Below are 48,329 nucleotides of genomic sequence, written 5' to 3'. Positions count from 1 at the left end.
ATCCAAACACGCTAAATAAGACCTCACCACCAAACCCGCAACCAAAACCAAAAAACTCAATCAAGCCAATACCGCAATTGAACGGCTAATGGTTCAGCAGGTTCTTGAGGTATTCGCCGTAGTCGTTTTTGCCGAATCTTTGGGCGCGGGCTTCGAGGTCCTGGTCGCTGATCCAGCCCAGCGTATGGGCGATTTCGTCAGGTGATCCGGTTTGCAGGCCTTGCCTGTCCTGAAGCGTACGCACAAAGTTTCCGGCGTCCAGCAGGCTTGCATGGGTTCCGGTATCCAGCCAGGCATAACCGCGCCCCATGCGGTTGACGCTGAGCAACCCGGCCTCAAGGTACATTTCAAGCAAGGTGACAATCTCAAGCTCGCCGCGTGCAGACGGTTTTACGGCGCGGGCCCGTTCAGGGGCAGAGCCGTCCAGAAAATACAGCCCGGTGACGGCGTAGTTCGATGGCGGCACTTGGGGTTTCTCGACAATCTGGGTGACGGCGCCAGCCTCGTCATAGGCCACGACCCCGTAGCGTTCGGGATCAGCGACCCGATAGCCGAAGACAGTGCCTCCGGTCTCTTTGGCGTCTGCCGATTGCAGGATCTCGGGCAGGCCGTGCCCAAAGAAGATGTTGTCGCCCAGCACCATGGCCGAGGGGGCACCATCCAGAAAATCTTCCGCCAGAATATAGGCTTGCGCCAACCCGTCAGGAGAAGGTTGAACAATCCAGGTCAGGGACAGGCCCCATTGGCCTCCATCACCCAACAGGCGCTGAAACTGCTCCTGATCCTGCGGCGTCGTGATCATCGCGATGTCGCGGATCCCGGCCAGCATCAGCACCGAAAGGGGGTAATAGATCATCGGCTTGTCATAGATGGGCAAAAGCTGTTTCGAGACGCCCATCGTGATCGGATAAAGACGGGTGCCTGACCCGCCTGCCAGAATGATACCTTTGCGTTTCTTGCCGTTCCGGGTCGTCATGTGCCGAGCTCTCCAAGGTCTTCAAGTATGCTATGCAGGCCCGCCTTCCAATCCGGACGGGGCACGCCCAGTTCCGTTGTCAGTGTCGTGCAGTCCAGGCGGCTGTTCAGGGGGCGTTTCGCGGGGGTCGGGTATGCGCTGGACGGGATGTCTTCGACATTGCAGTCAATACCGGCCTGATCGAAGATCTCGCGCGCAAAATCGGCCCAGCTGACATCAGGGCCACCGCTGCAATGGTAAATTCCGGTCTTTTCATCCGGGTTTGTCAAAAGGGCACGGGCCGCGCCGATACAGGCCCCGGCCAGTGCCGATGCCGGGGTTGGACCGCCAATCTGGTCTGCGACGATCGTCAGGTGGTCACGCTCTTTGCCGAGGCGCAGCATGGTTTTGACGAAGTTATGTCCATGTGACGACACCACCCAAGAGGTTCGTATGATGGCATGGGGTCCGCCCGCCGCAATCACACCGGCCTCACCCGCCAGCTTGGTGCGCCCATAGGCGCCCAGCGGGCCGGTCGCGTGGTTGGGTAAGAACGGGGCCGTGCCCGCCCCGTCAAACACATAATCTGTCGAGACCTGAACAAACGGCAATCCGCGCCCGGCCGCAGCTTTGGCCAGCGCCGTGGGCGTGGTTCCGTTGATCAGCAGGGCAAGGTCTTCCTCCGCTTCGGCCTTGTCGACGGCGGTATATGCGGCGGCGTTGATCACCGCATCCGCGTCGGTGTTGCGAACCAGGGCCGCGCACCCTTCAGGATCGGCAAAATCCGCCTTGTCGCGCCCAAGCGCTTCAACCGAGATATCCCCGCCACACCGGGTCAGTTCCCGGCCCAGCTGACCGGTCGCCCCGAAGACCAGAAGTTTCACGCGCTGACCCCCAGCCGTTCGCCAACACCGGACCGGTTCTGTAAAGACCGCCACCAGTCTTCATTGTTCAGGTACCATTCAACCGTTCTGCGCAGACCTTCCTCTACCGTCACGGACGGGCGCCAGTTCATTTCGCTGCGCATCCGCGAGGGATCGATGGCGTAACGCGCATCATGCCCGGGGCGGTCTGTGACAAAGGTGATCTGGTCCGCATAGACCCCCTGCGGTTTCGGGCGCAGGTCGTCCAGGATCGCGCACAGCGTCTGCACCAGTTCCAGGTTGCTGCGCTCGTTCTCGCCACCGATGTTATAGGACCGGCCGACAGTCCCCTTTTGCACCACCAGCAAAAGTGCGTCGGCGTGATCCTCGACATACAGCCAGTCGCGGACATTCGAGCCGTCGCCATAGATCGGCAGCGCCTTGCCCGCGATTGCGTTCAGGATCACAACAGGGATCAGCTTTTCAGGGAAATGATAGGGCCCGTAATTGTTCGAACAGTTGGTCAGCACCACCGGCAGGCCATAGGTCTCGTGCCAGGCCCGGACCAGATGATCGCTGGAGGCTTTCGACGCGGAATAGGGTGACCGCGGATCATAGGGGGTATCCTCGGTGAACTGGCCGGTGGGGCCCAGGCTGCCAAAGACTTCATCGGTCGAGATATGGTGGAACCTGAAAGTGTCCGGTTTTCCTTGTCCGGCCCAATAGCTGCGCGCCGCCTCCAGCATGTTGTATGTGCCCAGGACATTGGTTTCGATGAAAGCCCCCGGCCCGTCGATGGACCGGTCAACATGGGATTCCGCCGCCAGGTGCATCACCGCATCAGGCGCATGCTCGGCAAACACCGCCTTCAGGGCCGCAGGGTCGCGGATATCTGCGTGAACAAAGGCATAGTTCGGGTTCTCTGCAACCTCGGCAACATTGTCGAGGCAGGCCGCATAGGTCAGCGCATCAAGGTTCACGACCTGATGTCCGTCCGCAATGGCACGCCGCACGACCGCGGACCCGATGAAACCCGCACCACCTGTCACCAACAGTTTCATATTCTATCCTTCGTAAACAAACGGGCTGTCAAAATCGGCCAGCGCAGGCGCAATCCTGTCCTTGTCGCTCAGCACTGGGTTCCCCTGCAAGGGCCAATCAATACCACAGCTGTCCCAGCGCACACCCCCATCGGCATCCGCATTGTAAGAGCTGGTGCATTTGTAGCAGATTTCGGTGTCGGGCTCTAACGTCACAAAACCATGGGCAAATCCCGCCGGCACCCAAAGCTGCCGCCCGTTCTCAAAGCTGAGCTCGATGCCGAAAGATTGCCCATAAGTTGGCGATCCCTTGCGGATATCGACGGCGACATCATAAAGCGCGCCCCGGCCCGCGCGCACCAATTTGCCCTGCGCATGCGGAGGCGCCTGAAAATGCAGGCCGCGCAATGTCCCCACCGCGGACGACAGCGAATGGTTGTCCTGCACAAATTCCGGCAACACAACCCCAGCCTCCTCCAGCCGCGCCTTGTTCCAGCTTTCGGAAAAAAACCCGCGCAAATCCCCATGCCGCTGCGGGCGAATAACCAACACACCCGACAACCCCGTCTGCTCAATCTCCATAACACCTAACCTCAACAACCTGTTGCCTGTGTTGGGCGAGTATTGTCAGGCTGGGTTTCAATGCAAGGGTGTTGCGCAATTTGCTGCTTAGATGACCGCAGCCGGAGATGGCGGCTCGCTGCCTTCCTGCTCCCTCACCCCACTACGTCACCTGCTGGTCCAGCATCTCAAGCACGGCGTCGCGTTCCGACAGAACCAGCAGCAGTGCTAGATCGCCCGGTTCCACCTGTTTCAGGATCATCGCGGCAGCCTCGGACGGGGATGCGGCCCTTTGGATCTGGGTCTTGTCATACCCTTGTTCCAGAGCCGACTTTTCAATCAGGTCCGGTATCTCTCCCAAAGCGCGGCCCCGTAGATACCCTTCCAGTTCAGCAGCAACGACCACGTCGGGTTGGAAATTCAAGGCGGTTGCGGTGACGTCGCGAATGTCCTGGTCCGAGCGGTCTCCCGCATGGCTGAGCATGATGAACCGCCGTTTTGCCGGCAGGGCCGACAACGCATCGCACACGGCAGAAATCGAATGCGGATTATGCGCGAAATCCACGAAAACCTGAGCGCCGTTGTGCTGAAATTCGTTGCAGCGACCCGGATTGTCCTTGGCATCCGGTTTGAATCCGGCCAACCCATGCCGCACCGCTTCAAGCGGCAGTTTCAAAGCCAGCGCAAGGCACATAGCCGCCAGAGCGTTCAGGATGTTGTATTTCGCGACCCCGCCCATGGTCAGGGGCACGTCGGACACGGCAATTACCGCCTGCTCGGACCGGCCGTCGAAAAAGACGATATTGCCCTGCGAGACATAAGCGCAGCATGTTCCCGCGTCCCGCGCCCGACGGATCAGATCATTCCCGGCATCCAGCGAAAACCACCAGATATTTGCCGCCGTGTTTTCGGCCTCGGCACGGACAAAAGGATCATCGGCATTCAGGGCCAGAACGCCGCCCTTGGTCAGTGTCCGGTGCACGGCGAATTTCGCCTGAGCCAGCTCGGGCACCGTGTTGACGCCGTATTGCCCCAGATGATCGTTCGCCACGTTGGTGACAGTGGCGGCCATGGCCGCACGCGTCGGCAGGCCGCGACGCAGGATACCCCCACGGGCCACTTCAAGGCAGCCGATTTCAAGCCGCTTGTCGCGCAGCAACATCCGCCCTCCGCCGGGGCCGGAATAGTCGCCGCGATCCAGAATATCATCACCCACGCGCACAAACTCGGTCGAGGTCAGCCCCGCGACCTTGCCCGATGCGCGGGCGATGGCCTCCAGCAACCGGGTCGTGGTGGTCTTGCCATTGGTTCCGGTGATGAAGGCGACGGGGATGTTGTGAAGGGAGGGCCAGTCAACGTTATCCGGGGCGGGCAGTGCGTTGACAGGCCAGACTTGACTGCCGGTGCCATGCCCGATGGAAATCTCGTCATCGTCGCACAGGATATCCAAACCATGCGCCTCGGCGGCCGCGATCAGGGCGATCAGCGCAGGATTGGCCTCCTTCGCCATGACGCCTTTGACGTCCCGGATCATCTGATCAAAATCGCCCGGCGTGGCCTCCAGCAACTCTGCCGCACAGAAATGCCAGGCGGTCTGCGCCGCAAAGATCGCGGAATAAAGCTGATCCATCGGTGCCGAGATTGCCAGATTGACACCGCCGGTAAAGGTACGGTGGGTCAGCGCCTGATCCTGCCAGCCAAGCGCATCCAGAACGCACCGGGCATGTTTTTCCCACACTGCAATGACCTGCGCGGGGTCGATAACAGTGAAAAACACATCCATCACCGCGCCGGGGTGATCCCATAACAGGCCGGGGCCGGTCAGTCGCCGCGCGTCATCCACCTGAATATGATCAGCGGTCGCGCTTTCGATGGTCAGCGCGGTTTCAAGCTCTTCGATCCGGTCCATTCCGGTACCTCCGCTCAATCCGCGTCTTCGCTGATTTCACGCGCCAGTCTTACGCCGCGTTCGTCCCGGATCAGGTTCTGATCGCTGTCGAACATGTCCTCGAACGTGGTGTCGGCGGGGCTGGTTTTGGGTGTCGCCTCGGTTTCAGAGGTTTCGCCATCGGAATTGAAGTAGATGATCTGTTTCCAGCAGCGTGTGGTGTCATCTCCGAAGATCACCAGCAGATCGCCCGGTGCCGCCATCTCCAGCGCTGTGGTCACGGCCTCAACCTCATCCGGGATGATCGAGATTGCCTCATCCGGCGTCCCGCAATCGATCAGGGCCTGCCGCATCATTTGCGGCACTTCGTCATGCCCGCGACCCCGGCGGCGGTCATCGGCCTTGCAGATGAAGTGGTCAAAATGCCCGGCCAGCGCTGCGGCCCCATCAACAATGTCTTCATCGCGCCGGTCGCCGGGCATCGCAACAACGCACAGCCTGCGGCCCTTGACCTCCAACTGATCGGCCAAAGCGGCCATCGCCTTCAGCGCGGCCGGGTTGTGGCCGTAATCAAGGATCACCTTGAAGGGATGTTCATCATAGACATTCATCCGCCCCGGCGCCTGGAAATAACTGGTGTCAAAAGTGCGCAGACCATGCCGGATATTGTCCAGATCGACCCCAAAGCTATAGGCCATTGCCGCCGCGACCATGGCGTTTTGCACGTTGAAGATCGCCTTGCCCTCAAGCGTGGCAGGGATCAGATGCGACCACAGAACGGGGATGTGAAGCCCTTTGTCATAGATGGTCAGCATGTCGCCATTCATGCCTTTTTCCAGCACGATGGCCTTGCCCCCAGTCTTGATATGTTCCTTGACCAGACTGTGGCCGGGGTTGGTCGTGACATAGAAGATCTGATCCGCCCCGGCGTAATCGGCCATCTTCAGACAATTAATGTCGTCTGCGTTCAGCACGGCCGTATCGGTCGCGCTTTCCACCACCACCCGTTTGACGACGGCCAGCTCCTCGACCGTGTTGATCCCGCCCAGACCCAGATGATCTGCCGAGACGTTCAGACAGGCCGCCACGTTCGAGCGTTGATAGCCCAGACCCGAGCGCACCAGCCCGCCCCGCGCGGTTTCCATCACCGCAAAATCGACCATCGGATCACGCAGGACGATCTGCGCCGATTTCGGGCCGGTCATATCCCCCTTGACGCTCAGCTTGCCATCCACATAGACGCCGTCAGTCGAGGTCATGCCAACGATCTTGCCGCTGGTTTTCATGATATGACCCAGCATCCGCGACGTGGTCGTCTTGCCGTTGGTGCCGGTGATGGCCGCAATCGGGATGCGGGTCTGTTCATTGGCGGGGAACAGCATATCGATGACCTTGCCCGCCACATCGCGCGGCTGACCTTCGGACGGGGCCACATGCATCCGGAAACCGGGGGCGGCGTTTACTTCGACAATCGCGCCACCGATATCCTTGTAGGACTTGGTGATATCGTCGATCAGGAAATCGACACCGCCCACATCCAGCCCGACGGCCATGATGGCGCGTTCGGCCATGTCGCGGTTGTCAGGATGCACCACGTCGGTCAGGTCGATGGCGGTGCCACCGGTTGACAGGTTCGCGGTCGAGCGCAGATAGAAAACCTCACCCTCGGGCAGGACAGTGTCTTCCGTCACGCCCGCATTCTCCATCAGGCGGTTAGCCTGATTGTCCAACTCGAGCCTGGTCAGCACTTTTTCGTGCCCGATGCCCCGGCGTGGGTCCTGGTTCACGATGTCGACCAGTTCGGCAATCGTATGGGTTCCGTCGCCTATTACATGGCCGGGGACGCGTTTGGCCACCGCAACCAGCTTGTCGTTCACGACCAGCATCCGGTGATCAAAGCCGGTGATGAAGCTCTCCACCAGAATGGCGCGGCTGCGCGAATGCTCCTTGGCCTCGGCAAAACCCGCCTCGACCTCGGCATCGGAATTCAGATTGATCGAAACGCCGCGCCCATGGTTGGCGTCCAACGGTTTGACCACCACGGGAAATCCGATCCGGGCTGCCGCGCGTACGGCCTCGCGGGCCGAATAGACCATGCGCTGCTGCGGAACCGGCAGGCCAAGATCGTTCAGCAGATTATGGGTGTCTTCCTTGTCACAGGATATCTCGACCGAGATATGCTTGGTCTCGGACGTAATTGTCGCCTGAATGCGTTTCTGAAACTTGCCGTGTCCAAATTGCACAAGCGAGCCGGAATTCAGCCTGATCCACGGAATGTCGCGTTCCTGCGCCGCCTTGACCAGCGATCCGGTCGATGGGCCAAATTCCTTGCGTTGCGCCCGCAGCACAAAGCTGCGCAGTTCTTCATCCCAGTTGAAGTCCGGGTCGAATTCGTAATCCACCTGATCTTTCAGGGATTGCGGCAGCAGGTGCATCAGTAACCGCATCGCCAGATTGCCCGCATCCAGACCGACGTCGCGCTGGCGGTATTCATAGACCATATTGTACTGGCCCGGCTCACCCGTGCCGCGCGTACGTCCAAAGGTCACGTCGGACCCGGCCACGTTCTGAACTTCGATGGCGCAATGTTCCAGCACATGTCCCAGCCAGGTGCCTTCATCCTCGCGCAGGCGGCGGATGAAGCCGCCGGGTTCGCGATAGGAACAGCCGTGTTCCGCCAGACCGGGAAGCGCCTTGATCAAGGCGTCAATAAACTCGGAACCAATTTTTGCCGAGGGCCACTCTTCCAGAACACCCAGATCGATGACGTGGCGAATGACCGGAAAACTTGCCCAGACATTCGGGCCGACAAAGACATTGGTCGAGATTATTTTCATGAGGCTCCCCGTTGGTTAGCTTTTTGTTATCCCCCCGCTGGCGGCCTCTTGACCGGACATGTCCGGCAATGTGCAGAACGCCAAATGCTCATCCGGCGGAAAAGCCTGGCGAGCCGTCAGATCATAACGGCACCCTTCGCCCAGAACGTCAAGCCGAAGTCCAAGCAGGCTCAGTGCTTCGCCGCGGCGCGCGTCCCACATCGATGAATGGGTCAGATGACTGGCGTCCACGACGGTAACCGATCCGCTGCCCACGACTTCAAGGACATTATCGGGTCCGATGAAGGCTGCCGTGTCTTCGTCGATACCCAGTCCGATCAAAAAAGGGTTGAAAGATGAAGCGGTTAGCAAACGTCCCAGCCGATTGCGCTGTGTGAAGTGCTGGTCGATGATGACGGCGTTGGTCAAACCCATGCCCGGAGCCAGCGTGATATTGCCCTCAGCCGGAGCCGAGTTGCTGCTGCCCCCGGCCACCATGTGTTCGGACATGATCGACGCCCCGGCCGAAGTGCCGGCAACCGGCACACCGGCCGCATTCCGGCGCCGAATTTTCTGCGCCACAAGTGTGCCACCCAGAATCGCCGACAGCCGCAGCTGGTTGCCGCCGGTCATGAATATCCCTGTAGCGCGGTCCAGCATCTCGGCATAATCGGGATTGTCGCAATCAGCACGCCGCGAGATGGGCAGAAATTCGACCTTGCCCGCACCCAGCTCGGAAAAGATGCGATTGTAATCCGGTCCGGTCTCTTCCAGCATCGAGGCCGTCGGGATCACGACAATATCAGCATCAGGACCACCAGACAGCTCAACGAACTTGCGGTGAATCTGCATTTCCTTGACGCGGTCTTCGCCGCCGCCGATCGGGATGATGAACCCGCGCGGGGTCTCTGCATCAACGGGTGCAGGGCACATATCTTACTTACCTTCCGGTATAAAAGCAGCCAGCCATCGGGGCCACTCGGACGCTTAACCTGTTCATACATGCCGTGTCGGGCCATCTGACCCTATCGGACATGCCGTTCCCCCCCCAGCGACATCACATGCCGCACGGCAGGGATTTCGTCAAGAACCACCGGTTTTGTGCCTGCTTCAGCCTGCCAGTGCCAAACCCTGCACGACAAAAGCGATCCCCCCGAAACATCAAAGCTCCGGGGGGATCAGATTGCCCGTCAGTTTGCGCGCTGGTTCAGATGTCGAATTTGACACCCTGCGCCAGCGGGAGCTCTGCCGAGTAGTTCACAGTGTTGGTCTGGCGGCGCATATAGGCTTTCCACGCGTCCGAGCCGCTTTCGCGTCCGCCGCCGGTTTCCTTCTCGCCTCCGAATGCACCGCCGATCTCGGCGCCCGAGGGGCCGATGTTGACGTTGGCAATACCGCAATCCGACCCCGCCGCAGTCAGGAACTGCTCGGCCTCGCGCATGTTCAGCGTGAACACACAGGATGACAGCCCTTGCGGTACATCGTTTTGAAGCTGGATCGCGTCGTCAAAGTCGTCATAGCCCATGACATAAAGGATCGGCGCGAAGGTTTCGGTTTTCACAACCGCGCTTTGGCCGGGCATTTCGACAATTGCGGGCTGCATATAGACCCCCGCAGGAAGCCCTTCGGTCACGCGCTCGCCGCCGAACACTGTGCCGCCTTCGGCCCTTGCGGCCTCCAGTGCAGCCGTCATGGCGGCACCCGATGCCTCATCCACCAGTGGCCCGATCAACGTGCCCTCAGACAGCGGATTGCCGATGGGCAAACCGGCATAAGCCTTTTTCAGGCGGCCCACCAGTTCCTCGCGGATCGAGTTGTGCACGATCAGACGGCGCAGCGTGGTGCAACGCTGACCGGCGGTCCCAACGGCCGAGAAGACAATGGCGCGCACGGCCATTTCCAGATCCGCCGAAGGGCCGACGATCATCGCGTTGTTGCCACCCAGTTCCAGAATGCACTTGCCAAAGCGTGCCGCTACAATGGGCGCAACTGCACGACCCATACGTGTCGAACCCGTGGCCGAGATGATCGGAACATCTTCGCTGGCCACCAGCGCCTCGCCCAACTCCGCGCCACCGATCAGGACCTGAAGTAACCCTTCGGGGGCATCGCCAAACCGCACCAGCGCGCGTTCAAAGATCTTCTGGCAGGCCATCGCTGTCAGCGGGGTCTTCTCGGACGGTTTCCAGACCACCGGATCGCCACAAACCAGTGCCAAAGCGGCGTTCCACGACCAGACCGCAACCGGGAAATTGAAGGCCGAGATCACCCCGACTGGGCCCGCCGGATGCCAGGTTTCCATCATCCGATGACCTGGGCGTTCCGATGCGATGGTCAGACCATAAAGCTGACGCGACAGACCAACGGCAAAGTCGCAGATGTCGATCATCTCCTGCACTTCGCCCAGACCTTCGGACGTGATCTTGCCGGCCTCCCAGCTGACAAGCGCGCCCAGATCGTCCTTGGCGGCGCGCAGCTCTTCGCCCAGCAGGCGGATCAGTTCGCCCCGACGCGGGGCCGGCACAACGCGCCACGCCTTGAACGCGGTTTTGGCGCGGGCAATGATCGCGTCCATTTCGGTGGCCGGAGTTTCATGCACGTCGGCCAGCAGGCTGCCGTCAATCGGCGACGCCACTTTCAGGGTGCCGCCCTTCAATGCGGCACCCGTCAGATCCAGATTTGCAAGCGTGGTTTGGGCTGTCATTACGATGTCTTTCATATCTCAGGCCGCCTTGTTTTGCCGGGTCACATCACCAGCACGATACAGCTGGCCAAATTCTGTTTTCAGGAAGTCATTCAGTTTGACCTGTTCCTGCCGGACGAACCCTTTCGAAGGCAGCGTGCCGGTGCGCATCAGGTCAACAACGCCCAGAATACCCGCAGCTGTGGTGACCTGAATGGCACTCCAGACCTGTCCGTTGATGGTGCGGGCAAAGCTCTTGTTGATCAGGGATTTCTCGCGCAGAACGCCGTTGATCATACCCTTGGCCGTGCAATAGACCAGCACAACGTCCTGATCGGTGCGGGGCAGGGCGGTCTCGAAGATCTCTTTCAGCAGATCGCGACGGCGTTCCAGCCCCAGATCGTGCAGCAGCAGTTTCAGGATTTCGCAATGGCCGGGATACCGGATCGTGCGATAAGACACGGCCCGCGCCTTGCCTTCCAGTGTTTCCGGCAGCGTGCCCAACCCGCCCGAGGTGTTGAAGCATTCGTATTCCACACCATCGTGACCCAGGATCTCGTAATCTTCCAGCGGCGCGGTCTTGACCAGTTTGCCGTTCACAATGGCGTCGCAGGGATTGCAGTACTCGTTGATCAACCCATCGGTCGACCAGGTCAGATTGTACTTCAGTGCATTGGTCGGATAAAGCGGCAGCGCGCCCACCCGCATATGCAGGCTGTCCAGTTCATCAAACTCTGCGGCAAGCGCGGCTCCGGAGATACCCACAAAACCAGGTGCCAGACCACATTGCGGCATGAAAGCCGTCTCACTGCCTTCGGCCAGCTGGCGTACGGCCTCGGTGGCCGCGACGTCTTCGGTTAGGTCAAAATAATGCGCGCCCGCCTCTTTGGCGGCCTTGGCAATGTTTGGGGTAAGAAAGAACGGTGCCGCTGAAACCACGGCGTTAAACCCGGTCAGTTCCTTTGCCAGACTGTCCGCATCCCGGGCATCAATCTGCTTCGTGCCAATACCAAGCCTTGTGATTTCACCCAATGCTTTCAGGTCATGGTCGGCCACAGTCACTGTATAGTTTGGCGAGGCCCTCAGCAGCGTCGCGATCATCTGACCGATCTTGCCAGCCCCGATTACGCAAATATTCCAGGACATCAACGTCTCCGTAAATTTCTGTTCCTGATATTATGGTGCAAGGCTGGCCAGACATTTCATAGGCCGCAATTTGACGAAGTGATCGACTTATCCGACATTATGCCGGAATAATTGTCATTATGGCGTGACCGCCATCAGGGGTTGAAATCGGCCGGCACCCCGAAAGGAGGAGAGCCAACGCCGGTGCCCGTCAAGCAATGCAGAAATGCGACCAGGGCGGCGATTTCCACATCCGACAGCGTCACTGGCACAATGTCGATCCTGCTGCGCTGGCGTTCCATCTCGAACCGGTCGTCCCACACCACGAAATCCACCTCTTGCAACCAGGGGACCTTGGGCAACGCAGCCATGTCGGGTTTCCATTTGGCAAGGCTGGTCTGTGGGTCAAGATGGTGACGGATCATGCTTTCGAGATCCGCAAAAGCGCCGTTATGTCCATAAGGCGCAGTCAGGGCGACATTGCGCAGCATCGGCGTGCGAAAGCGATAGGCGTCTTCCACACGGTTGCTTTCCGCCATCCGCCCAACGTCCCGCGCATATGGGTCCCATTGCCGGGTCCGACCCGGCCCGAATGGCGGCAAACCCAGCGCGTGAAACTTTTGGTCCGACATCAACGGACCCGCATGGCATGTCGCACATCGCGCTTTGCCATAAAACAGGTTCATCCCGTCTTTCTGGACGTCTGACAGCGCATCCATGTCCCCGGCCAAGTACTGGTCGAACGGGCTGTCGGTGCTGCGCCATTCAATGGCCATGAAGGCCGCCAGCGCGTTGGCGATCTGGGTGATTGTGATTTCTTCGGTGGTCTCGATATCGTCAAAAGCCGCGACTATGGCAGGGCCATAGCGCGGATCGGTCCGCACGCGTTTGGCAAGGATCGGCCAGCCCTTGTCGATCCTGTCGTGAACCGCGCCGGTCACCTGATTTTCAGCGACATTACCGGCCATCTCGAATTGCGCGGTTAGCGGGAACAAGGCCTGCGCCGCCAAAAGCGAGTTCAATCCCCCGGGCAGCCATTCCTGCGCAGGCGAATTGAACCCGTTGCCATAGATGTCCGAGATGCTCAGACGGCCATCGTGGAAAACGGTACGGATGTCCTTGGCCCCGAGGTTCCACAACCCCGGCGCATTTCGGGGAATGCGTTTGCGGATCCTGTCCGCCCCGGTGCCCGGTGTGCGCTCCGGGCCAAGACCCTGTCCGCCTTCGCCGATCCCCAGGGACAACCCGTCAGAGGTGCCGAAATCGGGGTGATGGCAATGGGCGCACGAAATGTTCTGATTGCCTGACAGGATCGGATCGTAAAACAGTTGATGACCGATAGTGGCCTGTTCCATATCAAATGGGATAAAGTCATCATCTGTCAGCGGGCGCGGCAGGTCCTGCGCCACCGCGGCCCCCGCCCAAACGAGGACAATCGCCCAATGCGCCAGTTTCTCTTTACCCTTTGTTTTCTTGCGACCCCGGCTCTGGCTGAGCTGGAACAGGCCCGTGACATGATGGAGGCCGGAGAGTTTGAAGCCGCGCGCGCGGAACTGCTGCCCGCCGCCCGGTCGGGCAATGCCGAGGCCGAGGAACTGATTGGTGTGATGTACGGGCTGGGTCTTGGGGTCGAGCAGGACCACGAAAGGGCGTTTGAATGGTATCTGCGTGCCTCGATGAAGGGGCATCCGGGGGCGCAGTCGGGGGTCGGCTGGTACTACGAACTGGGTCTGGGATTGCCCGCCCCCGATCTGGTGCGGGCCTATATGTGGTACACGCTCAGCGCCATTGGCGGCGACCCCGATGCGGCGATCAGCCTTGAGGAAGTGATCAAGAAAATGTCGCCGGAGCAGATCGAGAAGGCGCATGTTCTGGTCAACGACTACAAAGGGTGGATGTACCCGTTTCGATAAGGGCCGGGCCACAAGGCCCGACCCGTCCGTTTAGTTCAGGTCTGCATTGCGCGAGGCGTTCACGTCCGCCTCAGCCGCCGTGACCGCATCGGTCAGCGCGGCAAAGATCTCATCACCACGGGCAACATTGGTCTGGAACCAGTCATAGACAGGTGAAGCCGCGGCTTTGAACGCAGCCTTCTGCTCGGGTGTCGGGACATACAGGTCACCGCCACCTGCGACGAAGTCCTCATAGGCCTGAATCGATTTGCGCTTGGGCGAGGCAAAAGTGGCCTGTTGCAGGGCGTAGAACCCATCGACAACGACCCGGCGCATATCTTCGGGCATCGCCTGGAACTTGGCGTTGTTCATCCACCACAGCGCACCCATATAGGCGTGCCCGTCCAGCGTGACATATTGCAGGCCGGCATCCGGGAACTTCATGCCCATGATGTCGGTGATGCCGTTCTTGGACCCCTCGACGACGCCGGTCTGGAAGCTGGTGAAAAGTTCCGGCCACGGGATCGGTGTAGGTGACGCGCCCAGTGCCTTGACCAGTTCCTGTGGCAGGTCGGCGACGACGGTGCGGATTTTCAGACCTTCCATGTCGGCAGGCTCGGCGACGCGGTGTTTTGTGTTGGCGAAGTTGCGCCAGCCTCCGGTGTTGCCGATGGTCATCAGGCGGATCGCGCCTCCGGAATCCTCAAGCGCCATGTCGCGCATGGTGCGGGTGAAATCGCCCGACAGAACATGCTCGGCGATCCGGTCATCGGCCATCAGATACGGCAGGTCCAGAACCTGCACATAGGGGAAGATGCCCGAGGCACCGCCCGAGGTAGAGATATAGATATCGATGGTGCCATCCGCCACGCCTTGTAGGCATTCAGCACCGTTCGAACACAGCTGGGTGCCGATGAACAGCTCAACCTCGATGGCGCCGTTCGACGCCGCCTCGACATAGTTCTTGAAAACGATCAGACCGTCGTAATCCTCGTCATTTTCGTTCGAATTGGCAGTGGCGCGCAGCGTATAGTCCGCAGCCACCGCAGCGACCGCAGACGCGGCCACAAGCGATGTGGCAATCGCCGCTGTTTTGATGAAGTTTCCGAGCATGCGTTTCCTCCCTGTGATACTCAGTCAGTTTGCAAATCCCGTTATCCTCGGGATCGTCATGGATAGTGCGGGGATGTAGGTGATCAGAAAGATCACGATGATTTCGACCGCCAGAAACGGCAGGATCGCCTTGGCGATCGTCTCGACCCGCTCCCGCGACACGGCGGCGGCCACGAACAGCACCAGCCCCATGGGGGGCGTGGCAAGGCCGACGGTCAGATTGACGCTCATGATGATGGCGAAATGGATCGGGTCTACACCGAGACTGGTGAAAATCGGGCCAAGGATGGGCCCAAGGATGATGATCGCAGGGCCTGCGTCCAGAAACATGCCAACGATGAACAACAACAGGTTGATCAGGAACAACAGGATCAGTGGATTTTCCGACAGGCTGAGGATCAACGAGGCCAATTGTTCCGGGGCATGGCTCAGACTGACCACGGTCTTGAACGCCATTGCTGCGCCAACCAGCAGCAGCACCACGGCCGACGTCATACCTGCATTGCTCAGAACATCGGGAATTTCCCTCAGGGTCAGTGTGCGCAGAACGAAAAACCCGATGATAAAGGCGTAGCCCACAGCGACTGCGGCGGCTTCGGTCGGGGTAAAGATGCCCCCCAGAATTCCGCCCAGAATGATCACCGGCGTCATCAGCGGGAAGAACGCCTTGAGGCTGGCTTTGCGCCGCTCATCCCATGTGTATTTCCGGCTGGCGACGGGAAAGTCGTACTTGTCAGCCATGAACTTGATCATCACCATCAGGCCGACACCCACCATGATTCCGGGCACGATCCCCGCAAGGAACAAGGCGGCCACGCTTTCACCCATGACATAGGCATAGATGATCATAATGCCCGAGGGCGGGATGATCGGCCCGATCACCGAACTCGCGGCTGTGATGGCGGCGGCGAATTTGCGGGTGTAGCCCTGTTTTTCCATCGCCGGGATCAGCATCGACCCCAGGGCGGATGTGTCAGCCACCGCAGATCCCGAAAGGCCCGCGAACAGGATCGAGCTCAGCACGTTTACATGCGCTAGTCCGCCGCGCAGGTGGCCCATCAGGGCCTGGCTGAATTCGACAAGGCGGATGGTGATGCCGCCGCGGTTCATCATTTCACCGGCCAGCATGAAGAACGGGATGGCCATCAGCGGGAAACTGTCCATGCCGTTGTAGACATTACGATAAAGCAGGGTGATGTCGTTCGTCTGTCCGTTCAGCCACAGCAGAATGCCGGGCGCCGCCAGAAGCGCGAAAAAAACCGGCAGGCCAATCAGCAGGAAAATCAGGAAAGTGGGCAGGAACCAGATCAGCATCTATTCGGCCCCCACGGCTGCGTCGGGAATGTCCGGCAACAGATGCGCGCCGCCAAGCAAGGTGACCATGGAACGCAGAATAAGCTCGATATTGACCGAGATCAGCAGAATGATCCCCACCAGCAGCGAGGCCATCATCCAGCTGCGCGGAATGCGATACCACTCGTCAAACCCAAGCGATGTCGGCAGGTACAGGGCGGCGGTGGCGAACCTGCCGCCAAAGCCCGTGACCTCGGACCAGCCGATATTGACCGCAACCAAAAGCACGGCCAGCGAGATCAGCAGGAGGAACAGATTGAGCGACAGGCCGAGCATACGCGGCAAAAACCGTTGCAGCATGTCGATAGCTACAAAACCGCCGCGCCGAAAGGCCGTCGGTGCCATCAACCCGGTCATCCACAACATGCAGAACCGCGCGGCCTCATCCGGCCAGGGCAGGGCGTTGCCCAGAACGTATCGGAAGAACACCTGAATCAGGATTGCGATGACCATGAATGCAATCGCAACAACGCCAACCGCGCGGCCCAGACGCAGCACGGTTTCGTTCACAAATGCTATCGGCGCAAGCACCGATACCAGTCCGCCCATGCGGATCCTCCCTTGTTCAGCCGCAGGTGTGTCCCGCGGTCGTCAGGTCGCGCTTAGTGCTGCGCGAATTGGCCCATTTTCCCGGCGTAGAACGTCAGCGCGTCGCCGTCGCTCATGCTGGCCTTCAGGACTTTGCCCACCACGATCACGTGATCGCCCGCGTCGTGATAGGCATGTTGTTCGCATTCAAATCGTGCCAGGCAATCCGACAGCAGCGGGGTGCCGTTTGCACAGCGCTCATGCCGGATGTCGCGCAGGGCATGGGCATCTTTCGAGCAGCCAAAACACAGTTCGGCCTGCGCTGACGATAACACATGCACCGTGAAATGCCGTGCCGCGCGAAAATAGGGGAACCGGCGCGAGTTGCGGTCGCCGGCCCACATGATCAGTGGCGGGTCCAGCGACAGCGACGAAAAGCTGTTGGCTGTGATGCAGATCGGGCCGTCACCGCTGTCGCATGTCACAATGGTAACGCCGGTTGCAAACCGCCCAAAAGCATCCCGCAGGGTTCGGGTGTCGTCCTTGTGTGGCACAAAAGTGTGGGTCATGTTCCTTGAGATTGCGTTCATCATGCTACCTCATGCCCCAGCGCCGCCTCGTACAGGCGGAACCAGGTTTCGCGATCAATTGTGACTTTCAGCGCGTCCGAGATGCGTTTGATACGGTTCAGGTTGTTGGTGCCCAGAACCGGCAGAATGCCCGCCGGATGAGCCAGCAGGAAGGCCACGGCCACAGCGGCCCGGTCTACACCGAACTCTTCTGCGATTTCATCAGCGACAACCCCAACGGGCGGGTTTCCGGCCATCAACAGCCCACCCCCCAGCGGCGACCACGCCATAAGGTGGTGACCGTGCTGTTGGTGAAACGCCAGATCACCATTGGTGAAAGGGGCGATCTCGCCCAGTGAGATCTCGATCTGGTTGGTGACCAGCCGGGTTTTCATCGCCGATTGCAGCAGGGTCCAGTCCCACGGACGGAAGTTCGAAACACCAACCGCGCCTACCTTGCCGCTGGTGACTGCCTCATCCAGCGCAGCCCCGGTTTCGTGGTGGTCCATGAACGGATCAGGGCGATGGATCAGCAGCAGATCGATGTGGTCGATGGCCATTTCCGACAGCGACATGTCGATGGACTTCAGGATATGCGCGCGCGAGGTGTCATAGTATTTGACCTTCGCATCTGAATGCCGCCCCACGGGCGCGACGATATCACATTTGGTGACGATCTCCATCTTTTGGCGCAGGCCGGGATTGGCGCGCAAGGCGTTGCCCAGAACGGCTTCGGCCGCGTATCCGCCATATATGTCGGCCTGATCGAAGGTGGTGATGCCCTGATCAAGGCAGGCTTGAATCTTGGCCTCGACATGCCCTGCCGAGGTGTCGCTATCGTCACCCAGCCGCCACATGCCATAGACAAGGCGGCTCATTTCCAGCGTCGGGGATAGTTTCACGCGTTGCATCAGCGGCGCACTCCGTTGCCCAGCGGTGTGGCCGGGGGTGTCTTGGGCACACGCCCGTATGCTTCGGGCAGCGAGCATGTTTTCAGATGCGGCATCACACGCGCACCGAAATGCTTGGCCTCATCCATGTGCGGATAGCCCGAGAAGATGAAAGCGCGAATGCCCATCTTCCGGTAATCTTCGATCTTTGACATGACCTGATCGGTTGATCCGACGAGTGCCGCACCACAGCCCGAACGGGCGCGGCCGACGCCGGTCCACAGACCGGGTTCCACATAGCCATATTCATCCGCCAGATCACGATTCCTGGCCTGATGCGCCACGCCAAGCGACGTTGCATCCAACGCCCGCTCGCGGATCGCGCGGCCATAGTCGTCATCCAGTTTTGAAACGATGTAATCCGCGTATTCCTGCGCCTCGGCTTCGGTATCTCGAACGATCATGTGAACCCGCAGGCCGTAATCCAGCGTGCGGTCGTAGTTTTCGGCCACTGCATGAACAGCTTTCATCCGCTCGGCCAGTTGATCCTTGGTTTCCGGCCACATCAGGTACACATCACAATGTTCGCCGCACAGCTCCAGCGCCGAGGGCGAATAGCCGCCGAAATACAGCAGCGGCCCGCCAGTCTGATAGGGCCGCGCCGGGTCGGTTGTCAGACCTGTAAAGTTGTAGACCTCGCCCGCATGGTTGATCTCGTCCTGTGTCCAGGCCTGTTTCAGGATCTCGACCACTTCGCGCGAGCGTTGATAGCGATAGGCACTGTCGGCCTTTTCGCCGGGAAAATCGGATGAAATGATGTTGACGGTCAGCCGCCCCTTCAGCATGTGATCCAGCGTCGCGATCGTGCGGGCCAGCATGATTGGCTGCATCTCGCCGCAGCGCACGGCGGCCAACAGGTTGATCTTTTGCGTGATCGGCGCACAACCGGCGACAAAGCTCAGCGTGTCCTGCCCAACCTGATAAGACGACGGGCACAGGATGTTGCGGAACCCCTGCGCCTCGGCCTCTTTCACGATGGCCGAGCAATGCTCCCAGCTGGACCGCAGATCACCATCAGGCACACCCAGGAACTGATAATCGTCCGAACATAAGGCGGCGAACCACGAAACCTCGGCCGCATCCAGATCAGGGGATGTGATGGGGACGATGGTCATTTGATTCACGCTCCGTGCATCTTTTACTTTCCTCTTGCGTAGCAAGCACATTGATGTAGATCAATAGTGTATCAATTTTTCCTGCGACCGAATGAAGCGCCTGAAATGCCCCCCAACACCCGAAACCCCAATGCCCTGCCTATCTATGTTCAGATTGCCGAGCTGCTGATCCGCGATATCGCTGCAGGCCGTTTGATCGATGGTGAGCGTCTGCCCCCGGAACGCGACATGGCGGCCGAGCTGAACGTGTCGGTCGGCACGCTGCGAAAATCGCTCGCCGAGCTTGAGAAAAAAGGCATGTTGGAGCGTATTCAGGGTTCAGGAAATTACATCCGCGAGACCGGAACCCAGAACAGCGTCTACGCGATGTTCCGGCTGGAACTGCCCCAAGGGGGCGGGTTGCCGCGTGCGGATATCCTGTCGGTCGATCATCTGAAGAAACCTTCCGATCTGCCGGATTTTGGTACCTCAGACACCGGATCGCGCGTACGTCGGATGCGCTATCTGAATGACACAATCATCGCGGTCGAGGAAATCTGGCTGGACGAATCAGCCGGCCTGATCAAGCGAAGCCTGCTGTCAGACTCGCTCTATCGCTATTATCAGCACCAGCTGGGCTTCTGGATATCACGGGCCGAAGATCGCGTATCGATTGGCCAGTTGCCCGATTGGACGCCCGCGGTGTTCACCAAAGCCGCCGGTGAAACGGTGGGCTATATCGAACGGTTCAGCTGGTCGGACAAGGCCGAACCTGTCGAATTTTCCAAGACCTGGTTCGACCCGGACCGGGCCACCTATGTCCAACGTCTGAAGTAAAAGGAAACGCGCATGACCCGGACCATCAATTACGGGCTGATCGGATGTGGCATGATGGGGCAGGAACACCTGCACAACATCGCCCTGCTGGACGGCCCGCGTGTCGCAGCGATATTCGAACCCGATCCCGGGATGGCAAAAGCCGCGCAGGCGATTGCGCCGGGTGCGGTTATGGCACGCTCGGTGCAAGAGGTGTTGGATATCGAAGACCTGGACTGCTTGGTCATCGCCAGCCCAAACCACATGCATGTCGACCAGATCTGTGAAATCGCGCAAACGCGCCCCTTGCCGCTATTGGTGGAAAAGCCCCTGTTCACCAACCCCCAGGACGCCGCACGGCTAGAGAAGGTTCAGCGCGACTATCCACACCCGATCTGGGTCGCAATGGAATACCGCTATATGCCGCCCATCGCGACCCTGATCGACAAGATCGGGGACACTGGCGGGGTTCGGATGCTGTCGATCCGGGAACATCGCTTTCCGTTTCTGCGCAAAGTTGGCGACTGGAACCGGTTCAACCGCAACACCGGCGGCACCTTTGTTGAAAAATGCTGCCACTTCTTCGATCTGATGCGGCTGATCCTGCAATCCGACCCGGTGCGGATCACCGCAAGCGGCGGGCAGGCGGTGAACCATCTGGACGAAACCTACGAGGGCGAAACGCCTGACATACTGGATCACGGCTATGTTCTGGTCGATTTCGCCAATGGCGCGCGCGCGATGCTCGAGCTGTGCATGTTTGCCGAAGGCACCCGCTATCAGGAGGAGATTTCGGCCATCGGGCCCAACGCCAAGGTCGAGGCTCTGGTGCCGGGGCCGGGACGGTTCTGGCCCGACCATCTGGGAACGCCGCCCGTGCCGCAGGTCATCGTCAGCCCGCGGGACCCCAAGGGGCCAATATCGCAGGATATCCCTGTCGATCCCCGCTTGCTGGCTGCCGGTGATCACAACGGCTCGACCTATTATCAGCACAGGGGGTTCCTGGATCTGGTGCGCGGGCACAAGGCCGAACCGGATGTAACAGTGCAAGACGGTCTGTGGGCGGTGCGAATGGGATTGGCGGCACAGCAGGCCCTGCAAACCGGTGAAACGGTTCACCTAAAGCACCCTTAGACTCACCCCAGGCAAGTTCAGTGTAGACAGGTCTGCGGCGACAAATGTGTCGCTTGCGGGCCAATCTGTCGTAAATCAGCTAGTGAAGCGGGGCGCAGTAGGGGAAAAAACTGTATGACCTGTCAGTGTATTCCCACCCGCCTTGATCGCCGTGCGACCGGCTGTGATCTGGTCACGACGCGCCGGTAACCGCCCTGCGGGGCCGTTCTGCCTGCCTGCTTTCAGACGACAACGGAATACCTCATGACAACCGCTCTGCGCCTCGCCATCGATATTGGCGGCACTTTTACCGACACGGTCCTCGTCTCGGGTGATGAGACGATACTAGCCTCCACCAAAACCCTGACCACGCACCAGAACCCGGCAGAAGGCGCACTGGAAGGTGCGCGGCGCGTCATGGCGCAGACTGGCCGGTCGCTGAAGGATGTCACCGGATTCATTCACGGAACAACTCTGGCAACCAACGCGCTGATCGAGCGGCGCGGGGCGGTCGTGACCACGGTCTGCACCGAAGGGTTCCGCGATATTCTCGATATCGGGTACGAGCGTCGGTATTCCCAATACGACATCAACCTTGAAAAGCCGGACATGCTGGTGCCGCGCGAACGCTCGCTGACCATATGCGAACGCATGTCGGCAGAAGGCAAGGTGCTGATTGAACTGGATGAAGGGAAAGTAGACCGGTTGCTGGCCGAGATTGACGCCAGCGGGGCCGAGGCGGTGGCCATCTGCCTGATGCACTCTTACGCCAACCCGACCCACGAACGGCGCTTGCGCGATCTTCTGGCGCGACACCGCCCCGGCTTGACCGTCTCGATCTCGTCCGATGTCAGCCCCGAAGCGCGTGAATTTGACCGGCTCTGCACCACTGTGGCCAACGCCTATATTCAACCGTTGATGGAAAACTATCTGACCCGGTTTGTGGATCAGTTCACGGCCGAGGGCGTAACCTGTCCGATCCTGATGATGACGGCAGGCGGCGGTATGTGCACGATCGGCACCGCCACGCGTTTCCCCGTTCGTCTGGTGGAATCCGGCCCCGCCGGAGGGGCCATTCTGGCCGCCCGCATCGCCGCGCGTGCCGGGTTGGACCAAGTCCTGTCCTTTGACGTCGGTGGCACAACCGCCAAGCTCTGCCTGATCGACAAGGCGCGACCCCAGACATCGCGCTCATTCGAAATCGCCCGCGCAGCGCGGTTCATCAAGGGGTCGGGAATGCCGGTGCGCATTCCGGTGATCGAGATGATTGAAATCGGTGCTGGCGGCGGTTCGATCGCGGGTGTTGACCGTCTCGGGCGTCTGACGGTCGGGCCAAAATCGGCAGGCTCAGAGCCCGGGCCGGTCGCTTTCATGCGCGGCGGCGTCGATCCGACCGTGACCGACAGCGACATCACTCTGGGCTATATCGTGCCCGACACCTTTGCCGAGGGGCATATCCAGCTTGACCCCGATGGGGCAAAGGCCGCCCTGAGCCGTGTGATCGGGGACAAACTGGGGCTGGATGCGACAGGTGCGGCAGATGGGGTCAGCCGCATCGTTGTCGAAAGCATGGCCAGCGCCGGGCGGATGCATGCGGTCGAAAGCGGCAAGGACCTTGGCCCGCGCACCATGATTGCCTTTGGTGGCAACGGGCCGCTGCATGCCACCCGCGTCGCCCGGTCCGCCGGTGTTTCGCATATCGTGATCCCGCCCAATCCCGGTGTCGGTTCGGCGGTTGGGTTCCTGTTTGCCCCGGTATCCTTCGAAATCGTCCGCTCGCGCTATTCCCTGCTCGACAGCATGGACATGGACGGGGTGAACGCCCTGTTCGATACGATGATTGCCGAAGCAAAAGAGGTCGTCGCCCAAGGGGCAGGGGACGCACCCACCGAAACACTGCGCACCGCCTTCATGCGCTATAGCGGGCAGGGGCATGAGATCGAGATTACCTTGCCGGACCGCGCCCTGACGCACCGGGATATCGCCCCGCTGACGGCTGCATTCGAAAGGGAATACCGCAAACAATTCTCACGCCCCGTGCCGGGGATGAAGATCGAGGTTCTCAACTGGGCGGTTCGCGTTGCCACCCCGGACAAGGCGGTGCCCACTGTGTCGGAAACACCCGCCCAAACCGCATTTCAGGTCACGCAGACACGCCCCATCACCTGTGATCTGGATGGCACGGTAAAACAGGCCGCCTTTGTCGCCCGCGCCGATATGCGCCCCGGAGACTATGTGGCAGGCCCCGCGCTGATCCATGAACCACAAACAACCACACTCGTATCCGCCGATTTCTCGGCCCAGATGGACGCAATCGGCAACCTTGTCCTGAAACAGGATCAGAAAGGAGGCGCATAATGACCGCTGATCTGTCCCCCGCCCGCCTGCAAGTGATGTGGAACCGCCTGCTGGCAGTGGTCGAAGAACAGGGCCAGACCCTGATCCGCGCGGCTTTCTCGCCCATCGTGCGCGAATGCGGCGACATTTCCGCCGGGATATTCGACGTGAATGGCCGGATGCTGGCGCAGGCCGTGACCGGTACTCCGGGCCATATCAATACCATGGCCGAGGCCGTGCTGCACCTGCGCGCCCGTTTCGCGGTGCAGGATATGCGCCCCGGCGACATCTACATGACAAACGACCCGTGGCTGGCCTCGGGGCATCTGAACGACTTCCTGTTGATGATGCCCGCGTTCAAGGAAGGCAAGGTGGTGGGTTTTACCTCCTGCACCTCGCATCTGGTGGATCTGGGCGGTCTGGGTATGGGACCTGAAGGCTCGGACATCTATGACGAAGGCCTGCTGATCCCGCCTTGCAAACTGGTCGAGGCCGGAACGCCCAATGCGCTGCTGATGGATATAATCCGCGCCAACTCGCGCGAGCCTGTGGCCAATGAGGGCGACATCTACGCCCTGATCGCCTGTTGTGAGGCTGGGGTGAACCGCCTTGTCGCGATGATGGAGGAGTTCGGGATCGAAGATCTGGACAGGCTTGGCACCTATATCATCGACACCTCGCGCAAAGGCGCGCTGCAGGCCATCGCCGAGGTGCCCGAAGGCGTTTACAAAAACGTGCTGCACATGGACGGCTATGAGGCCGAGCTGGAGCTGCACGCGACGCTCACCGTGACCAAAGACGGGATGCATGTCGATTTCACGGGCACGTCCGGGTGTTCGAAAAAGGGCATCAACGTGCCTTTGAACTATGCGACCGCCTATACGGTCTTTGCCCTGCGTTGCATCGTCGGGCCGGATATCCCGAACAACGCAGGCTCGTTGGAACCATTCACGGTGGAAGGCCCCAAGGGTTGCATCCTGAACGCCCAGCATCCGGTGCCGGTGGCCATGCGGCATACGCTGGGGCAGGTCACACCGGATCTGGTTCTGGGCTGCCTGCATCAGGCGCTGCCCGAACAGGTGCCTGCCGAAGGGGCCTCGTGCATGTTCGACCTGCCAATGCGCCACGCGCCCGAAGTGGCGTCGAATGGCGGGCGCGAATTTGCCATCGAACCCGTTCACAATGGCGGCACCGGGGCGCGACCCCACGCGGATGGCCTGTCCGCGACAGCCTACCCTTCGGGGGTGTTCGGCTCGCAGGTCGAGATAACCGAAAGTGTCGCCCCGGTGATCATGTGGCGACGCGAATTGTTGCCCGACTCGGGCGGCGCGGGTCAGTACAGGGGAGGATTGGGTCAGCGGATCGAGATGACGTCTGCCAACGATGCCCCCTTCATCGTCTTCCTGTCGGTCGAACGTCTGAAATTTCCGGCTCTGGGCCGCATGGGCGGCCTGCCCGGCGCACCGGGACGTATCCGGTTCCGCGATGGCGGCGGTGATATTCCGGGCAAGGGCGAGCTGCGCGTGGAAAGCGGCGATTACCTGATCTTCGATACCCCCGGCGGCGGCGGCTTTGGCGATCCGGCCGCGCGCAACCCAGAGGCGCTGGCGCTGGACCTCAGGCGCGGGCTGGTCACAGAAGGAGGGGCCAAAGCCTATGGGGGTGCCTCATGATCCGCGCAGTTGATCACATTCGTGCCATGGCGGCCTATGCGCTGGCCGATCTGGGCGCGCCGGACACTGTATCTCTGGCCCAGAATGAAAGCGCTTTCCCGGTCAGCCCTGCCGCAATTGCGGCGGGGCAGGCGGCATTGCACCGGATGCCGCTTTATCCCGATCCCGACTGGTTGGACCTGCGCGCCGCCATCGCTCAGGTGCATGCAGTGCCAGCCGACAACATCCTGTGCGGTGCCGGATCGATGGAGTTGATCGGCTGCCTGATCCGCGCCTATTCAGGGCCGGGCGACCATGTATTGGGCACGGATTACGGCTATGCCTATGTGGCCTCAGCCACGGCGCAGGTGCGGGCAGACTATGTGAAAGCCCGCGAGGTTGATCTGACCGTCTCGGTCGATGACATTCTGGCCGCTGTCACGCCTGAAACCCGGATCGTCTTTGTCTGCAACCCCGGCAACCCGACCGGCACCCTGATCCCGAATGCCGAGATCATCCGCCTGCGCAACACCCTGCCCGGGAACGTGCTGCTGGTGGTCGATCAGGCCTATGCCGAATTCGCCGATCGCGATCACGACCCGGCTGAAATCTTTGCCCTCGTTGCACGTGGGGATACCGTGGTCATACGCACCTTCTCAAAGGCTTACGGTCTGGCGGGCGCACGCGTGGGATGGGGTCTTTTCCCGTCAGAGGTCGCGATTGAGCTGCGAAAGCTGCTCAACCCCAACAACGTATCGACCCTCTCTCAGGCCATGGCAACGGCAGCGATGCAGGATCAGCCCCACATGCGCGACACGGTTGCCAGAACCGCCGCCATCCGGGATGGCTTTGCCGATGGGTGCCGGGCGCTGGGATTATCTGTTCCGCGCAGCCACACCAATTTTGTCCTGATCCGCTTTGCCGATGCCGCGACGGCGCAAGAAGCGGATGCCGCGTTGCGCAAAGCGGGTTTGCTGACGCGCGGAATGGGCGGCTATGGCCTCGCGGATTGCCTGCGCGCCACGATCTGCGACACGGCAGTGATGGAGCGCTGCCTGACTGTTCTGAAAGAGGTGACGTCATGACCTTTGAAACCCGGACACGGGCCAAAATCGGGGTGCTTGTGCCCTTTACCAACACCAATCTCGAAGCTGACATGATGCTGATGCGCTGCCCGGACACGACGGTGCATTTTCAGCGAATGGGTGGCTATGACGTGGATGAGATCCCCGGATCGGATCAGATGGCGGGTCTGGGGGCCTCGGATATCGGCCACGACCTCAAGATGATCTCGGGCGTTCGGCCCGATGTGGTGCTCTATGGCTGTACCTCGGCCACGCTGACCCATGGCCCGTCCTTTGACCACCAGCTGGCGCAGGACATCAGGGCCGCGTCGGGGGCCGTGTGTATTACCGCCGCAGGGGCGCTTGTTGCTGCGATCCATGCGCTCGGCGTGTCCCGGGTCGGTTTTTCTTCGCCCTATCTGGGCGAGATCAACACGCAGGCCATGAATTTTCTGACGCAGAACCGGATCACAACGGTGAATTGCGCCGATATCGGCCGCGAGCTGGGCAATTACGGGCAGGGCGAGCTGACCCCGGACGAGGTTTTCGACCTTGCCATGCAGGCCGACCACCCAAAGGCCGAGGCCATCATACTCAGCTGCACCGACATGCGCGCAGTCGAGGCCATAGACCGGATCGAAGCGGCCCTTGATAAACCTGTTGTGACGTCCAATCAGGCCATGATGTTTGCCCTGATGCGGGCGCTTGACCTGCCAAGGCACGGGACTGTTCCGGGGCGGTTGTTTGATCTGCTATAGCCTTGGGTTAGGCAAAAGCATGGAACCCGCCCCGGTCGGCTGCCCGCATCAAAGGCGGGAGCGCACCGGCATATGGGGCGGGTATTCCAGCCCACCCAACGCGCCGTGTCGCAGACGTGACTGTATTTACGTCGCAAAAGAACAAGATACCGCGCCTTCTACGCCATAGTCGGAATAAGGACCGCTCGGGATTGAAGCACATGTTGAACCAGCCGCACAGTCACGGGAAATTTGGCCTGCCCCGCGGGGAAACCATCTTAGGCTTGTCTGAAACATCATACGTTCACAAAATACAAAGGTGCCGCTTTTCATGAGCCAAATTTCGGAAAATCTGCTGAACCAGATCCGCGACCGTTTTGCCCAGATCGATCACTGCCCCGAACAGGGCGAGCGGATATTTTTCGAAAACGCCGGCGGGGCTTTGACACTGAAATCCGTGCTGGACAGCTCGGCACGTCACGCCGCAATCCCCGACAATCAGGGGCGCGACAATCCGGGGTCTCATGCGCTGGTTGCCACGATCAACGCTGCCAAGGCTGATATGCGGGATTTCATGAATGCACCCGGTGGTCAGTTCTTTGTCGGTGAAAGCGGCACCGAACTTCTGTTCCGGCTGATCATGAACGCCTGTCTGGGAACCGGTCCGGGGATTGTGCTGGGGTCGACACTGGAACACCCCGCCACACGGTCAGCCTGTGATCGTTGGGCTCGCATCGCCGGGCAGACCCATGTGCTGGTGCCCCACGATGACGATACCGGCACCGTGACAGCCGACGCCTATGCTGCGGCCGTCACCCCCGACACCAAAGTGGCGACAATCCTGCACACCTCACCGGTGACGGGCATGGGCGTCGATGTGGCCGCTGTTTCGCAGGCGATCCGCGCCGTGGCGCCAGACTGTTTCATCATTGTCGATGGCATCCAGCACGCCGCCCATGGCCAGATCGACCTCAGCGCGTATGACGTCGACGGCTACGTGATCTCGCCCTACAAGGTGTTTTCGCGCCATGGCTACGGCGTTGCGTGGATTTCCGACCGGCTGACGCGGCTTGAACACAATGCCCTGTTGGACGGTCCGGCAGATAACTGGGAAATGGGCACGCGCGATACAGGGGCCTATGCGACCATGTCCGACGTTGTGTCTTACTTCGAATGGCTTGGCAGTCAGGTCAGCGACGCCACCGACCGGCGTGCCAGATTTCTGGCAGCGGGCGAAGCCATCCACGCGCAGGAAAAGGCACTGACCGACGCGATGATCCACGGCACCGGCAACCTGAGCGGTCTGGCCGAGATGGAGAAGGTCACGATTCTGGGCGGTGCCGACAACCCCGCTCGCGAAGGGCTGGTGTCGCTGCGCGTTCAGGGTGTGGCCTCGGCGGATGTCGTCAAACGGCTGAACGATGAGGGTATTCGCACCCATTTGCGCAAGGCCGACCATTACTCTGGCAACATATTGACACCGCTGGGTTATGACGCCTGCGTCCGGGTCTCGATGTGCCACTACAACTCGATCGGCGAAGTCGCCAGATTTCTGGCTGTCATGAAAGAAATCGCCGCCTGAGCTGCGGCGGACCAAGGGACAAGCACTCATGAAAACCCATGCACAAGCTGTCGTGATCGGAGGGGGCCTTGCCGGCTGTTCGATCCTGTACCATCTGGCCAAGCTTGGCTGGACCGACGTTGTCCTACTGGAACGGAACGAGTTGACCTCCGGCTCGACCTGGCACGCAGCGGCGAATATCCACGGGCTGCACGACAACAACAACATCACCCGCATCCAGCACTATACGATGAATCTGTATAAACAGCTGGAACAGGAAACCGGCCAAAGCTGCGGCGTATTCCAGCCCGGCTCGCTCTATCTGGCCCAGACCGAAGAGCGTGAGCACCAGCTGCGCCTGCAAGAGGCGAAAGCCCGGTTTTATGGTCTGAACTTCTACGAAGTCAGCCGTGAAGAAGCCAAGGAACTGCACCCGCTGGCGCAGTTCGATGACATCCGCTGCATCATGTATGAACCCGATGGCGGCAATGTCGACCCGTCGGGCGTGCCGCACGCCTATGCCGCCGGGGCCCGCGCCATGGGGGCCACCATCGAACGGTTCTGCCCGGTGACGGGAGCCGAACAACAACCCGACGGCAGCTGGATCGTGCGCACGCCCAAAGGCGACATTCACACCCAGTGGGTTGTCAACGCCGCCGGTCTCTGGGGGCGCGAGGTGGCGGCGCTGGCGGGTCTGACCCTGCCGCTGCAACCGACCGAGCATCAGTATTTCGTGACCGAAAGCATCGACGAGGTCGCCAGCCTGGGCCGTCGTTTGCCCTCGATCGCTGACCGCGACGGCGAATATTACTTCCGGCAGGAAGGCAACGGCCTTCTGATCGGAGCTTATGAGAAAGATATGAAATTCTGGGCCGAAGACGGCACGCCGCTCGACTTCGCGCATGATCTGTTCCCCGACGATCTGGACCGGATCATGGAAAACGTCATCCGCGCCACCGAACGCGTGCCGGTTGCGGCCACTGCCGGGGTGAAACGCGTGATCAACGGGCCGATGATCTGGTCGCCCGACGCCAACATGCTGTGGGGGCCGGTGCCCGAGCTGAAGAACTATTTCCTCTGCGGCGGCCTGATCCCCGGTTTCTCGCAATCCGGGGGGTTGGGTCTGCTGGCGGCGCAATGGATGATCGAGGGCGAGCCGCAATATGACATGTTCGCCTGGGATCTGGCCCGGTTTGGCGACTGGGCCGACAAGGCATTCACTAAGGCCCGTGTTCAGGATGCCTACACCCACCGCTTCAAGATCCATTTCCCCAACGAGGAACGCAGCGCAGGCCGTCCGGCCCGTGTGCGCCCCGCCTATGAGATGCAGAAGCAGATGGGCTGCGTCTTTGGCCTTAATTGCGGCTGGGAACATCCGCTCTGGTTCGCCGATGAGCCCGAGGTGGAAGAGACCACCGGCTTTACCCGCCAGAACTGGTGGAAGCCCGTGGGCCGAGAGGTGCAGATGCTGCGCGACAGCGTGGGCCTGATCGACATTTCGAACTTCGCCAATTACGTGATCAAGGGCCCCGGTGCCCATGACTGGCTGGACCGTCTGGTGGCCAATCGGGTGCCTGCCGAAGTGGGGCGCAGCTGTCTGACGCCGTTGATCTCGGTTCGCGGTGGCGTGGCGGGCGATTTCACCATCACCAAGCTGGCCGAGGATGAATACATGATGATCGGGTCAGGCATGGCCGAACGCTATCATCAGCGCTTCTTTCAAATGGTGGAAATGCCCGAGGGCACAACTCTTGAGGTCGCCACCGACCGCATCGCAGGGTTCAACATCGCAGGCCCCAGGTCACGCGAAGCGCTGGCACGCCTGACCAATGCCGATCTGTCGAACGAGGCGTTCCGCTTCATGTGGTCGCAGAAAATCACGGTCGCCGGCGTCGAATGCGTGGCCATCCGGGTCAGCTTTACCGGCGATCTGGGCTGGGAACTGCACTGCGCCGAGGGGGATCAGGTGGCGCTCTACACCGCCCTGCTTGAGGCCGCCAAAGACTGTGGTGGCGGTCCGGTGGGCGGGCGCGCGCTGGGGGCGCTGCGGATCGAAAAGGGCTATGGCTCGTGGGGTCGAGAGTTTTCTCAGGAATACTGGCCGCAAGAGGTCGGGCTGGCCGGCCTGATCAAGCTGGACAAGGATTTCCTGCACAAAAACGCCTATCTGTCCATCAAGGACAACCCCGCGCGCGAGGTGCTGTCCGTCTTCGAACTGGATGTGACCGCAGATGCCGACGCAACCGGGGGTGAGCCGATCTTTACCCCCGACGGCGCGCCCGTGGGTCGTGTCACGTCGGGGGCGTTCGGCTATTCGGTCGGGAAATCGCTGGCGCTGGGGTTCCGCAACCCAAACAGGGCACAGCCGGGCGATGAGGTGGTCATTCAGGTCATCGGCAAACCGCACAAGGCGCGCGTACTGGCCGAGGCTCCGTTTGACCCGACAGGCGCCAGACTGCGGTGCTGACGCTCATAACCCGTCTACAGGCAGGCAAGGCCAATAAGACGCTCCAAAAGATGTCTCGTCTCGGCACTTCAGGCGACTTCATCTTTTTCCAAATACTCCCGCCGGAGGCGTCCGAACTCACCCACCAGCGCATTGCGGGCGCCACTCTTGCGCCACCGGGTCACAAATGCGCAGGCAGTCCACCGCGCGTGCAGCGATCTGGGACACGATATCCATCAGGGTGTCGGGCTTCAGATAAAACGCAGGAACCGGGGGCAGGATGACGGCCCCCATTTCTACCGCCGCCGTCATGTTGCGCAAATGGGCCAGCGTCAACGGTGCTTCGCGTGTCAGTAAAACCAACGGCCTGCGTTCCTTGAGCTGAACACTGGCGGCGCGCGTCAGCAGGTTATCGTCCAGCCCATGCGCAATTGCGGCAAGCGTTCGCATGGAACAGGGCGCAACGATCATGCCGGATACCGGAACCGACCCGGACGCAATGCTGGCACCGATATCGGCGCTCGGGTGATGCCGCGTCACCAGTTGCCGCAGGTTTTGCAAAGAATCCGGGCCGCATTCCTGCGCAAGGGTCCGCATCCCGGCAGCGCTGACCACAAGGTCGGTCTCGATATCCGATGACGCCAGACACCGGGCCACGGCAAGGCCCAACGCCGCGCCCGACGCACCGGATACCCCCAGAACAACACGGGCGTTTGTCATGCTCTCAGCTCCGGCATCAATCGGTTTACAAGGTCTTCCGCAAAGGCGTGATCGGCATCCGCAGTGCGCATCACCGTCCCCCATTCCCGCAGCGTTTCACTGCCCAGTTTCGTCGTGGCGTCGATGCCGATTTTTCCGGCCAGACCGGGTTCGGGCGATGCAAAATCCAGATAATCAATAGGTGTCCTGTCCAGCACCATCACATCCCGGCCCGGGTCCATGCGTGTGGCAAGCACCCAGGCTATATCCTCCCAGTTTCGGGGGTCGATATCAGCATCGACCGCGATGATCATTTTCGTATAGCTGAATTGCGGCAGCATTCCCCACAGGGCCATCATCACGCGCCGGGCCTGCCCCGGATACCGTTTGTCGATGGCAACGATTGCGATGCGATAGGAACAGGCGGCGGGCGGCAGCCAAAGATCGTGGATTTCGGGGATTTGCGCGCGGATGGTCGGCAAGGCCAGACGGTTGAACACCTCGCCAATGATCGACGGCTCGTCCGGTGGCCGCCCGGTATAGGTGGAAAGATACAGCGGCGCGTCCCGATGGGTGACAGCGCTGACCTGCATCACCGGAAAGGGTTCAGCCGGGTTGTAATAGCCGGTGTGATCCCCAAAAGGCCCCTCGGGGGCGGTTTCGCTTGGTGAAACCCAACCTTCCAGAACAATCTCGGCATCTGCAGGGACCAGCAGGGGGATGGTTCTGGCCGGGATCAGATGTGGGCGCTTCTGGTTCAGGGCACCGGCAAATGTCAGCTCGGATACCGCCTCTGGCAAGGGCAAGGCCGCCGACAACAGCGTCGCGGGGTTTGCGCCCAGCACAATGGCGACGGGCATCTTTTCGGCGCACCTCGCCCAGCTTCGGTGATGCGCCGCGCCGCCGCGATGGGGCAGCCAGCGCATGATGACACGGTTCCGGTCCAGCACCTGAATGCGGTAAACCCCCGCGTTATAGCCTTGCGCCGCGTTGGGATCGCTGCCGTAGGGCCGGGTAAGGACCACGGGCCATGTGATCAGCGGCCCGACATCACCGGGCCAGTGCGTCTGGACCGGCAGCGCTGTCAGGTCCACATCCGCCCCGCTGTGGCAGACGCTTTGAACCGGGGCAGTTCTGACCAGTTTCGGCCGGGTCGACAGGGCCGCCTTCAGCATCGGCCATCTGGCCAGCGCGTCCCGCACCCCGTCCGGCGGCGTCGGGGCTCGCAGCGCGGCCAGAAAGGCGCCCAGATCGTCCAGCCCGTCGGGTGTGACACCCAGCCCGGCAGCAACCCGCTCTGCCGTTCCGAACAGGTTGACGACGACCGGGGTATCGAGCCGATCAGTGGACACGTCTGTCGGGTGGTCAAATTGCAGAACCGGTCCGCCCGCCTCAAGCACGGAGCGGTGAACAGCGGTCATCTGGTGGCGCACGGAAACCGGATCAGGGATGCGCCTGAACTGTCCGGTGTCCTCGCACCATTTCAGAAAATGCCGTAGGCTGGGATATTGCGGCAGGGTGCGAATGGGGCTGCTCCGACGGTGGTGTCCACCCTCTAGCAACGAAAGCGAGGGGTCGAATTGACAACCGTCAAGTCACCCCTGCCGCGATCGTCCTAGGAAGGCATCCAAGGTCACAATGTTGAGACAGCAGGAGGTCTTATTGCCCGTTCCTGAGAACACGATACCGCGCTGCCCGGCGGCTTTGGCGGCCACGCTTCGGATAGCGCCGCTTGCCCCCTTATCACTGTCGCTGACGGTCTTCACGCGCCGGATCGCAAAGAAAAATCCGGAAATGTTTCAACGGCTTGGCCTATACGGAAGATCAGTTTTCGTTCTTGATCCGACGGATTTGCCTGTTGCCCTGCTGCTTGATCCGAATGGCGGTGCCCCAAAGGTGACACTGACCCGGCGCAGCGGGACAGGGGTTGCGCGTATTTCCGGCCCTCTGGCGGCCCTTCTTGGGCTGGTTCACGGCGCGTTTGACGGCGATGCGCTGTTCTTCTCACGTGATCTGGTGATCGAGGGCGATACGGCCGCAGCGCTGGCCCTGCGCAATGCAATCGACGACGCGGAACTGGACCTCGCGCACGAGGCCGCAGCCCTCTCCGGCCCGCTTGCGCGCCCGCTCAAGCAGCTCATCGCGTTGGTGGAACGTCGAACCGGCCTGTACCTGACCCGACCGGAAGACGCTGTACTATGGTAATGGAAATCGTCTGCCCGGCAGGAACGCCCGCCGCTTTGCGCGCAGCCGTCAAGGCCGGGGCGCATACGGTCTATTGCGGCTTCAATGATGAAACCAATGCGCGCAACTTTCCCGGTCTGAACTTTGACCGGGCCGAAATGCGCGCGGGCGTTGCCTTTGCCCATGACCACGGGGCCAGGGTGCTGGTTGCGATCAACACGTTTCCCCGCGCCGGCAACGAAGCAATCTGGCACCGCGCCGTGGCCGATGCGGAAACCTGCGGCGTGGATGCCGTGATCCTCGCCGATATTGGGTTGCTGGATTATGCCGCGTGCAATCATCCGGGGCTGCGCAGGCACCTGTCCGTGCAGGCCGCAGCCGCAAATGCCGATGTGATCAACTTCTATGCCGAAACTTTTGGCGTCAAACGCGTAGTCCTGCCGCGCGTGCTGTCGGTTCCCGAAATCGCCGCCATCAACGCCGAAACAGAAGTCGAGACCGAGGTTTTTGTGTTCGGCGGGCTCTGTGTGATGGCCGAAGGTCGCTGTTCGCTGTCCTCTTATGCCACCGGGCTGTCTCCGAACATGAATGGCGTCTGTTCGCCAGCCAGCCATGTCGAATACCAGAACGACCAGGGCGCGTTGAACACCCGTCTGGGTGGCTACCTGATCCACCGGGTCGAACGAAACCAGCCTGCACCCTATCCGACATTGTGCAAAGGGTGCTTTTCCGCAGGTGAAAAGACGGGCCACCTGTTCGAAGACCCCGTCAGCCTGAACGCGGAACGGCTGATCCCGCAATTGCAGAAGGCCGGTGTTACCGCGCTGAAGATCGAAGGGCGCCAGCGTTCGAAATCCTACGTCGCGCAGGTGGTTCGGAATTTCCGTGCCGCTGTCGACGCGCTTGAGGCCGGACGCCCTCTGCCCGAGGGGATGCTGGCCCGTTTGTCCGAAGGGCAGGCCATGACAACCGGCGCCTACAAAAAAACCTGGAGATAGCGCGATGGAACTGACCGTTGGCCCCAACCAGTTTTTCTGGCCCGCCGAGAACTGGATGTCTTTTTATGGGGATCTGGCCCATGCCTCCGTCGATCGCATCGTGCTGGGCGAGCTGGTTTGTTCCAAGCGCCTGCCGTTTTATCAGGACCGGATCCCCGACGCGATTACCCGACTGGTTGAGGCTGGCAAACAGGTTGCGCTGACCAGTCTTGCTCTGGTGACGCTCAAGCGTGAACGCAAGCTGACCGCCGATCTGGCGGATCTGGGGGTCACGGTCGAAATCAACGACCTGACCGCGCTGACGCATCTGCCCCAGAACACGGCTTTCGATGTCGGACCCCTGATCAATGTCTATAACGAAGGCACATTGGTATGGCTGGCGTCACGTGGCGCGCGCCGCATTTGCCTGCCACCGGAACTGCCAATCGCCTCGGTCAGGGTTCTGGCACAAGCCGCCGCCAGTCTGGGTGTCGCGGTCGAGGTTTGGGGCCACGGTCGCCTGCCATTGGCCATCTCCGGCCGGTGTTACCACGCGCGCCTGCATGGGCGCAGCAAAGACAACTGCCAGTTTGCCTGCGAAAACGACCCCGACGGGCTGGATGTGCTGACCGGGGATGGACAGCCGTTCATGGCCATGAACGGCGTGCAGACCCTGTCAGACAGCTATGCCTGCACGGATCATCAGATCGAGTTGCTGCAAAGCGCGGGCGTCTCGGCCCTGCGCCTGTCACCGCAATCTCAGGGGTTCCCAAGGCTGTGTGCCCTCTACCGACAGCGGCTGGATGGTCAGCTTGGCAGGGGCGATCTGGAACATGCGCTGCGCGCCGCCGATCCCGGTATAAGGCTAAGCGATGGGTTCCTGACCGGCGCATCCGGTGCTGAATGGTCGGGTTCGGCATGCGCGCCCACCGAAGCAGCACGCTGATCATTCTGGAAAAGACCGGCATCCGATAGCGAATTTTCAGCACGACCTGAGCGGGCGATCCGGAAAATCCATGGATCGTCCTGCACAGTCAGGTGGTCACAGGCAGGCGTTGCCGCACCAGTTCGGCCCACAGGTTTGCTCCCAATGGCAGCAGCGCGTCGTTGAAATCATAGTCATTCGCGTGCAGGGGGCGGCCATTCGACCCCTCGGTTCCATTGCCGATCAGCAGAAAACACCCCGGAACCGCTGCCGCAAATTCCGCGAAATCCTCGGAAAACGACATGGCGGTCCGGTCGCCGTCAACCTCCAGACCCAGCGTTTTTGCTGCTGAAACCACATGGGTTGCGGCGTCGGTATCGTTGATTGCCTCGATGAATTCGGTCCGGAATTCCACCGTCACCGCGACACCGTGGCTTTCCGCCACGCCCGCCGCGATCTGCCGCATATGGTGTTCAATCCGCGCGCGGTCATCGGGGGACATCGCCCGTGCGTCCCCTTTCAACACTGTTCGACCCGGCAGGACGTTGCGCTGCCCATCGGTGATGAACTCGGTCACGGAAACGACCGCGCCAGACAATGGGGCAAGCTTTCGCGAAACGATGGTTTGCAAGGCCAGAACAAGCTCTGCTGCGGGCGTGATTGTCTCGCGCCCGACATGGGGCATCGAGGCATGGCCGCCCTGACCGGTGATGGTGATCTCGAATAGGCTTTCGCTGCAACAAATGACACCGGCGCGGGTTGAAACCCGCCCGACGGGTTCGCCCGGCAGATTGTGCGCGCCATAGATTTCGTCAATCGGAAAATCCCGCAGGACGCCTTCCTCAATCATCGCCCGCGCGCCCAGCCCGTGCTCCTCGTTGGGCTGGAACAGGAAGACAACGGTGCCGTCAAAGCCCTGATCCCTGGCCAAAAGCTCGGCCGCGCCCAGCAGCATCGTCGTATGGCCGTCATGGCCGCAGGCATGCATCACGCCCGGATTCTGAGACTTGTAGGCAAAGCTGTTGGCCTCGGTAATGGGCAGGGCGTCGAAATCCGCGCGCAGACCGATGGACCGGTTGCCATGGCCCGCTCGTAGAACACCAACAACGCCGACACCCTCATGCACTTCGATGCCAAGGCTTCTCAGGTGATCGGCGATCCGGGCCTTGGTCCAGTCCTCCTGAAAGCCAAGCTCGGGGTTGCGGTGAAACTCATGCCGCAGGGCGCGCAGGTTTTCGAAAAAACTCGTCATGGCAACTCTCCTTCGTCCTGCTTTCTTTCGTCATTGCTACAGGGTTTTGCAATCCCGCTCAAAGATAGGTTCCGATTGATGCACGTTGCCCCCGGATGAGAGCCCTGAACAATTTCGATCCCGCGAGGGGAACACCAGCCCACGCATCACAAGACGGCAGGTCTGTAAACCATTCTGCGCCTACATCCCGTTGCGGGGGATGACAAAAGACTGTTCTTCCTCAAAGATCAGGTCGTCACCCGACCACGCCTTTAGGCGAGCGGTCAGGTGAAATTCGGTCGCAGTCGCCCTTTGTTCGGAACAGGTCCAGATCTTGGCGGACCACCCCTCGCGGTCGAAACCGGCGGTTTGCTCCATTGTGGCCACTGCCGACAACGGATCATCCGGCTGGATGGTATAGCGTCGATCCGACATATCGCTCAGCACCGTGCCGATATCGTCGAGGCGAATATCGCCCACCGGCCCAAAGACACCCCCGTCAAGGAAATACCTGTGTGTCACCTCGCCATTGGTCAGATCGGTGTGGACCGAACGCTCCATCGAACCGGAGCGAACGTTCGTCTTCCGCGGGGCGACGTCGGGACCCCGAGGTTCGGGCAAGGGGCGTGGGGCTGGCGTGTCATCTCGCTGGCTGCGCACGGGCAGGATCAGCCGCGATGTGCCGGGCCGGATCGTCAGCGTAACCGGCTCGGGCGCTGGCCACAGGACCGGCCAATAGGCGGACGCGATTTGCAGAACGATGCGATGACCCGCCAACACCCGATAACCGGTTCCATAAAGCGGGACAGTCACGTGCATGTCTTCGCCGGGTGTGATCGGTGTCGGTTCAGTGTCGCTGATCCGGTGGGTCAGATTGCAGAACCCGCGTGCAATCAATGTCTGCGCGCCATCCGGGGCCTCATCCACCAGCAGGGCCGCAACGAAACCCTGCGTCCGATCGGCAGAAACTGTCAGGTCAACCGAGGGCTGGCCCAGAATATCTATGGGCTTTTCCAAGGGCTTTGCTTTGAATTGCAGCGCCCCTGCGGCCTCGATCCGGCAATCTGCTGCCATATCTCCGGGTATTGCAAAGGAACACATGTCGCCCGCTGCGGCCCCGAAATTCTGAGGCGAACAGACCGACATCTCCCCGCCCGACCCGGCGGAGGCATCCAGGGTTCCGTCATTCAGCCACAAGGGCTGGTCCTTGACATTTGGCGATGGCCAGCTCGGCTCCTCGATCCACCGCCCCTCGCGGTGTACATGAGTTCCGGACGGGGCGGCACTGTCTTGCAGGAAAAACCGCAGCGGCGGCTCGTCCATCAGGCCGGTGTCGATCCCCTTCAGCCAATGGTCCCAGAACCGGATCACCTCGCCGACGAAATCGACCCGGGGCCCCGGCACCCCTTCTTGCGGATACAGATGCGCCCAGGGGCCCATCAGGATCTTGACCGGCCCGCTCAGATGTTCCGCGATGCGGAACGGCGTGTCGCGATACAGGTCCATCCATCCGCCAAAGAAATACACCGGCACATCGACATCCGCATAGTTTTCGCAGATCGAGCCGCGCCGCCACATGTCGTCATGGGTCTGATGTTCCAGCCACTTGGCGGGCCAGAATTCGACCCCCTCCAACCGTGCGCGCCACATGTCGATCCAGCGATCCGCGCCCACGATCTCGGGGTCGGGCGGCATGGCATTGTACAGCTGCATGATCGAACCCCACCAGAAATTGTCATTGGCCAGACAGCCGCCGTAAAAGTGAATATCCTCGCGCCAGCGGTCATCCGTTCCCATCACCGGCGCAATCGCCTTCAGCGCTGGTGGGCGGGTCGCGGCCACCTGAAAGGCGTTATACGCCCCCCAGCTTTTGCCAAACATTCCGACATTTCCGTCGCACCAGTCCTGATCTGCAATCCACTGGATGATGTCGTGTCCATCCTGAATCTCCTGATGCGAATACTCATCCTCGGGGATCCCGTCGCTGTCGCCATAACCGCGGATATCCACCCGGATCGACGCATAGCCTGCTGCGGCGAAATGCGGATGCATACTTTCATCCCGCATCCGGGTGCGATCCCGGCGGCGATAGGGGATGTATTCCAGAACACAGGGAACAGGCGTTGTTCGCGCCGATCCGGGCAGCCAAAGCCGGGCCGCAAGTTTTGCGCCGTCCGGCATGGGAATCCAAACGGTTTCGATGACCTCTGTGTTGCTCATGTCCGGTCCTTTGACTGACTGTCAGGTGAAAGGCTGCTTGTGGTGTGCTTCATTGATCTCACCACCGAAGCCCCAAGCGCAGCGCATCGTAAATGGCGGCATGCGTGTTACGTGATGAAACGGCATCTCCGATCCGGTACAGATCAAACCCGGCCTCTGGGACAGATTGCGGAAACACGGGGCCGGACCCGCTAACCAGCGCTTCATAATCCACGGCGCCCAGGTTGCGCGACAGCGGTTTCAGGTCGAAGTACAGATCATCCAGCGGCAAAACACCCTGATTGACAACCACCTGATCATACAGGCGCTTTTCTGTCAGGTCCGAGTAATCCGTTCCAATGGCTGCCTCCAGCTGATTGCCTGATCGCACCAGTGATTTCAGCGTCCGGGCGACTGTGAACACGGCTCCGGTCTTTTGCAGGGCCCGCATGTAGGGCACCAGGTTCATTCCCATGATTTCGGGGGCAAAACTTCGGTCGCGGGTCATGATTTCTACCCGCCCGCCCGCTTTTGCGATAGCCTCAGCCGCCATCAGGGCCGGGTGATCCCCCGCATCGTCATAGATAAGGACATTGTCGCCGGGGCGCACATCACCGGTCAGGATATCCCAGGCAGTAACCGCCAGATCGTTACCCGCCTCCAGAACCGTCACCTCGGGCAACCCGCCGGTTGCGATCACCACCATGTCCGGCGCAAGCGCGGTTACAGCATCGGCGTCCGCAAAGGTGTTGAACCGAAATGTCACGTCGCGCGCCGCGCATTGGGCCATGCGCCAGTCGATGATCCCGATCATCTCGGCCCGGCGTCGGGATTGCGCGGTCAGCCGCACCTGACCGCCGGGTTCGGGCGCGGCCTCAAGAACGGTGACGTCATGCCCGCGCTCGGCCGCAACCCGCGCGGCCTCAAGCCCGCCGGGGCCTGCGCCCACAATCACCGCGCGGCGGCGCGTTTCAGCGGCGGGGATCACATGCGGCATCGACAATTCGCGCCCGGTGGCCGGGTTGTGGATGCACAGCGCCTCACCCGCCTGATAAATGCGGTCAAGACAATAGGTGGCGCCAACGCAAGGCCGGATGTCCTCTTCCCGTCCGGCCCGGATTTTGGCAACGATCATCGGATCGGCCATATGTGCGCGGGTCATGCCGACCATGTCCAGCAGGCCCGAGGCCACCGCATGCCGTGCCGTTGCCACATCGGGAATGCGCGCGGCGTGAAAGGTCGGCATCCCAACCTCGGCCCTCACGCGCCCGGCGAAATCCAGATGGGGTGCGCTTTTCATGCCCTGAACCGGGATCACGTCCGTCATGGCCGGGTCGGTATGAATACGCCCGCGAATAATGTTCAGGAAATCGACCTGACCACTGTCACGCAGCCTTCGGGCAATCTCCAGCCCTTCCGCTTCGGTGATGCCGCCCTTTTCCACCTCGTCGGCGGTGTAACGGACCCCTATGATGAAATCGCGCCCGACGCGGTCGCGGATTGCATCCAGAACCATGAAGCCAAAGCGCAACCGGTTGTCCAGATTGCCCCCAAAAGGCGCGTCCATCCGATTGGTCATCGGCGACCAGAACTGATCGATCAGATGGCCATAGGCCTGCAATTCAATTCCATCCAGCCCGGCGGCCTGCATCCGTTCGGCAGCATCGGCGTAATCGGTCACAATCCGCGCGATGTCGAAATCTTCCATCTTCTTGGCAAAGGCCCGGTGCGCCGGTTCCCGGTCGTGCGACGGCGACAGGGATGGCAGCCAGTCACCCTTGTTCCAGCCCGTGCGCCGCCCCAGATGGGTCAGCTGGATCATCACCGCACAGCCATGGGCATGGCAGGCATCCGTCAGCTCCGCCATCCAGCGGACCACCTCGTCCTTGTAAGCTAGGATATTGTTGAACGCAGGCGGGCTGTCGCGGCTGACAACGGCCGACCCCGCCGTCATGGTCATCGCAACCCCCGCTTTGGCCCGCACCTCGTGATAGGCACGATAACGTTCCGTCGGCATCCCATCTTCGGGATAGGCGGGTTCGTGACTGGTCGTCATGATCCGGTTCTTCAGCGTCAGGTGCTTTAGCTGATAAGGTTGCAGCAAGGCATCGCGGCTCATGATAGCGCCTCGTGATCGGTTTGAGTGCGCAAGGCGGCAACAGGGTCGGATGACATGCGGCTCTCCGGTTGTCTGGGGGCAAGAGGTGTGGGTCTTTGCTGATTGAAATCAAACTGGAATTGCCAAGTCAAACTTGTTTTCAATCAGACGTTTTGGACCCATTTTCCTCATGCCTTACGCCCGAGTGGACAGGACAAGCGTGGCCGCGCGCACCCGGTTGGCGCATGCCTTCGGTGAACAAATTCTCTTGCGGGGTGCCACGCGCAAACAGGCGGCGAGGCCGGGCTCAGGGCACGTCGGAATGAACGCTCAGCAGGGTTTCCAGAAACAGCTTGGCCGCACGTGTCGGATCCGGATGTTTCCGTGTCACCGCCGCAAAGCGCGTTCTGTATTTGATTTCCTGCGGCATCACCTGCCTCATAAGCCCCTGTTCGACAAATTCCTGCGCCAGATGGTCCGGAAGAAAGCCCAGATAGCTGCCTGACAGAATAAGAATTGCAAGGGCCTGTTCGTTCTGCACTTTGGCAGCGCGCCGAAACCCCAGTTGCTGGCCATAGATCAGGTTGGGCGAGTTCACGTTCAGACCCGCATAGTTGTACGCCTGAATGTCCCGCAAACTCAGCGTGTCAGCGGACTGGCTGAACAACGGATTGTCCTGCCCGCAATACAGAAACATGTTTTCCCCATAAAGTGGCGCATAATGCAGGCTTGCCGAGGGGCGGTGCAGGGCGATGATCCCGACATCCAGCTGCCCGCTGATAACCATGGTCTCAATGACGTTGGGCGGTTCGATCGACAACTCGATCTGGATGGCAGGGGCGGCTTCGTTGAACCTGTGAATGGCGCGGGCAAGGCGCGCTTCTGGGTTCGTGGTACACTGATCGAACAACGCCACGCGGATACTTCCTGCCAGTTGCTGCTTGATCTCGTTGACTTCGGTTCTGAACTGAGAAACCGAAATCAGCAGGTCTTCTGTCGCGGCCAGCACTTTTTCGCCGTCTTCAGTCAGGGAAAAACCCGCCGGGCCACGGTTGCACAGCTTCAAATCCAGCCGAAGCTCCAGATCCGATATGTGTTTCGAGATTGTTGATTTCCCGATGTTGAGCTCATTTTCCGCCGCTGAAAACCCTCCGCTTTCCGCAACGGTTTTGAAAACCCGAAGAAGGCGGATGTCCGTGTCCCCGATGCGGGTGGCCAGTGGGTTCTGTCTCATATTAAAAGTTCGACATTTGTGAAACCTTTCACGCAAATATTAACAACGACGAAACCATGTTGGCAAGATAGCCTCTTGTGGCCGAGGCAGAATCGGACTGGCCACCTTCTCCCCAGGCCATCGCGCACCTCGAAACACGACAAATGGGAGGACATCCATGTCATTTATCAAAAAGCTTGGCACCATCAGCGCCGCCGTTTCCGTTGCTGCACTGATGGTTGCGGGCACGGCTGATGCGAAGAACTTCAAGATCGCGGTGGGCGATAGCGCAGGAAGCGCACAGGAAGCTCTGGGCATCGCCTTCGTCAAGGCGCTGGAAGAGAAATCGGGCGGTGCACATACCGCAACGCTGTTCCTGAACGGTCAGCTGGGGTCCGAACAGGACACCGTGAACGAAGCGGCGATCGGCACGCTGGATATGTCTCTGCTGGCGATCAACAACATCACGCCGTTCTCGCCTTCGGTCGGTGTTTTCACGCTGCCTTACGTGATCCTCAGCCTGGAAGATGCCGAAAAGCTGACCCAGGGCCCAATCGGTCAGGAACTGGTCGAAAACACCATCCGTGATGCCGGCGTGCGCATCATCGGCTGGACCTATACCGGTTTCCGCCGCCTGACCAACTCGAAAAAGCCGGTCAAATCGGTTGCTGACCTTCAGGATCTGGTCATCCGCGTTCCCAAGAACGAGATCATGATTGAAACCTACAAGGCATGGGGCATCAACCCGACGCCGATGGCATGGTCGGAAACCTTCACCGGTCTGCAAACCAAGGTGGTCGACGGGCAGGACAACCCTTATCTGACCATCAACGCGATGAAGTTCTACGAGGTTCAGGACCACGTCACCAACCTGCGCTACATCTTCTCGATTGAACCGCTGATCGTTTCAGAAGCGGTCTTCCAGGACCTGTCCGCAGAAGATCAGGCAATCCTCCTTGAAGCAGGACAAGAAGCCACCCTGGCATCCGCACAATTCCTGCGGGATTCCGAAGCCGCCATCAAGGAAGAGCTGACCGCCAAAGGCATGGAGATCATCGATCCCGAAAACGACGAAGCCGAGTTCATCGAACTGGCGACCGGTGCCGTATGGCCCCAGTTCTACGACTCCATCGGTGGCGTCGAAAAACTGAACACCGTTCTGGAAGCCATCGGCCGCGAGCCGGTGCAGCAATAATCGCCGCAGAGCGATACCGGGAAGAGCGCCACGGCGCTCTTCTCATCTCAGGGAGGAGTGAAACCACATGTTCTGGAAATTTCTGGACAACATAGAAAGTGTCATCTGCCGGATACTCTTATCCGGCTTTGTCTGCCTTTTGTTCGTGCAGATCATCGCGCGCGAGGTCTTCGGCTTTTCGGTCAGCTGGATCGAAGAACTCTCGGTCTACATGTTCGTATGGTTCGTCTATTTCGGTGCAAGTTACGCCGCCTTGAAAGGGGCGCATAACCGCGTGACATTCCAGTTCAAGTTCCTGCCTGAGGGGGCGATCAAGTACATCGAAGCCTTCGCCGATCTCTTCTGGCTCTTCTTCAATGTCTACTTCCTCTATCTGGCGACAGATTTTGTCTTCAACAAGATGAACAAGTTCTGGAAATCCCAGACCCTGGGTGTCGAGATGAAGTATATCTACATGGTGCTGCCCATCGCGTTTGCGCTGATGACCGTCCGCATCATTCAGGTGAATTACCTCCGCCTTGTCAAAGGCGAGGACATTCACGATCCCGATCAGATCGACCTCGACGAAATCAAAGCTGCGACCGAAGCAGCAAAGAAATCCTAAGGGCAGGGGGTTAAATCATGGAATCCGAAATCGTCACGGTCCTGTTTGGATCATTTCTGTTCTTGCTGCTCATTGGCGCGCCGATCACGGTGGCGCTGGGTGTCGCGTCGCTGATCTCGTTTCTCTATCTGGGCGATAACCCGATCAAATTCGTGCAGATCGCCTTTACATCCGTGGGTTCGTTCCCGCTGATGGCGCTGCCAGCCTTTATCCTCGCCGGGGCCTTGATGGAGGCTGCCGGTATCTCAAAACGCCTGATCAACGTTGCCGAAAGTCTGGCCGGTCCTTTCACCGGTGGTATTTCGGCCGCAACGGTCATGGCCTGTCTGTTCTTTGGCGCAATTTCGGGCTCGGGCCCGGCAACAACCGCGGCTGTTGGGATGCTGATGATCCCGGCAATGATCGACCGCGGCTATGAGCGCGGCTATGCCTCGGCGATCACTGCGTCCTCTGGCGGCCTCGGGATTATCATTCCTCCCTCCATCCCGATGGTGATCTTCGGCATTGCCGCGCTCGGTATGGCCCCGCCACCCGAAGCGGTCGAGAAATTCGGCACCTTCCAGTCGGTTTCGATTTCGAAACTGTTCATTGCCGGGTTTGTACCCGCCTTCCTGATCGCCACTAGCCTTCTGATCCTGAACTACTTCATGTCGAAAAAGCGCGGCTACAAAGGCGTCGCCGAAGGCTGGTCGATCCGCCATGTAGGCTGCGAAATGTATCGCGGGTTCTGGTCTTTGATGGCGCCGCTGGTGATCCTGGGCGGTATCTATACCGGCTTCTTCACCCCGACCGAGGCTGCAATCGTCGCGATCTTCTATACCCTGTTCGTGGGGGTAGTCATCTATCGCGAACTGACCTGGCAGTCGCTGTTCCAGTCGCTTGAAGCCACCACATGGCTGACCGGTCGCGTCCTGCTGATCCTGTTCACCGCTACGGTGTTCGGACGTCTTTTGGTGGAAAACCAGATCCCGGCGATCATCGCAGATTCGATGCTCAGCTTCACCGACAACCTCTATGTGATCTGGGCGCTGATCATCTTCTTCCTGCTGTTCGTCGGCATGTTCATGGAAACACTGGCCACCATCCTGATCCTTGTTCCGGTAATGCTGCCGGTGGCCTATTCGGTGGGTATCGATCCGATCCACTTTGGCGTGGTGATGGTCTGTACGCTGGGCATCGGGTTCCAGACCCCGCCGCTGGGCGAGAACCTGTTCATCGCATCGGGTATCTCGAACATCTCGATCGAACAGATCTCGTTGCGCGCGCTGCCTTTTGCGGCGGCAAACACGGTGGCGATCTTCATAATCGCCTTCTTCCCTGAACTGTCGCTGTGGCTCCCACGGCTGTTTGGCTACTGATCTGAAAGGATGACGACATGAAACAGATGGTCTCCAACATCCTGTTTGCCACCGACCTGTCCGAAAACTCGGGTCACGCCATGCGCCATGCCGCAAGCATCGCGCAGGCCACCGGGGCGGAGATTCACGTGTTGCACGTGAATGAACCCCTGTCGGACGACGCCAAGATCACGATGGAAATCTTCATCATGAACGAAGAGACCCGCAAGACCGCCATTGAGCGTCGTCACGAGATGGTGCGCAAGGTTCTGGCCGAACGGCAAGCCAAGTTCTGGGCGCAGTTCGACGGCGACGACGGGAAAATTCGCGATCAGGTCACCTCGGTCGAGGTGACTGACGGCCATCCGGCAGAAGTGATCCTGCGCCGCTCGGTCGAACTGGGTTGCGACCTGATCGTATTGGGCGCGCATGATCACGGCTTTTCGCACACCTTCCTGGGCACGGTCGCAAAACGCGTTTTGCGGCGCTCCAGGATCCCGACACTGATCGTTCCGAACCCGGACGAAATGTAACAACACCACTGACAAGGAAGTACAAAATGAACAAAACCCTGACCGCGCAGGACCTGGCGGATACGTTTGACGCGTTTAACCGCCACGACATCGACGGCGTGATGACCCACTTCGCCGACGACTGCGTGTTCTACACCGTGGCCGGTGACGAAAAATACGGCAACAAGGTTGAAGGTGCCGCTGCCATCGCCGCTGCGTTTTCGGGCGTCTGGGCAGGCATGAAAGACGCCCATTGGGATCATCACAGTCATTTTGTCCACGGTGATCGTGCGGTGTCCGAGTGGACCTTCTCGGGAACCGATGCAAACGGTATGCGGATCGAAGCTGAAGGTGCGGATCTGTTCACGGTTCGTGACGGTAAAATCGTTGTAAAACAGGCGCTTCGCAAAACGCGCCCAATGTTCAAAGCCTGATCCGCCGCCCTGCGCGCAGCCTCGGAGAAAAACAAGAATGGTGGATAACAGCATCCCGCGTCACTGGCCCAAGGCCAGCTATGACCCCAAATATGACCCGATCATTGATGCGGGTCCGGGTCACAATCGCGACCACGCGCCCACATATTGGATTGGAACGGCCGGAACACCTCCGGCCGATGATGGACCTGTGTCCAGCGATGTGGATGCAGATGTGGTGGTCATCGGATCGGGGTATACCGGCCTGTCCACCGCCATCCATCTTGCCAAGGAACACGGCATTCAAGCCGTTGTTTTAGAAGCAAATACCGTCTCCTGGGGCTGCTCCACCCGCAACGGCGGGCAGGCCCAGATTTCATCCGGGCGGCTCAAGCGGTCGCAATGGATCGAACGGTGGGGAACGGACGTGGCCAAGCGCATGCATGCCGAGGTCACAGAAGCGTTTCAGCTGTTCAACGATCTGATTGCGTCCGACGATATCGATTGCGACCCCCAACCGGGTGGCCACTACTACATCGCGCATCGCGACAAGGTCATGCCGTCCCTCAAGAAAGAGAGCAAGCTGCTCAACGATGTGTTCGGCTATGGTTCGCGCATCCTCTCTCGGGAAGAACTTCACGAAAAGCACGTGCGCGATATGGAGGCCACAGGTGCCATGTGGGAACCTGACGGGACCTGTATCCATGCGGGTAAACTGGCGTTCGGCTATGTCAACATGGCGCGTCGTTTGGGGGTGAAAATTCACACCGGCAGCCCGGTTATGGGATGGCAGACGAAGAACGGCGTGCATCACCTGCGCACACCGGGCGGCATCGTCCGCGCCGAAACGGTGGCCTTGGCAACCGCGGGCTATACCCCGCCGGGTCTGAACACGCGCACAAAGCACCGCTTGATGCCCATCCTGTCCAACTCGATGGTGACACGGCCGCTGACCCAGGCCGAGCTGGATGAGTGTGGCATTCAGACCAAATCGCCCCTGACGGACACGCGCACCCTGCGCCATTATTATCGTTTATTGCCTGACAACCGGATGCAGATCGGCAGCCGCAGCGCGGTAACAGGACGAGACGCCGAGAACGAAAAACATTTGGAGCTTCTGAAAAAGGGCCTCGCCCGAAAGTTTCCGGCGCTGACGGATATCAACCTCGATTACTCGTGGTGGGGCTGGGTCGATGTCAGCCACGATATGATGCCGCGTATCTTTCAACCGGACCCGGAACAGCGCGTGTTCTACGCGATGGGATATGGTGGCAACGGCGTGATGTACTCGGCTCAGGCCGGGCGTCGTATGGCACAGCTGATCGCGGGCAAGAAAGACAAGGCCTTTGCCCTGCCGATCTTCACGTCCCCGCTGCCCAGCCATGGCATCCTGACACCCTTCCGCCGCCTGGGGCAGCGTATAGCCTATGTCGGCTATTACCTCCGAGACGAAATACTGTAATTTACCAACGCTTTGGCGTTCCGAAGATAAGGAAACACCCCTATGAAGATGACGACGGAAGAGGCCTTTGTTAAGGTTTTGCAGATGCATGGTATTGAACATGCGTTTGGGATCATTGGCTCTG

General features: G+C 60.3%; 40 protein-coding genes. 18 read left to right on the top strand and 22 right to left on the bottom strand.

What is annotated here, in order from left to right:
- Positions 1–85: 85 nt before the first annotated feature.
- The 10 genes from rfbA to ACR0CE_RS18505 all read right to left on the bottom strand — a co-directional run bounded on the left by rfbA (position 86) and on the right by ACR0CE_RS18505 (position 13,340).
- Entirely contained in the window at positions 86–976 is an 891-nt protein-coding gene (rfbA, locus tag ACR0CE_RS18550) for a glucose-1-phosphate thymidylyltransferase RfbA (RefSeq protein WP_480833419.1), read from the bottom strand.
- The gene (gene rfbD, locus ACR0CE_RS18545; RefSeq protein WP_480539956.1) at positions 973–1,839 is read right to left on the bottom strand and encodes a dTDP-4-dehydrorhamnose reductase; all 867 of its coding nucleotides are present in this window, start codon (positions 1,837–1,839) and stop codon (positions 973–975) included. The genes rfbA and rfbD overlap by 4 nt, the downstream gene beginning before the upstream one ends.
- Positions 1,836–2,879 carry a dTDP-glucose 4,6-dehydratase gene (rfbB, locus tag ACR0CE_RS18540; protein ID WP_480539954.1) on the bottom strand — a complete coding sequence of 348 codons (1,044 nt, stop codon included), beginning with the start codon at positions 2,877–2,879 and terminating at the stop codon, positions 1,836–1,838. The genes rfbD and rfbB overlap by 4 nt, the downstream gene beginning before the upstream one ends.
- Before the next feature lie 3 nt (positions 2,880–2,882).
- Entirely contained in the window at positions 2,883–3,440 is a 558-nt protein-coding gene (rfbC, locus tag ACR0CE_RS18535) for a dTDP-4-dehydrorhamnose 3,5-epimerase (RefSeq protein ID WP_480488984.1), read from the bottom strand.
- Between the two features lie 142 nt (positions 3,441–3,582).
- A complete protein-coding gene (locus ACR0CE_RS18530) occupies positions 3,583–5,328 on the bottom strand; it encodes a Mur ligase family protein (protein WP_480833418.1) in 1,746 nt (581 codons plus the stop codon).
- A gap of 14 nt (positions 5,329–5,342) precedes the next feature.
- Complete coding sequence (gene cphA, locus ACR0CE_RS18525; RefSeq protein WP_480833417.1) at positions 5,343–8,144, bottom strand: cyanophycin synthetase; 2,802 nt, start codon at positions 8,142–8,144, stop codon at positions 5,343–5,345.
- A gap of 15 nt (positions 8,145–8,159) precedes the next feature.
- The gene (locus ACR0CE_RS18520; RefSeq protein WP_480833416.1) at positions 8,160–9,056 is read right to left on the bottom strand and encodes a cyanophycinase; all 897 of its coding nucleotides are present in this window, start codon (positions 9,054–9,056) and stop codon (positions 8,160–8,162) included.
- A gap of 274 nt (positions 9,057–9,330) precedes the next feature.
- The gene (amaB, locus tag ACR0CE_RS18515; protein ID WP_480833415.1) at positions 9,331–10,842 is read right to left on the bottom strand and encodes an L-piperidine-6-carboxylate dehydrogenase; all 1,512 of its coding nucleotides are present in this window, start codon (positions 10,840–10,842) and stop codon (positions 9,331–9,333) included.
- Positions 10,843–10,845: 3 nt separating this feature from the next.
- Positions 10,846–11,952 carry a saccharopine dehydrogenase family protein gene (locus ACR0CE_RS18510; RefSeq protein ID WP_480833414.1) on the bottom strand — a complete coding sequence of 369 codons (1,107 nt, stop codon included), beginning with the start codon at positions 11,950–11,952 and terminating at the stop codon, positions 10,846–10,848.
- Between the two features lie 134 nt (positions 11,953–12,086).
- Entirely contained in the window at positions 12,087–13,340 is a 1,254-nt protein-coding gene (locus ACR0CE_RS18505; protein WP_480833413.1) for a cytochrome-c peroxidase, read from the bottom strand.
- 33 nt (positions 13,341–13,373) lie between these two features.
- Between ACR0CE_RS18505 and ACR0CE_RS18500 the strand changes: the two genes are divergently transcribed.
- Positions 13,374–13,844: a tetratricopeptide repeat protein gene (locus ACR0CE_RS18500; protein WP_480477549.1), complete on the top strand. Its 471-nt coding sequence runs from the start codon at positions 13,374–13,376 to the stop codon at positions 13,842–13,844.
- A gap of 30 nt (positions 13,845–13,874) precedes the next feature.
- On the opposite strand, the gene ACR0CE_RS18495 is transcribed toward ACR0CE_RS18500, so the two are convergent.
- The 6 genes from ACR0CE_RS18495 to ACR0CE_RS18470 are packed head-to-tail and all read right to left on the bottom strand — an operon-like array spanning position 13,875 to position 19,451.
- Positions 13,875–14,936 (bottom strand): TRAP transporter substrate-binding protein, encoded by a 1,062-nt coding sequence (locus tag ACR0CE_RS18495; RefSeq protein WP_480833412.1) that lies wholly within the window; start codon positions 14,934–14,936, stop codon positions 13,875–13,877.
- Between the two features lie 24 nt (positions 14,937–14,960).
- Positions 14,961–16,250 (bottom strand): TRAP transporter large permease, encoded by a 1,290-nt coding sequence (locus tag ACR0CE_RS18490; protein WP_209599366.1) that lies wholly within the window; start codon positions 16,248–16,250, stop codon positions 14,961–14,963.
- Positions 16,251–16,838: a TRAP transporter small permease gene (locus tag ACR0CE_RS18485; protein ID WP_480833411.1), complete on the bottom strand. Its 588-nt coding sequence runs from the start codon at positions 16,836–16,838 to the stop codon at positions 16,251–16,253.
- A gap of 53 nt (positions 16,839–16,891) precedes the next feature.
- Entirely contained in the window at positions 16,892–17,407 is a 516-nt protein-coding gene (locus ACR0CE_RS18480; protein WP_480477541.1) for a flavin reductase family protein, read from the bottom strand.
- A complete protein-coding gene (locus ACR0CE_RS18475; RefSeq protein WP_480833410.1) occupies positions 17,407–18,297 on the bottom strand; it encodes an aldo/keto reductase in 891 nt (296 codons plus the stop codon). Before ACR0CE_RS18475 ends, ACR0CE_RS18480 begins: the two co-directional genes overlap by 1 nt.
- A complete protein-coding gene (locus tag ACR0CE_RS18470) occupies positions 18,297–19,451 on the bottom strand; it encodes an LLM class flavin-dependent oxidoreductase (RefSeq protein WP_209507965.1) in 1,155 nt (384 codons plus the stop codon). Before ACR0CE_RS18470 ends, ACR0CE_RS18475 begins: the two co-directional genes overlap by 1 nt.
- A 105-nt stretch (positions 19,452–19,556) precedes the next feature.
- Here ACR0CE_RS18470 and ACR0CE_RS18465 point away from each other — a divergent pair, with 105 nt between their 5' ends.
- From ACR0CE_RS18465 to ACR0CE_RS18430, 8 genes are all read left to right on the top strand, one after another.
- Positions 19,557–20,267 carry a GntR family transcriptional regulator gene (locus ACR0CE_RS18465; RefSeq protein ID WP_480508693.1) on the top strand — a complete coding sequence of 237 codons (711 nt, stop codon included), beginning with the start codon at positions 19,557–19,559 and terminating at the stop codon, positions 20,265–20,267.
- A 12-nt stretch (positions 20,268–20,279) separates the two neighbouring features.
- Complete coding sequence (locus ACR0CE_RS18460) at positions 20,280–21,380, top strand: Gfo/Idh/MocA family protein (RefSeq protein WP_480833409.1); 1,101 nt, start codon at positions 20,280–20,282, stop codon at positions 21,378–21,380.
- Positions 21,381–21,623: 243 nt separating this feature from the next.
- Positions 21,624–23,717 carry a hydantoinase/oxoprolinase family protein gene (locus tag ACR0CE_RS18455; RefSeq protein ID WP_480833408.1) on the top strand — a complete coding sequence of 698 codons (2,094 nt, stop codon included), beginning with the start codon at positions 21,624–21,626 and terminating at the stop codon, positions 23,715–23,717.
- Entirely contained in the window at positions 23,717–25,369 is a 1,653-nt protein-coding gene (locus ACR0CE_RS18450) for a hydantoinase B/oxoprolinase family protein (protein ID WP_480833407.1), read from the top strand. The genes ACR0CE_RS18455 and ACR0CE_RS18450 overlap by 1 nt, the downstream gene beginning before the upstream one ends.
- Positions 25,366–26,433: a pyridoxal phosphate-dependent aminotransferase gene (locus ACR0CE_RS18445; protein ID WP_480833406.1), complete on the top strand. Its 1,068-nt coding sequence runs from the start codon at positions 25,366–25,368 to the stop codon at positions 26,431–26,433. The genes ACR0CE_RS18450 and ACR0CE_RS18445 overlap by 4 nt, the downstream gene beginning before the upstream one ends.
- Complete coding sequence (locus tag ACR0CE_RS18440; RefSeq protein WP_480833405.1) at positions 26,430–27,170, top strand: maleate cis-trans isomerase family protein; 741 nt, start codon at positions 26,430–26,432, stop codon at positions 27,168–27,170. Before ACR0CE_RS18445 ends, ACR0CE_RS18440 begins: the two co-directional genes overlap by 4 nt.
- A 310-nt stretch (positions 27,171–27,480) precedes the next feature.
- A complete protein-coding gene (locus ACR0CE_RS18435; protein WP_480484804.1) occupies positions 27,481–28,731 on the top strand; it encodes an aminotransferase class V-fold PLP-dependent enzyme in 1,251 nt (416 codons plus the stop codon).
- A 28-nt stretch (positions 28,732–28,759) separates the two neighbouring features.
- Positions 28,760–31,177, top strand: a complete 2,418-nt coding sequence (locus ACR0CE_RS18430) for a GcvT family protein (RefSeq protein ID WP_480833404.1) — start codon at positions 28,760–28,762, stop codon at positions 31,175–31,177.
- A gap of 117 nt (positions 31,178–31,294) precedes the next feature.
- Here ACR0CE_RS18430 and ACR0CE_RS18425 read toward each other — a convergent pair whose 3' ends face one another.
- Both ACR0CE_RS18425 and ACR0CE_RS18420 read right to left on the bottom strand, forming a co-directional pair.
- On the bottom strand, positions 31,295–31,876 hold the full coding sequence (locus tag ACR0CE_RS18425) for a UbiX family flavin prenyltransferase (RefSeq protein ID WP_480833403.1): 582 nt from the start codon (positions 31,874–31,876) through the stop codon (positions 31,295–31,297).
- Positions 31,873–33,381 carry a UbiD family decarboxylase gene (locus tag ACR0CE_RS18420; RefSeq protein WP_480833421.1) on the bottom strand — a complete coding sequence of 503 codons (1,509 nt, stop codon included), beginning with the start codon at positions 33,379–33,381 and terminating at the stop codon, positions 31,873–31,875. Before ACR0CE_RS18420 ends, ACR0CE_RS18425 begins: the two co-directional genes overlap by 4 nt.
- A 136-nt stretch (positions 33,382–33,517) precedes the next feature.
- On the opposite strand from ACR0CE_RS18420, the gene ubiT reads away from it, so the two are divergent.
- The 3 genes from ubiT to ubiV are packed head-to-tail and all read left to right on the top strand — an operon-like array spanning position 33,518 to position 35,962.
- Positions 33,518–34,060: a ubiquinone anaerobic biosynthesis accessory factor UbiT gene (ubiT, locus tag ACR0CE_RS18415; protein WP_480833402.1), complete on the top strand. Its 543-nt coding sequence runs from the start codon at positions 33,518–33,520 to the stop codon at positions 34,058–34,060.
- Positions 34,060–35,037 carry a ubiquinone anaerobic biosynthesis protein UbiU gene (gene ubiU, locus ACR0CE_RS18410; RefSeq protein WP_480833420.1) on the top strand — a complete coding sequence of 326 codons (978 nt, stop codon included), beginning with the start codon at positions 34,060–34,062 and terminating at the stop codon, positions 35,035–35,037. Before ubiT ends, ubiU begins: the two co-directional genes overlap by 1 nt.
- A 4-nt stretch (positions 35,038–35,041) precedes the next feature.
- Positions 35,042–35,962, top strand: a complete 921-nt coding sequence (gene ubiV / locus ACR0CE_RS18405; protein ID WP_480833401.1) for a ubiquinone anaerobic biosynthesis protein UbiV — start codon at positions 35,042–35,044, stop codon at positions 35,960–35,962.
- Between the two features lie 88 nt (positions 35,963–36,050).
- On the opposite strand, the gene ACR0CE_RS18400 is transcribed toward ubiV, so the two are convergent.
- The 4 genes from ACR0CE_RS18400 to ACR0CE_RS18385 all read right to left on the bottom strand — a co-directional run bounded on the left by ACR0CE_RS18400 (position 36,051) and on the right by ACR0CE_RS18385 (position 42,703).
- A complete protein-coding gene (locus ACR0CE_RS18400; protein ID WP_480833400.1) occupies positions 36,051–37,193 on the bottom strand; it encodes an amidohydrolase in 1,143 nt (380 codons plus the stop codon).
- Positions 37,194–37,373: 180 nt separating this feature from the next.
- Complete coding sequence (locus ACR0CE_RS18395) at positions 37,374–39,392, bottom strand: CocE/NonD family hydrolase (RefSeq protein ID WP_480833399.1); 2,019 nt, start codon at positions 39,390–39,392, stop codon at positions 37,374–37,376.
- A 58-nt stretch (positions 39,393–39,450) separates the two neighbouring features.
- On the bottom strand, positions 39,451–41,490 hold the full coding sequence (locus ACR0CE_RS18390; protein ID WP_480484810.1) for an oxidoreductase: 2,040 nt from the start codon (positions 41,488–41,490) through the stop codon (positions 39,451–39,453).
- 286 nt (positions 41,491–41,776) lie between these two features.
- Complete coding sequence (locus ACR0CE_RS18385) at positions 41,777–42,703, bottom strand: LysR family transcriptional regulator (protein WP_480508719.1); 927 nt, start codon at positions 42,701–42,703, stop codon at positions 41,777–41,779.
- A gap of 157 nt (positions 42,704–42,860) precedes the next feature.
- Here ACR0CE_RS18385 and ACR0CE_RS18380 point away from each other — a divergent pair, with 157 nt between their 5' ends.
- From ACR0CE_RS18380 to ACR0CE_RS18355, 6 genes are all read left to right on the top strand, one after another.
- Positions 42,861–43,877: a TRAP transporter substrate-binding protein gene (locus ACR0CE_RS18380; RefSeq protein WP_267366014.1), complete on the top strand. Its 1,017-nt coding sequence runs from the start codon at positions 42,861–42,863 to the stop codon at positions 43,875–43,877.
- A 67-nt stretch (positions 43,878–43,944) separates the two neighbouring features.
- Entirely contained in the window at positions 43,945–44,481 is a 537-nt protein-coding gene (locus tag ACR0CE_RS18375; protein WP_480496055.1) for a TRAP transporter small permease, read from the top strand.
- A 17-nt stretch (positions 44,482–44,498) separates the two neighbouring features.
- Positions 44,499–45,839, top strand: a complete 1,341-nt coding sequence (locus ACR0CE_RS18370) for a TRAP transporter large permease (protein ID WP_480496053.1) — start codon at positions 44,499–44,501, stop codon at positions 45,837–45,839.
- 17 nt (positions 45,840–45,856) lie between these two features.
- Complete coding sequence (locus ACR0CE_RS18365; RefSeq protein WP_480496051.1) at positions 45,857–46,351, top strand: universal stress protein; 495 nt, start codon at positions 45,857–45,859, stop codon at positions 46,349–46,351.
- Between the two features lie 26 nt (positions 46,352–46,377).
- On the top strand, positions 46,378–46,764 hold the full coding sequence (locus ACR0CE_RS18360) for a nuclear transport factor 2 family protein (protein WP_480488946.1): 387 nt from the start codon (positions 46,378–46,380) through the stop codon (positions 46,762–46,764).
- A 37-nt stretch (positions 46,765–46,801) separates the two neighbouring features.
- On the top strand, positions 46,802–48,205 hold the full coding sequence (locus ACR0CE_RS18355) for an NAD(P)/FAD-dependent oxidoreductase (RefSeq protein ID WP_480833398.1): 1,404 nt from the start codon (positions 46,802–46,804) through the stop codon (positions 48,203–48,205).
- The last annotated feature ends 124 nt before the right edge of the window (positions 48,206–48,329 follow it).

The organism is Ruegeria sp. L11, assembly GCF_056531755.1.
Note: the sequence above shows the minus strand (reverse complement) of the source record. Positions and strands in the feature narration are given on the sequence as shown.

Coding starts and splice junctions, on each gene's coding strand:
- ACR0CE_RS18440 (WP_480833405.1), top strand. CDS start 26,430: ATGACCTTTGAAACCCGGACACGGGCCAAAATCGGGGTGCTTGTGCCC.
- ACR0CE_RS18385 (WP_480508719.1), bottom strand. CDS start 42,703: ATGAGACAGAACCCACTGGCCACCCGCATCGGGGACACGGACATCCGC.
- ACR0CE_RS18480 (WP_480477541.1), bottom strand. CDS start 17,407: ATGAACGCAATCTCAAGGAACATGACCCACACTTTTGTGCCACACAAG.
- ACR0CE_RS18500 (WP_480477549.1), top strand. CDS start 13,374: ATGCGCCAGTTTCTCTTTACCCTTTGTTTTCTTGCGACCCCGGCTCTG.
- ACR0CE_RS18400 (WP_480833400.1), bottom strand. CDS start 37,193: ATGACGAGTTTTTTCGAAAACCTGCGCGCCCTGCGGCATGAGTTTCAC.
- ACR0CE_RS18355 (WP_480833398.1), top strand. CDS start 46,802: ATGGTGGATAACAGCATCCCGCGTCACTGGCCCAAGGCCAGCTATGAC.
- ACR0CE_RS18395 (WP_480833399.1), bottom strand. CDS start 39,392: ATGAGCAACACAGAGGTCATCGAAACCGTTTGGATTCCCATGCCGGAC.
- ACR0CE_RS18490 (WP_209599366.1), bottom strand. CDS start 16,250: ATGCTGATCTGGTTCCTGCCCACTTTCCTGATTTTCCTGCTGATTGGC.
- ubiV (WP_480833401.1), top strand. CDS start 35,042: ATGGAACTGACCGTTGGCCCCAACCAGTTTTTCTGGCCCGCCGAGAAC.
- ACR0CE_RS18375 (WP_480496055.1), top strand. CDS start 43,945: ATGTTCTGGAAATTTCTGGACAACATAGAAAGTGTCATCTGCCGGATA.
- amaB (WP_480833415.1), bottom strand. CDS start 10,842: ATGAAAGACATCGTAATGACAGCCCAAACCACGCTTGCAAATCTGGAT.
- ACR0CE_RS18510 (WP_480833414.1), bottom strand. CDS start 11,952: ATGTCCTGGAATATTTGCGTAATCGGGGCTGGCAAGATCGGTCAGATG.
- cphA (WP_480833417.1), bottom strand. CDS start 8,144: ATGAAAATAATCTCGACCAATGTCTTTGTCGGCCCGAATGTCTGGGCA.
- ACR0CE_RS18360 (WP_480488946.1), top strand. CDS start 46,378: ATGAACAAAACCCTGACCGCGCAGGACCTGGCGGATACGTTTGACGCG.
- ACR0CE_RS18390 (WP_480484810.1), bottom strand. CDS start 41,490: ATGAGCCGCGATGCCTTGCTGCAACCTTATCAGCTAAAGCACCTGACG.
- ACR0CE_RS18435 (WP_480484804.1), top strand. CDS start 27,481: ATGAGCCAAATTTCGGAAAATCTGCTGAACCAGATCCGCGACCGTTTT.
- ACR0CE_RS18495 (WP_480833412.1), bottom strand. CDS start 14,936: ATGCTCGGAAACTTCATCAAAACAGCGGCGATTGCCACATCGCTTGTG.
- ACR0CE_RS18475 (WP_480833410.1), bottom strand. CDS start 18,297: ATGCAACGCGTGAAACTATCCCCGACGCTGGAAATGAGCCGCCTTGTC.
- rfbB (WP_480539954.1), bottom strand. CDS start 2,879: ATGAAACTGTTGGTGACAGGTGGTGCGGGTTTCATCGGGTCCGCGGTC.
- ACR0CE_RS18450 (WP_480833407.1), top strand. CDS start 23,717: ATGACCGCTGATCTGTCCCCCGCCCGCCTGCAAGTGATGTGGAACCGC.
- ACR0CE_RS18460 (WP_480833409.1), top strand. CDS start 20,280: ATGACCCGGACCATCAATTACGGGCTGATCGGATGTGGCATGATGGGG.
- ACR0CE_RS18370 (WP_480496053.1), top strand. CDS start 44,499: ATGGAATCCGAAATCGTCACGGTCCTGTTTGGATCATTTCTGTTCTTG.
- ACR0CE_RS18455 (WP_480833408.1), top strand. CDS start 21,624: ATGACAACCGCTCTGCGCCTCGCCATCGATATTGGCGGCACTTTTACC.
- ubiU (WP_480833420.1), top strand. CDS start 34,060: ATGGAAATCGTCTGCCCGGCAGGAACGCCCGCCGCTTTGCGCGCAGCC.
- ACR0CE_RS18465 (WP_480508693.1), top strand. CDS start 19,557: ATGCCCCCCAACACCCGAAACCCCAATGCCCTGCCTATCTATGTTCAG.
- ACR0CE_RS18425 (WP_480833403.1), bottom strand. CDS start 31,876: ATGACAAACGCCCGTGTTGTTCTGGGGGTATCCGGTGCGTCGGGCGCG.
- ACR0CE_RS18520 (WP_480833416.1), bottom strand. CDS start 9,056: ATGTGCCCTGCACCCGTTGATGCAGAGACCCCGCGCGGGTTCATCATC.
- ACR0CE_RS18445 (WP_480833406.1), top strand. CDS start 25,366: ATGATCCGCGCAGTTGATCACATTCGTGCCATGGCGGCCTATGCGCTG.
- rfbC (WP_480488984.1), bottom strand. CDS start 3,440: ATGGAGATTGAGCAGACGGGGTTGTCGGGTGTGTTGGTTATTCGCCCG.
- ACR0CE_RS18530 (WP_480833418.1), bottom strand. CDS start 5,328: ATGGACCGGATCGAAGAGCTTGAAACCGCGCTGACCATCGAAAGCGCG.
- ACR0CE_RS18470 (WP_209507965.1), bottom strand. CDS start 19,451: ATGACCATCGTCCCCATCACATCCCCTGATCTGGATGCGGCCGAGGTT.
- ACR0CE_RS18365 (WP_480496051.1), top strand. CDS start 45,857: ATGAAACAGATGGTCTCCAACATCCTGTTTGCCACCGACCTGTCCGAA.
- ACR0CE_RS18380 (WP_267366014.1), top strand. CDS start 42,861: ATGTCATTTATCAAAAAGCTTGGCACCATCAGCGCCGCCGTTTCCGTT.
- ACR0CE_RS18485 (WP_480833411.1), bottom strand. CDS start 16,838: ATGGGCGGACTGGTATCGGTGCTTGCGCCGATAGCATTTGTGAACGAA.
- rfbA (WP_480833419.1), bottom strand. CDS start 976: ATGACGACCCGGAACGGCAAGAAACGCAAAGGTATCATTCTGGCAGGC.
- ACR0CE_RS18430 (WP_480833404.1), top strand. CDS start 28,760: ATGAAAACCCATGCACAAGCTGTCGTGATCGGAGGGGGCCTTGCCGGC.